Origin of the sequence: Micromonospora sp. CP22 (genome assembly GCF_009712475.1) — a bacterium.
GTDB lineage: Bacteria > Actinomycetota > Actinomycetes > Mycobacteriales > Micromonosporaceae > Micromonospora.
In genome coordinates, this window is record NZ_VCJO01000010.1 from 115,344 (window position 1) to 172,432 (window position 57,089).

Annotated in this window: 57 protein-coding genes (2 of these 57 cut by a window edge); 21 read left to right on the plus strand and 36 right to left on the minus strand. The window is 71.3% G+C overall.

Annotated features, from left to right (window positions below; translation table 11 throughout):
- From FF096_RS26365 to smpB, 5 genes are all read left to right on the plus strand, one after another.
- Positions 1–119, plus strand: the 3' portion of a protein-coding gene (locus tag FF096_RS26365; RefSeq protein ID WP_196222566.1) for an SCP2 sterol-binding domain-containing protein. It extends 271 nt beyond the left edge of the window; only the last 119 of its 390 coding nucleotides appear in the window; the start codon falls outside the window, past its left edge; the stop codon is at positions 117–119.
- On the plus strand, positions 116–2,176 hold the full coding sequence (locus FF096_RS17810) for a glycogen debranching N-terminal domain-containing protein (RefSeq protein WP_155219771.1): 2,061 nt from the start codon (positions 116–118) through the stop codon (positions 2,174–2,176). The genes FF096_RS26365 and FF096_RS17810 overlap by 4 nt, the downstream gene beginning before the upstream one ends.
- A gap of 33 nt (positions 2,177–2,209) precedes the next feature.
- Positions 2,210–2,722 (plus strand): NUDIX domain-containing protein, encoded by a 513-nt coding sequence (locus FF096_RS17815; RefSeq protein ID WP_155219774.1) that lies wholly within the window; start codon positions 2,210–2,212, stop codon positions 2,720–2,722.
- Between the two features lie 122 nt (positions 2,723–2,844).
- Positions 2,845–5,187 (plus strand): hypothetical protein, encoded by a 2,343-nt coding sequence (locus tag FF096_RS17820; protein WP_155219777.1) that lies wholly within the window; start codon positions 2,845–2,847, stop codon positions 5,185–5,187.
- A 50-nt stretch (positions 5,188–5,237) separates the two neighbouring features.
- Positions 5,238–5,729 carry an SsrA-binding protein SmpB gene (gene smpB / locus FF096_RS17825; protein WP_155219780.1) on the plus strand — a complete coding sequence of 164 codons (492 nt, stop codon included), beginning with the start codon at positions 5,238–5,240 and terminating at the stop codon, positions 5,727–5,729.
- Positions 5,730–5,844: 115 nt separating this feature from the next.
- On the opposite strand, the gene FF096_RS17830 is transcribed toward smpB, so the two are convergent.
- The 3 genes from FF096_RS17830 to FF096_RS17840 all read right to left on the minus strand — a co-directional run bounded on the left by FF096_RS17830 (position 5,845) and on the right by FF096_RS17840 (position 10,131).
- Positions 5,845–6,258 (minus strand): type II toxin-antitoxin system Phd/YefM family antitoxin, encoded by a 414-nt coding sequence (locus tag FF096_RS17830; RefSeq protein ID WP_155219783.1) that lies wholly within the window; start codon positions 6,256–6,258, stop codon positions 5,845–5,847.
- 35 nt (positions 6,259–6,293) lie between these two features.
- On the minus strand, positions 6,294–7,208 hold the full coding sequence (locus FF096_RS17835; RefSeq protein WP_309223503.1) for an MHYT domain-containing protein: 915 nt from the start codon (positions 7,206–7,208) through the stop codon (positions 6,294–6,296).
- Between the two features lie 154 nt (positions 7,209–7,362).
- Positions 7,363–10,131 (minus strand): RNA helicase, encoded by a 2,769-nt coding sequence (locus FF096_RS17840; RefSeq protein ID WP_155219786.1) that lies wholly within the window; start codon positions 10,129–10,131, stop codon positions 7,363–7,365.
- Positions 10,132–10,216: 85 nt separating this feature from the next.
- Here FF096_RS17840 and FF096_RS17845 point away from each other — a divergent pair, with 85 nt between their 5' ends.
- Positions 10,217–10,972: an HAD-IA family hydrolase gene (locus FF096_RS17845; RefSeq protein ID WP_309223504.1), complete on the plus strand. Its 756-nt coding sequence runs from the start codon at positions 10,217–10,219 to the stop codon at positions 10,970–10,972.
- Positions 10,973–11,030: 58 nt separating this feature from the next.
- Here the strand turns inward: FF096_RS17845 and FF096_RS17850 are convergent, their stop codons facing one another.
- The 6 genes from FF096_RS17850 to FF096_RS17875 form a co-directional block, all read right to left on the minus strand.
- Positions 11,031–11,963, minus strand: coding sequence for a diacylglycerol kinase (locus FF096_RS17850; RefSeq protein WP_309223505.1), 933 nt, complete (start codon positions 11,961–11,963; stop codon positions 11,031–11,033).
- Between the two features lie 61 nt (positions 11,964–12,024).
- On the minus strand, positions 12,025–12,975 hold the full coding sequence (tatC, locus tag FF096_RS17855; protein WP_309223506.1) for a twin-arginine translocase subunit TatC: 951 nt from the start codon (positions 12,973–12,975) through the stop codon (positions 12,025–12,027).
- Between the two features lie 18 nt (positions 12,976–12,993).
- Positions 12,994–13,266: a Sec-independent protein translocase subunit TatA gene (gene tatA, locus FF096_RS17860; protein ID WP_155219792.1), complete on the minus strand. Its 273-nt coding sequence runs from the start codon at positions 13,264–13,266 to the stop codon at positions 12,994–12,996.
- Between the two features lie 242 nt (positions 13,267–13,508).
- Positions 13,509–13,757 carry a hypothetical protein gene (locus FF096_RS17865; protein WP_309223507.1) on the minus strand — a complete coding sequence of 83 codons (249 nt, stop codon included), beginning with the start codon at positions 13,755–13,757 and terminating at the stop codon, positions 13,509–13,511.
- Between the two features lie 10 nt (positions 13,758–13,767).
- Positions 13,768–14,790, minus strand: a complete 1,023-nt coding sequence (locus FF096_RS17870) for a YafY family protein (RefSeq protein WP_309223508.1) — start codon at positions 14,788–14,790, stop codon at positions 13,768–13,770.
- The gene (locus tag FF096_RS17875) at positions 14,787–15,776 is read right to left on the minus strand and encodes a WYL domain-containing protein (RefSeq protein ID WP_309223509.1); all 990 of its coding nucleotides are present in this window, start codon (positions 15,774–15,776) and stop codon (positions 14,787–14,789) included. The genes FF096_RS17870 and FF096_RS17875 overlap by 4 nt, the downstream gene beginning before the upstream one ends.
- Positions 15,777–15,976: 200 nt before the next feature.
- On the opposite strand from FF096_RS17875, the gene FF096_RS17880 reads away from it, so the two are divergent.
- A complete protein-coding gene (locus tag FF096_RS17880; protein ID WP_155219795.1) occupies positions 15,977–17,077 on the plus strand; it encodes a DUF3866 family protein in 1,101 nt (366 codons plus the stop codon).
- Between the two features lie 91 nt (positions 17,078–17,168).
- Here the strand turns inward: FF096_RS17880 and FF096_RS17885 are convergent, their stop codons facing one another.
- Genes FF096_RS17885 through rfbA form a run of 4 tightly spaced genes read right to left on the minus strand, consistent with a single transcriptional unit; the run spans position 17,169 to position 20,350 of the window.
- Positions 17,169–17,354, minus strand: coding sequence for a hypothetical protein (locus tag FF096_RS17885; protein ID WP_155219799.1), 186 nt, complete (start codon positions 17,352–17,354; stop codon positions 17,169–17,171).
- 54 nt (positions 17,355–17,408) lie between these two features.
- Complete coding sequence (pafA, locus tag FF096_RS17890) at positions 17,409–18,767, minus strand: Pup--protein ligase (protein WP_155219802.1); 1,359 nt, start codon at positions 18,765–18,767, stop codon at positions 17,409–17,411.
- A 57-nt stretch (positions 18,768–18,824) separates the two neighbouring features.
- Complete coding sequence (locus tag FF096_RS17895; protein WP_309223510.1) at positions 18,825–19,442, minus strand: dTDP-4-dehydrorhamnose 3,5-epimerase; 618 nt, start codon at positions 19,440–19,442, stop codon at positions 18,825–18,827.
- Positions 19,439–20,350, minus strand: a complete 912-nt coding sequence (gene rfbA / locus FF096_RS17900; RefSeq protein WP_309223511.1) for a glucose-1-phosphate thymidylyltransferase RfbA — start codon at positions 20,348–20,350, stop codon at positions 19,439–19,441. Before rfbA ends, FF096_RS17895 begins: the two co-directional genes overlap by 4 nt.
- Positions 20,351–20,434: 84 nt before the next feature.
- Here rfbA and rfbB point away from each other — a divergent pair, with 84 nt between their 5' ends.
- Genes rfbB through FF096_RS17930 form a run of 6 tightly spaced genes read left to right on the plus strand, consistent with a single transcriptional unit; the run spans position 20,435 to position 25,726 of the window.
- Positions 20,435–21,433, plus strand: a complete 999-nt coding sequence (gene rfbB / locus FF096_RS17905; RefSeq protein ID WP_309223512.1) for a dTDP-glucose 4,6-dehydratase — start codon at positions 20,435–20,437, stop codon at positions 21,431–21,433.
- Positions 21,430–22,314: a dTDP-4-dehydrorhamnose reductase gene (rfbD, locus tag FF096_RS17910; RefSeq protein ID WP_155219805.1), complete on the plus strand. Its 885-nt coding sequence runs from the start codon at positions 21,430–21,432 to the stop codon at positions 22,312–22,314. The genes rfbB and rfbD overlap by 4 nt, the downstream gene beginning before the upstream one ends.
- A complete protein-coding gene (locus tag FF096_RS17915) occupies positions 22,311–22,709 on the plus strand; it encodes a DUF2304 domain-containing protein (RefSeq protein WP_155219808.1) in 399 nt (132 codons plus the stop codon). Before rfbD ends, FF096_RS17915 begins: the two co-directional genes overlap by 4 nt.
- Complete coding sequence (locus FF096_RS17920; protein WP_155219811.1) at positions 22,702–23,403, plus strand: glycosyltransferase family 2 protein; 702 nt, start codon at positions 22,702–22,704, stop codon at positions 23,401–23,403. The genes FF096_RS17915 and FF096_RS17920 overlap by 8 nt, the downstream gene beginning before the upstream one ends.
- Positions 23,400–24,704 (plus strand): polysaccharide biosynthesis protein, encoded by a 1,305-nt coding sequence (locus tag FF096_RS17925; RefSeq protein ID WP_309223513.1) that lies wholly within the window; start codon positions 23,400–23,402, stop codon positions 24,702–24,704. The genes FF096_RS17920 and FF096_RS17925 overlap by 4 nt, the downstream gene beginning before the upstream one ends.
- A complete protein-coding gene (locus FF096_RS17930) occupies positions 24,701–25,726 on the plus strand; it encodes a glycosyltransferase family 2 protein (RefSeq protein WP_155219814.1) in 1,026 nt (341 codons plus the stop codon). Before FF096_RS17925 ends, FF096_RS17930 begins: the two co-directional genes overlap by 4 nt.
- A 129-nt stretch (positions 25,727–25,855) precedes the next feature.
- Here the strand turns inward: FF096_RS17930 and prcA are convergent, their stop codons facing one another.
- The 6 genes from prcA to arc form a co-directional block, all read right to left on the minus strand.
- Positions 25,856–26,686 (minus strand): proteasome subunit alpha, encoded by an 831-nt coding sequence (gene prcA, locus FF096_RS17935; protein ID WP_309223514.1) that lies wholly within the window; start codon positions 26,684–26,686, stop codon positions 25,856–25,858.
- Positions 26,687–26,747: 61 nt separating this feature from the next.
- Positions 26,748–27,587, minus strand: coding sequence for a proteasome subunit beta (gene prcB / locus FF096_RS17940; RefSeq protein ID WP_309223515.1), 840 nt, complete (start codon positions 27,585–27,587; stop codon positions 26,748–26,750).
- Positions 27,506–27,715 (minus strand): endonuclease VII domain-containing protein, encoded by a 210-nt coding sequence (locus FF096_RS17945; protein WP_309223536.1) that lies wholly within the window; start codon positions 27,713–27,715, stop codon positions 27,506–27,508. The genes prcB and FF096_RS17945 overlap by 82 nt, the downstream gene beginning before the upstream one ends.
- A 168-nt stretch (positions 27,716–27,883) precedes the next feature.
- Positions 27,884–28,099 (minus strand): ubiquitin-like protein Pup, encoded by a 216-nt coding sequence (locus FF096_RS17950; protein WP_092380345.1) that lies wholly within the window; start codon positions 28,097–28,099, stop codon positions 27,884–27,886.
- Positions 28,100–28,203: 104 nt separating this feature from the next.
- Positions 28,204–29,721 (minus strand): depupylase/deamidase Dop, encoded by a 1,518-nt coding sequence (dop, locus tag FF096_RS17955; RefSeq protein ID WP_155219817.1) that lies wholly within the window; start codon positions 29,719–29,721, stop codon positions 28,204–28,206.
- 213 nt (positions 29,722–29,934) lie between these two features.
- Positions 29,935–31,716: a proteasome ATPase gene (gene arc, locus FF096_RS17960; RefSeq protein WP_309223516.1), complete on the minus strand. Its 1,782-nt coding sequence runs from the start codon at positions 31,714–31,716 to the stop codon at positions 29,935–29,937.
- 178 nt (positions 31,717–31,894) lie between these two features.
- On the opposite strand from arc, the gene FF096_RS17965 reads away from it, so the two are divergent.
- Positions 31,895–32,188 carry a ferredoxin gene (locus FF096_RS17965; protein WP_309223537.1) on the plus strand — a complete coding sequence of 98 codons (294 nt, stop codon included), beginning with the start codon at positions 31,895–31,897 and terminating at the stop codon, positions 32,186–32,188.
- Between the two features lie 56 nt (positions 32,189–32,244).
- On the opposite strand, the gene FF096_RS17970 is transcribed toward FF096_RS17965, so the two are convergent.
- From FF096_RS17970 to FF096_RS17980, 3 genes are all read right to left on the minus strand, one after another.
- Complete coding sequence (locus FF096_RS17970; protein ID WP_155219820.1) at positions 32,245–32,814, minus strand: hypothetical protein; 570 nt, start codon at positions 32,812–32,814, stop codon at positions 32,245–32,247.
- Between the two features lie 150 nt (positions 32,815–32,964).
- Entirely contained in the window at positions 32,965–33,936 is a 972-nt protein-coding gene (locus tag FF096_RS17975; protein WP_375335354.1) for a tRNA (adenine-N1)-methyltransferase, read from the minus strand.
- A 47-nt stretch (positions 33,937–33,983) separates the two neighbouring features.
- Complete coding sequence (locus FF096_RS17980; RefSeq protein ID WP_375335355.1) at positions 33,984–35,105, minus strand: M50 family metallopeptidase; 1,122 nt, start codon at positions 35,103–35,105, stop codon at positions 33,984–33,986.
- A 125-nt stretch (positions 35,106–35,230) separates the two neighbouring features.
- Here FF096_RS17980 and FF096_RS17985 point away from each other — a divergent pair, with 125 nt between their 5' ends.
- The 5 genes from FF096_RS17985 (at position 35,231) to FF096_RS18005 (ending at position 41,726) form a co-directional block, all read left to right on the plus strand.
- Entirely contained in the window at positions 35,231–36,145 is a 915-nt protein-coding gene (locus FF096_RS17985) for a PD-(D/E)XK nuclease family protein (protein ID WP_155219825.1), read from the plus strand.
- A gap of 79 nt (positions 36,146–36,224) precedes the next feature.
- Positions 36,225–37,421, plus strand: coding sequence for a sensor histidine kinase (locus FF096_RS17990; RefSeq protein ID WP_155219828.1), 1,197 nt, complete (start codon positions 36,225–36,227; stop codon positions 37,419–37,421).
- A gap of 39 nt (positions 37,422–37,460) precedes the next feature.
- The gene (locus tag FF096_RS17995) at positions 37,461–38,144 is read left to right on the plus strand and encodes a response regulator transcription factor (RefSeq protein ID WP_155219831.1); all 684 of its coding nucleotides are present in this window, start codon (positions 37,461–37,463) and stop codon (positions 38,142–38,144) included.
- Between the two features lie 265 nt (positions 38,145–38,409).
- Positions 38,410–39,177, plus strand: a complete 768-nt coding sequence (locus FF096_RS18000; protein ID WP_309223518.1) for an ABC transporter ATP-binding protein — start codon at positions 38,410–38,412, stop codon at positions 39,175–39,177.
- A complete protein-coding gene (locus FF096_RS18005) occupies positions 39,177–41,726 on the plus strand; it encodes an ABC transporter permease (protein ID WP_155219838.1) in 2,550 nt (849 codons plus the stop codon). The genes FF096_RS18000 and FF096_RS18005 overlap by 1 nt, the downstream gene beginning before the upstream one ends.
- Positions 41,727–41,791: 65 nt before the next feature.
- Here the strand turns inward: FF096_RS18005 and FF096_RS18010 are convergent, their stop codons facing one another.
- The 12 genes from FF096_RS18010 to FF096_RS18065 all read right to left on the minus strand — a co-directional run bounded on the left by FF096_RS18010 (position 41,792) and on the right by FF096_RS18065 (position 53,521).
- Entirely contained in the window at positions 41,792–42,439 is a 648-nt protein-coding gene (locus FF096_RS18010) for an HAD family phosphatase (RefSeq protein ID WP_309223538.1), read from the minus strand.
- Between the two features lie 100 nt (positions 42,440–42,539).
- Complete coding sequence (locus tag FF096_RS18015) at positions 42,540–43,310, minus strand: neutral zinc metallopeptidase (RefSeq protein WP_155219841.1); 771 nt, start codon at positions 43,308–43,310, stop codon at positions 42,540–42,542.
- A gap of 140 nt (positions 43,311–43,450) precedes the next feature.
- Positions 43,451–44,458: a 1-aminocyclopropane-1-carboxylate deaminase gene (locus tag FF096_RS18020; protein WP_155219844.1), complete on the minus strand. Its 1,008-nt coding sequence runs from the start codon at positions 44,456–44,458 to the stop codon at positions 43,451–43,453.
- A 128-nt stretch (positions 44,459–44,586) separates the two neighbouring features.
- Positions 44,587–45,219 carry an HNH endonuclease family protein gene (locus FF096_RS18025; protein WP_309223519.1) on the minus strand — a complete coding sequence of 211 codons (633 nt, stop codon included), beginning with the start codon at positions 45,217–45,219 and terminating at the stop codon, positions 44,587–44,589.
- A gap of 296 nt (positions 45,220–45,515) precedes the next feature.
- The gene (locus FF096_RS18030) at positions 45,516–47,894 is read right to left on the minus strand and encodes an excinuclease ABC subunit UvrA (RefSeq protein WP_155219850.1); all 2,379 of its coding nucleotides are present in this window, start codon (positions 47,892–47,894) and stop codon (positions 45,516–45,518) included.
- Complete coding sequence (locus tag FF096_RS18035; RefSeq protein WP_155219853.1) at positions 47,891–48,301, minus strand: VOC family protein; 411 nt, start codon at positions 48,299–48,301, stop codon at positions 47,891–47,893. Before FF096_RS18035 ends, FF096_RS18030 begins: the two co-directional genes overlap by 4 nt.
- The gene (locus FF096_RS18040) at positions 48,298–48,753 is read right to left on the minus strand and encodes a helix-turn-helix transcriptional regulator (protein ID WP_309223520.1); all 456 of its coding nucleotides are present in this window, start codon (positions 48,751–48,753) and stop codon (positions 48,298–48,300) included. Before FF096_RS18040 ends, FF096_RS18035 begins: the two co-directional genes overlap by 4 nt.
- A gap of 69 nt (positions 48,754–48,822) precedes the next feature.
- Entirely contained in the window at positions 48,823–49,437 is a 615-nt protein-coding gene (locus FF096_RS18045; RefSeq protein WP_155219859.1) for an LUD domain-containing protein, read from the minus strand.
- On the minus strand, positions 49,419–50,825 hold the full coding sequence (locus FF096_RS18050) for a lactate utilization protein B (RefSeq protein ID WP_155220052.1): 1,407 nt from the start codon (positions 50,823–50,825) through the stop codon (positions 49,419–49,421). The genes FF096_RS18045 and FF096_RS18050 overlap by 19 nt, the downstream gene beginning before the upstream one ends.
- A gap of 17 nt (positions 50,826–50,842) precedes the next feature.
- On the minus strand, positions 50,843–51,616 hold the full coding sequence (locus FF096_RS18055; protein WP_309223522.1) for a (Fe-S)-binding protein: 774 nt from the start codon (positions 51,614–51,616) through the stop codon (positions 50,843–50,845).
- A 109-nt stretch (positions 51,617–51,725) separates the two neighbouring features.
- On the minus strand, positions 51,726–52,388 hold the full coding sequence (locus FF096_RS18060) for a response regulator transcription factor (protein ID WP_155219862.1): 663 nt from the start codon (positions 52,386–52,388) through the stop codon (positions 51,726–51,728).
- The gene (locus FF096_RS18065) at positions 52,385–53,521 is read right to left on the minus strand and encodes a sensor histidine kinase (RefSeq protein ID WP_155219865.1); all 1,137 of its coding nucleotides are present in this window, start codon (positions 53,519–53,521) and stop codon (positions 52,385–52,387) included. The genes FF096_RS18060 and FF096_RS18065 overlap by 4 nt, the downstream gene beginning before the upstream one ends.
- Before the next feature lie 222 nt (positions 53,522–53,743).
- Between FF096_RS18065 and FF096_RS18070 the strand changes: the two genes are divergently transcribed.
- The gene (locus FF096_RS18070) at positions 53,744–54,148 is read left to right on the plus strand and encodes a DUF6223 family protein (protein ID WP_155219868.1); all 405 of its coding nucleotides are present in this window, start codon (positions 53,744–53,746) and stop codon (positions 54,146–54,148) included.
- 123 nt (positions 54,149–54,271) lie between these two features.
- Here FF096_RS18070 and FF096_RS18075 read toward each other — a convergent pair whose 3' ends face one another.
- Both FF096_RS18075 and FF096_RS18080 read right to left on the minus strand, forming a co-directional pair.
- Entirely contained in the window at positions 54,272–55,252 is a 981-nt protein-coding gene (locus FF096_RS18075; RefSeq protein WP_230462708.1) for a glycoside hydrolase family 11 protein, read from the minus strand.
- A 473-nt stretch (positions 55,253–55,725) separates the two neighbouring features.
- Positions 55,726–56,907 (minus strand): helix-turn-helix domain-containing protein, encoded by a 1,182-nt coding sequence (locus FF096_RS18080; RefSeq protein WP_309223523.1) that lies wholly within the window; start codon positions 56,905–56,907, stop codon positions 55,726–55,728.
- A gap of 144 nt (positions 56,908–57,051) precedes the next feature.
- On the opposite strand from FF096_RS18080, the gene FF096_RS18085 reads away from it, so the two are divergent.
- A protein-coding gene (locus FF096_RS18085) for an aminotransferase class III-fold pyridoxal phosphate-dependent enzyme (RefSeq protein ID WP_309223524.1) crosses the window boundary here: on the plus strand, positions 57,052–57,089 show its start. The gene runs 2,260 nt beyond the window's last position; only the first 38 of its 2,298 coding nucleotides appear in the window; the start codon lies at positions 57,052–57,054; its stop codon lies beyond the right edge, outside the window.

The window sequence follows — 57,089 nt, forward strand, 5'->3', positions numbered from 1 at the left end:
CGAACGCCCGCCACCCCCGCGAGGTGGCCGTCAGCCAGAAATCCCCGACCTCGCCCGAGCGCCGAGCGCCCGCGCCGGGCGCGGTGAACTCCACCGCCGACGACCGGGGGCCGCGATGAGGAAACTGGTCCGCATCCTCGACGGCAACATCTTCGCGCTGAGCGAGGTCAACGGCGACATGGTCTTCAGCCCCACCAACCCGAGTGGGTTCTTCGCCTTCGACACCCGCTTCCTGTCCACCTGGCGGCTGAGCATCGACGGGCAGCAGCTCTCGCCGCTGGCCGTGCACGACGCCAGCTACTACAAGATCCGCTTCTTCCTGGTGCCCGGTCATCCGACCCACTACGTCGACGCGAAGGTCTCGGTGATCCGCGACCGCTGGATCTCCGACAGCGCCTTCACCGAGCACCTGACCGTGCTCAACCACAGCAACGACGCCGTCGACTTCGTGGTGCGCATCGACGTGGACAGCGACTTCGCCCCGGTCTACGACGTGGTCTGGCCGCACCGCTCCGCGCTGCGCGGCTACCGCGAGGTGTCCGACGGCCGCCTGCGGCTCGGCTACCGGCGGGAGAAGTTCCACCGGGTGACCGACATATCAAGCAGCGAACCGGCCGACCTGGACGAACGTGGGCTGACCTTCCGCATCCGGGTCGAGGCGCAACGCCGCTGGAGCACCCTCCTGCGGGTGGCGGGGCGGGTGCTGCGCCCGGACGGGGCAGACGTACGGGAACGACTACGGCATCCCCGGGGCAAGGTCGGCGCCCCGCTGCACCACGACCTGAGCCAGTGGCTCGCCGACGCGCCACGGCTGCACTGCGACTGGCGGCAGTTGACCGAGACGTACCAGCGGGGCCTGATCGACCTGGCCGGTCTGCGCTTCTCCCCCCTGGCCATGCCGAACAAGACCATGCTCGCCGCCGGACTGCCCTGGTCGGCCACCATCATCGGCCGCGACAACATCCTCACCTGCTTCCAGACGCTGCCGTTCGTCCCCCGGATGGCGGAGACCACCCTGCGGCTGCTCGCCCTGGACCAGGGCACGGTGCTCGACGACTTCCGCGACGAGGAACCCGGCAAGATCCTCAACGAGTTCCGATACGGGGAGATGGCCGCCTTCGAACATCGCCCCCAGTCGCCGTACTTCGGCGGAGCGGACGTGACCCCGCTGTTCGTCGTGCTGCTCGACGAGTACGAACGCTGGACCGGCGACGCCACGCTGGTGCGCGACCTCCAGGACGCCGCCCGCGCGGCGCTGCGCTGGATCGACGAGTACGGCGACCTGCGCGGCGACGGCTACCTCTGGTACCAGCCGCGCAACAACGAGAGCGGGGCGCAGAACCACTGCTGGAAGGACAGCCCGGAGGCGATCTGTTACCGGGACGGCCGGATACCCGGGCAGCCACGGGCCACCTGCGAGTTGCAGGGTTACGTGTACGACGCTAAGCGACGCGGGGCACGGCTCGCCCGCGAGTTCTGGGACGACCCGGCGTACGCCGATCGGCTGGAGCGCGAGGCCGAGGAGCTCAAGCAACGGTTCAACCGCGACTTCTGGATCGACGGCGGCGAGTACTTCGCGTTGGCGCTCGGCCCCGACGGTGACCAGGTCGACGCACTGGCCTCGAACATGGGACATCTGCTGTGGAGCGGCATCGTGGACCCGTCCCGGGCCGCCCTGGTCGCCGGCCACCTGCTCGGGCCACGACTCTTCTCCGGCTGGGGGGTACGCACCCTGGCCACCGGACAGACCAGCTACAACCCGCTCGGCTACCACCTGGGCACGGTGTGGCCGTTCGACAACTCGCTGATCGCCTACGGGCTACGCCGCTACGGTTTCCTGGAGGAGGCGGGGATCATCGCCGAGTCCGTCGTCAGGGCGTCCCGGTACTTCGCCGGGCGGATGCCGGAGGCCTTCGCCGGCTACGACCGCAGTCTGACCCGCTATCCGGTGCCGTACCCGGCCGCGAACAGTCCGCAGGCGTCCGCGACCGGCGCCACCTTCCTGCTGGTACGCACCCTGCTGGGTCTGGAGCCGTACGGCGAGCACCTGGTGGTGCAGCCGGCCATCCCGGAGCGCTTCGGCCGGATCGAGCTGCTGGACATCCCGGGCCGCTGGGGTCGCAAGGACGCGATCGGCAACGCGCGCCCCGCCCGCCACGATCAGGTCCGACGGTGACCGTTCACCGGGCACGGCGTAACGTGCTGCGGCATGACCGGCGTGGCGCACTCGCATTGTTCGTACTGTGGCGCGGCTTATCCGCCGCAGGCCGGCTGGCCCCGGCTCTGCACCGCCTGCGGTCAGCAGGTATGGCGTAACCCGTTGCCGGTGGCGGTTGCCGTGCAGCCGGTGCGGACCGCCACCGGCGTCGGTGTGGTCGTGGTCCGACGCGACATCGAACCCGCCCGTGGGCTGCTCGCACTGCCCGGCGGTTTCATCGAGTACGGCGAGCGGTGGCAGGACGCACTGGTCCGCGAGCTACGTGAGGAGACCGGGCTGCACGCCGAGGCGGAGGGCGCGACCCTGGTCACCGTGCTCAGCGCGCCCGCCGGCGGCACCATGCTGATCTTCGGTGAGCTGCCGGTACGCCCCGTCGAGGAGCTTCCGCCGTCGGCGCCGACCGAGGAGGCCACCGAGTGGCTGGTGGTGACCGAGCCGACCGAGCTGGCCTTCTCCACGCACACCCAGGTGCTGGCGGACTTCCTCGCGCGTCACCCGGCCTGACCGTCCACCCCACGGGCAGGCGTGCCGGACGGCTGCGCGGGTAGACGAGCGAAGCCGCACCGGGACTCCGGAGTGGCGGGCCTGCGCCGGATCGGGCCCGTTGACACGTTCCGGGGGTGTCGATGACCAACGAGCCGGAGGCGCCGGACGACGTCGTGGAGCTGCGGGTGCACGGGGTGTCCGGTGCCAGCGCCGAACAGATTCTCGACCGCCCGCACAGCTACCAGGTGGCCGGGGACCGCAGCGGCGGGTTCTTCCGGCCGCGTCCCGGCTACCCGGACAGTAGGGGCACGGCCGGCGTGACGGTGGAGGCGTACCGCTGGAGCGACCTTCCCTCCGGCACCACCGTCCGGACGCTGTCGCTGATGTTCCTGCTGCCCTTCATGCTCTGCAACGTCGCGATCTGGATGCGACCTACCCGCAGTGAGAGCAGCTCCAGTGCGGTGCTGAAGGCGGTCTGCCGGCTGCTCGCCCTCACCCTCACGATGCTGTACGTGCTCGCGGCGATGGGCGTGGCACTGGACCTGATCGCCTGGCGGTGCATGCCGAACCCGTCCTGTCTGGCCGGGCGGCCATGGCTGTCCTGGATCGGCGACCGCCCCACCGGGTTGACGCTGGCCGCCTTCGCGCTCCTGCCGGTCGGCGCGCTCGGGCTGGTCTGGCGGCTCGCCGCGCACCCCGGCCACAACTTCGACGCCTTCCGCACCCCCACCACCATGGCAGGGGTGCACCAGCTCAGCGCGGTCGGCCAGTCCGACGGCGCACCGACCGTGGGCCGACTGCGCTCGCTGCACGTCGCCACCGGCCTGATGACCCTCAGCCTCGGTCTGGTCGCCGCCCGGATCGACTCCGGCCCGTCGCCCCTCGGCATGGCCCTGGCCGTCGTCACCGGGTCGGTGCTGCTGACCTGCGTCGTGCTGGTCTGCGTCCACCCGTTGATCGACCTGCGTCCGGTGGGTTCGTTCGCGGACCGGATCGTCCGCGGGCTCTGCGCCCTGGCCATCGTCCTGACCGCGATGGTGCTGGGCTCGATCGCGGTGGACCCGACCCCGTGGCGGGTCAGCGGAGGGCTGCCGGGCTACACGACGACGGTGGGACTGACCATCCTCTCGCAGGCAATCCTGCTGTTCCTGCTCGGCACCGGCGTGCTGATCAACCGGAGCCGGGTGGGCGCCACCCGTGGCATCGGAGCGGGCGATCCTCGTCGTGCCGGTCCCGAACCGGCGCCCGCCGTCGGCATCAAGCCCGGCGAGATGCGACGCGGCTTCGGCCGCGACGGACTCAGCTCGGGGCCGCTACGAGGGTTGGGGGCACCCGTGATCGCGGCCGCCGCCACCGGTTTGGCGGTGGCGATCTCGGCGGACCTCGTCTACCGGGTCGCCGACCTGCTCAACCGTGGTGCCACCGCCGACGAGAACCAGGCGATCAGCCCACCGCTCGGCTACAAGTGGGCCATCTTCGTGTTCCTCCTGGCGGCGGCGAGCACCCTGGTGTCGGCCGTCGTCATCAGCCTGGTCAGCTGGCGTGCCCGGATGCGTACCGCCCGGGCCACCGTCGGGTACGACTTCCCGGACGCGCCACCGGCCGCCGCATATCGACTACACCAGGTCGAACGGACGATCGCCCGGGCACGGTTCACCGAGCGGCTCGAGACGATCGCCGTGGTCTACGCCTGTGTCGTCGGGGTGGGCATGCCCAGCAGCCTGCTCGGCATGCTGGAGTTGGCCCCGGACACCACGGTGCAGCGGTTGACCGGCATCCCGGCCGCGGCGACCAGCTTCGCCATCCAGGTGGGCAGTTTCGTCATCGCGTCGGTCGTGCTCGCGCTGCTGATCGGCGGCATCTTCGCCTACCGTACGTCCGAGTTCCGCAGGTACGTCGGCGTGCTGTGGGACCTGGGGACGTTCTGGCCTCGGGTGGCGCACCCCTTCGCGCCGCCCTGCTACGCCGAACGCGCCGTCCCGGAGCTGGCCCGGCGGATCGTGTACCTCACCGAACACGGTCACCGGGTACTGCTGACCGGGCACAGTCACGGCTCCGTGCTGCTCGCCGCCACGATCCTCCAACTGCCGACCGAGGTGTGCGGCCGGTTGGCGCTGCTGACGTACGGCTCCCCGCTGCGTCGGCTCTACATGCGGCTGTTCCCGGCCTACGTCAGCGAGGCGGCGCTCTGCGAGGTGGGCAAGCGGGTCGGCTGGCGGTGGATCAACCTGTGGCGCGACACCGACCCGATCGGCGGCTGGGTCTTCTCGCCGCACCGGCCTGGCCGAGCGCCGACCGTGCGCGGTGCCGCCGGCACGGTGGACCGTCGGCTGCGCGACCCGGTGGACGTCGTACCGCCGCCGGGCGACAGCGTCCCGCCGCCGATCACCGGGCACTGGCCGGGTGAGTCCGACCCGCGTTTCGCGACCGCGATGGCGGAGTTGACCGACCGGCTGCGGCGGCAGTCTCCCCGGCCGCACTGACCAGTCGAAGCCGGTACGACTCGGCGCGCGGTGCGGCTATCCTTCCCCGAATGGGCACCTCCCCCAGCGCCGAGCGGACCCTGATCGCGTCGAACCGCCGAGCCCGCCACGACTACACGGTGCTCAAGACCTACGAGGCCGGCATCGTGCTCGCCGGGACCGAGGTCAAGTCGCTGCGGGCGGGACGGGTCTCGCTGGTGGACGCCTTCGCGCAGGAACGCGACGGGGAGATCATGCTGTACGGCCTGCACATCGCCGAGTACGGCTACGGCAGTTGGACCAATCACGCGCCCCGGCGTACCCGCAAACTGCTGCTGCGCCGGGTGGAGATCGCCCGGATCCTCGACCGGACCCGCGAGGGCGGCATCACCCTGGTGCCGCTGTCGATGTACTTCTCCGGCGGCTGGGCCAAGGTCGAGCTGGCACTGGCCAAGGGACGCCGGACGTACGACAAGCGGCAGGTGTTGGCCGAACGCGACGCGAACCGGGAGATCGCCCGCGAGCTGGGCCGCCGGCTCAAGGGACGCCCGGCACGCGGCTGAGCCGAGTCACCGGGTCGACCGCGACCCAAGGCCGACCGGACGCCGGGCCAGCCGCGCCCCCGGGGAGGGTGGCGGGGCTCAGCCGGGATGTGGGTCGGCACCGGCGAGGGGTGCCTCAGCCGGCGAGCAGGTGGGCGTGGGCGGCCCGCAGCCGGGCCAACGCGGGATCGGTGCCGGGCGGGAAGCGCCGATCCAGCTCGGCCCAGACCTCGGCGAGCGCCGCCGCCACCGTCCGCAACTCGGCGGCGTGGCGGCGGCGACTCTGCTGTCGCTGGGCGTCGAGCCGCCGGGACCACCCGGCGGTGACCTCGGCCAGCCGATCGGCGTCGGCACGCGCCTCGGCGACGGTGCGGGCAGCCGCCGCCGGCACGATGGCGGCGACCGGCCGGGAGTCACCGTCACGGGTGACCACGGTGACCGTGTCGGTCAGCTCCGCCATGGCGACGAGTTGGCTGAGTCGGGTGCGCGCCTCGCGAAGGGGCAGCGAGCGCGCCGGGGTGTTTCGCGGAGTGAGGGCGGGGACAGCCATGAATACATGGTCGGTACCGGGTACGACACTTTCCGCTACGGTCGACGCGGCGGACGGTCCCGACGGGACGGGAACTGGGTGCCGGGCCGGGCCAGCGTCGACCGGGCGCGCAGCCCCACCGGATCGGGTGCGGTGACATCCGGCTCGCCGCCCGCCGCAGCCGAGGCCGTGGCCGTGGCCGGTTGCGTCCGCCGGGCAGCCAGATACGCCATCGCGGCCCGGTCGTCGTCGCTGGGCGCGGCGAGCAGCGCGTACACCAGACCGACCACGCCGAAGATCACCAGCAGCACGATCGGGATCAGCAGCGTACCGACACCGGCCCCGGTGACCTCGGCCGGCTCGTCGTGCAGGTGCACCGACAGGGCGCTCATCCCGGTGAAGTGCATTCCGTTGACCGCCACCCCCATCACCAGCGCCGAGGCGAAGATCGCCACCGGCCTGCGGACGGTCACCGCGAGCCAGAGCGCGACAGAGGCCGCGACCACGGCGATCACCACCGACAACCCCGCCCGGAGGTTGTCGTAGAGCAGCCGACCGTCAAGCCGCATCGCCGCCATGCCGGTGTAGTGCATCGCCGCCACCCCCGCACCGGTGAACAGGCCGCCACCGAGGATCCGCGCCACCGAGAGGCGACCGGTGCCCACGATCGCCAATCCGATGCCGACCGCCACCACCGCGAGCAACGCGCTGGCGACCGTGATCGGCACGTCGTACCGGATCCGCGTCCCGGTCACGGCGAACCCGAGCATCGCCATGAAGTGCATCGTCCAGATCGCCGTGCCGCCGAGCGCCCACGCGGCCAGGCTCCCCCACCAGAGCTTCTGACCGGTGCTGGTCGCGGTCCGGATCCGGCCGGCGCAGACCAGGCCGAGGATCGAGCCGAGCACCGACAACGCGTAGCTCAACGCCGGTGTGATCCAGCCGTACTCGAAATGATTGATCTCTGCCACGTGGGCTCCCCCCAGAGCTGCTACCGGCGCGTAGCGCACGCGCCGATGACATGATCCGGGACGCTTCTACCAGGCACAACAGGGCCCCCGGGCACTCCGGGGCGTGCCGCCACGGTGACGCAGCGACGGTAGGGCTGACCGCCGTCGGGGGCGGTCAGGCCGGCGAGTGGTAGGCCAACACACCCCGGTTGACCGCGTTGATCGCCTGCCGGGCGGTGGCCCGCAACTCGGTGGAGGCACCGCCGGAGTCGGCCAGTTGGCCGAGCAGGTCCACCACCTGGCGGGCCCACCGGACGAAGTCGCCGGCCGGCATCTCGCCGTCGAGTTGCCCGCTGGTCAGCACCTTCGCCAACGCCTCGCCCCGGGCCCAGCGGTAGATCGGCCAGGCGAAACCCAGATCGGGTTCCCGGGTGACCGCCAGGCCACGCGCCGCCTCGTCGGCCTCGATCTCGCCCCACAGCTTCAGGGTCTCGTCGACCGCCTCGGCGACCGCGCCGCGCGGCAGCGAGGGCCGCTCGTCGACGTCGCGGCGGGCCTCGAAGACCACCACCGAGACCGCAGCGGCCAACTCGGCCGGTGACAGGCCGTCCCAGATCCCACGCCGCAGGCACTCCGCCACGAGCAGATCCGCCTCGGTCCAGATCCGCGCGAGCATCCGACCGGCGTCGGTGACAGCGCCGTCGGCAGCGAGATAGCCGCGCGCGGTGAGCAACGCGACGATCCGGTCGAAAGTACGCGCCAACGACCCCGTCCGACCGGCGACCCGCTCCCGTAGCTCCTCGGTGTCCCGCTCCAACCGGCGGCGGCGCTCGGCCCAGCGGGCGTGCTCCTCCCGCTCCGGGCAGGCGTGGCAGGGGTGTCGGCGCAGCTCGGCACGGAGCTGGGTGAGCTGCTGGTCCTCCGTGGAGCGTCGCCCCCGGGAGCCCCGGCGGGAGTGCCGGTCCAGGCCGGTGCCGGTGACCTGAGCCGCCAGGTCACGTCGGGCGGCCGGGTTACGGTGGTTGAAGTGCTTGGGCACCCGGATGCGGGCCAGCACCTCGGCCGGGGTGGTGAAGTCACCGGGGCTGATCCGACCGGCCCAGCGATCCTGGGTGAGCACCAGCGGACGCGGCTCGCTGAACCCTCCGGCCGCCGGGTCGAGCACCACGGCCAGGCCCGCCCGACGTCCGGACGGCACCCGGATCACGTCGCCCACCCGCAGCCGCTCCAGGGCCGTCACCGCCGCCGCCCGACGCTGGCTCTGCCCCTGCCGGGCGATGGCCCGCTCCCGGTCGGCGATGGCCACCCGCAGGGCGAAGTACTCGTCGAAGTCGCCGTGGTGGCATTCCGCCTCGACGCCGTACGCCTCGATGGTCTCGGTGTTGCGCTGCACCTGGCGGGCCAGGCCGACCACCGAGCGGTCCGCCTGGAACTGGGCGAACGAGGACTCCAGCAGCGCTCGCGCCGGCTCCGCGCCGACGCTGCCGACCAGGTTCACCGCCATGTTGTACGACGGCCGGAAGCTGGACCGCAGCGGATACGTCCGGGTGGAGGCCAGGCCCGCCACGTGCCGGGGGTCGGTCTCCGGGGACCACACCACCACGGCGTGCCCCTCCACGTCGATGCCCCGACGACCGGCCCGCCCGGTGAGCTGGGTGTACTCCCCCGGAGTCAGGTCGACGTGCGCCTCGCCGTTGTACTTGACCAGGCGTTCCAGCACCACGCACCGGGCGGGCATGTTGATGCCCAGGGCGAGGGTCTCGGTGGCGAAGACCGCCTTGACCAGCCCTCTGACGAACAGCTCCTCCACGACCTCCTTGAACGCCGGCAGCATCCCGGCGTGGTGGGCGGCCAGCCCCCGCTCCAGGCCGTCGAGCCACTCCCAGTAGCCGAGCACCGACAGGTCCTCGCCGGGAATCGCCGTCACCCGGGACTCCACCACCCGGCGGATCTCGGAGCGTTCCTCGGGCGAGGTGAGCCGCAGCCCGGCGGCGAGGCACTGCTGCACGGCGGCGTCGCAGCCGGCCCGGCTGAAGATGAACAGGATCGCCGGCAGCAGCCCCTCGCGGTCCAGCCGGTCGACGATGTCCGGGCGCATCGGGCCACGCCAGCGTGGCCCGCGCCGCCCGCCGCCGAACCGGCCCTCGCCGAGGTCGAGGCGGCGCATCGTGTCCCGGGTGTAGCGCAGCAACTCCGGGTGCACGTCGTGTTTGCGGGCCGCGGCGGCGTCGTGGAACAGGTCGAACATCCGCTTGCCGACCAGCATGTGCTGCCACAGCGGCACCGGCCGGTGCTCGCTGACCACCACCGTGGTCTCGCCCCGCACCGTGATCAGCCAGTCGGCGAACTCCTCGGCGTTGGAGACCGTCGCCGACAGCGACACCAGGGTCACCGAGGCGGGCAGGTGGATGATGACCTCCTCCCAGACCCCGCCACGGAACCGGTCGGCCAGGTAGTGGACCTCGTCCATCACCACGTACGCCAGGCCCTCCAGGGTGGCCGAGCCGGCGTAGAGCATGTTGCGCAGCACCTCGGTGGTCATCACCACCACCGGGGCGTCGCCGTTGATGGCGTTGTCGCCGGTGAGCAGCCCCACCTGCTCGACGCCGTACCGGTCGACCAGGTCGTGGTACTTCTGGTTCGACAGAGCCTTGATCGGCGTGGTGTAGAAGCACTTGCGGCGGGGACCGTCGACCGGCTCCGGCCGCCCCGGCGCACCCCGCAGCGCCAGGTGTACGGCGAACTCGCCGACCACCGTCTTGCCCGCGCCGGTGGGCGCGCAGACCAGCACGCCACTGCCCCGCTCCAGGGCCTGACACGCCTCCCGTTGGAAGTCGTCGAGGTCGAACCCCAGGTCAGCGGTGAACTCTTCCAGTGCCGGAAACTGTGAGGCCTGGGCGGCCCGGCGGCGTGCCGCGGCATACCGCTCGGCGGGGCTCGACATGCTTCAAGATTAGTGCGTGCCTCCGACGAGCACCCGGCAAGGCCGACCGTCGGGGTGGTCGGGGCGGGTCGGTAGGGTGCACCACGTGCCGGATCATGCCGAACCGACCGTTCCCGTACCCGACGTCAATCGGGGCCCGTCCCGTCGGCGGGTGCGGGCGGTGCTGTTCGACTTCCACGGCACGCTGGCGCAGGTGGAGGAGCCCAGCCAGTGGGTGCTGGCCGCCGCGTCGGCGTGCGGCGTGGAACTGGACCGGGCCCGCGCGACCGCCCTGGCCGACCGGCTGCTCACCGCCGGGCGCGCCGGTGGGCCGCTGCCGGCGCGGGTACCGCCCCACCTGGCCGAGCTGTGGGCCGACCGGGACCTGTACGAGCACGCCCACCGGGGCGCCTACACCGGGTTGGCCGAGACGGTCGACGCCGGTATCGACGGGTTCGCCGAGGCGCTGTACGAGCGGGTGCTGACGCCGCAGGGGTGGGTGCCCTACCCCGACACCGCGCCGACCCTCGCCGCGCTGCGGGCCGCCGGTGTCCGGGTGGCGGTGGTCAGCAACATCGGCTTCGACATCCGACCGCTCTTCGCCGCCTGGGGACTGGCCGACCTGGTCGACGCCTACGTGCTGTCGTACGAGGTGGGCCGGTGCAAGCCCGACCCGGCGATCTTCTGGCGGGCCTGCGGCATGCTCGGCGTCGACCCCGAGGAGTCGCTGATGGTCGGCGACACGCCCGCCGACGCGGGTGCCGTCGCCGCCGGGTGCGCCGCCCTGATCCTCCCCGCCGCCGATCCCGGCCGCCCCAACGCGCTGGGCTCCGTCCTCGACCTCATCCAGCCCGCCGCCTGATCCGGGCGTCACCGGCACCTGCGGCCCGCGTCCGGTCCCACGCAGACCGGTGGGACGGTCAGCGGAGCAGGTGCAGGGCGCGCGGGACGGCGGTGACCGTCAAGGGCAGGGCGAGGGAGCGTTCACCGTCGGCGTACGTGGTGATGCCCGGCGCGTCGAGGGTGACGGTGCGGGCCCGGTAGGTGCGTACCAGCGGATGGGCGACGTGGGTGCCGGCGTAGATGCGCGGCTTGACCCGGATCAGCGTCCGTCGGTCGAACCGACCGCCGACCACCACGTCGAGCAGACCGTCGGTCGGGTCCGCGTCGGGGCAGATCCGCATCCCGCCGCCGTAACTGGCCCCGTTGCCGACCGCCACCAGCACCGAGTCGACCTCGATCCGCTCGCCGTCGAGGGTGAGGGTGTACCGGCGTGGCCGCAGCCGGGCCAACTCCACCAGGATCGCCAGGTCGTACCGGCGGGGACCACGCGGCCAGCGCATCCGGTTGGCCCGCTCGTTGACGATCGCGTCGAAACCGGCCGCGAGCACCGCGCCGTACCAGCGGAGGGTGCCGTCCGCCCCGGTCATCCGGGCCAGGTCGACGGGTCGGCTGCGTCCCTCACGCAGGGCCGCCGTGATGACCTCGACCGCCGCCCGGGGGTCGGCGGGGAAACCGGTCTCCACCGCGAAGTCGTTACCGGTGCCCGCCGGGACCGGCCCGAACGGCACCGAGGTGCCGGCGACGGCCTGCATCGCCTGGTGCACCGTGCCGTCGCCACCCACCGCGACCAGCGCGGCGGCCCCCTCGGCCACCGCGGCCCGGCAGGCCGCCTCGGCCTGCACCGCGCTGGCGGCGCGCAGCAGCCGCACCGGCCGGTCGGCTGCGGCGAGACCATCCAGCAGGTCCGGCAGCAGTCCCCGGTGCCGACCCCGCCCGGCGGTCGGGTTGGCCAGCACGGCGACGGGCCCGTCGGGCACCGAGGGGTGATCGTCTGAGGTCACGGCGAGCACCGTACTGCCTGGGCCGGCGCGGACGCGACCACGCCGGCCAGGCAGTCGGTCCTACGACGCGTCAGGTGACGTCGTCGTAGCGTCGTTCGATCGGCAGCGGCTTGGCCACCGGCTCCGGTGCGTCGATCGGGCCGACCGTGCCGACCGACGGTCCCGCCGCCACCGACTCCCGGTCGAACTCCAGCGGGGACGCCTCGTCGTCGGCGATCCCGGCGTAGACCTCCTTGCCGCGTCCCCTCCGCCGGTCGTTGAGGAACGCCACCCCGACCGCGATGAAGTAGAGCAGCGACAGACACAGCGCCAGCAACGTCATGCCGAACGGACCCGGGTCGGGCGTGGCCACCGCCGCGAACGCGAAGCAGACGAACACCACCACCCGCCACCAGCTGAGCAGCCGCCGGGCGCTCACCACGCCGGTGAAGTTGAGCATCAGCAGGGTGAGCGGGAACTCGAACGCCACCCCGAACAGCAGGATCATGGTGGTGACGAAGCTGATGTAGCGGGTCACCTCCAGCTGCGAGTCGGTGCCGGTGACACCGGCCTCCAGCAGGAAGGCCAGACCCTTGTCGACGACCAGGAAGGCGAGGACCGCACCGGCGGCGAACAGCGGAGCCGCGATCGCCACGAAGACGTACGCCCACTTGCGCTCGTGGCGGTGCAGCCCGGGTGCGATGAACGCCCACAACTGGTAGAGCCAGACCGGGGCCGCGAGGATCAGACCGATCCAGAGCGCCAACTTGAGCTTGAGGACGAAGCCGTCCGCCGGGGCGAGCATCAGGAACTTCTGGCACTCGCCGTCGACCATCATCCCGGGCAGTCGACAGTACGGCTGGCTCAGCAGGTCGAACGCCGGCTGGGCGAGCAGGTACCCCCCGATCAGCCCGACGATGATCGCCACGGAGGCGCGGAACAGCCGGTCACGCAGCTCGCGGATGTGCTCGATGAGGGTCATCGAGCCGTCGGCGGCCCGCTCGAAGTTGCTCGGTCCGCGTTTGCGGAGTCCGAAGGCCACGGCTACCGGACCCGGGGATCAGTTATCGCGGACGCGCTGCACCGGGTCGACCGGCGGCTGCACGGTGCCCTGGTAGGGCTGCTGCTGGGGCGGGTACGGCTGGTAGCCGGCCTGCGCGTCGGCCTTACCGGCGAGGTCGCGGTCGTCGTCGGCCAGGCTCTTCGTCTCGGCCTTGATGATCCGCAGTGAGCGACCGAGGGACCGGGCGGCGTCGGGGAGCCGCTTCGCACCGAAGAGCAGGATCAGCACGACCACGAGTACGGCGATGTGCCACGGCTTGAGGGCACCCATGTGAAGCTCCAGTCGCTTGTGCCAACGGGGGTGGTATCGCAGCCCATCGTACGTGCGACGAGGGCCGTTGCCACCCGCCGGGGCGGAGGGGGTTCGTCCCGGTGGCTGCAGTCTCGGCCACCGGGAACTGCCACGTCAACCGTGCGGCTGGATCTTTCTGCGCGAAGTGACCCCTCCGCGCGCACGAGAATGCACCGTACGGGCAGGAACGCGCACCGCGCGGTGCGTCGGTCGACCGCGCGTCAGTCGCCGCGACGCGCCCTGATCAGGGTGAGTCGCTGCTGGGTGGTGTCCAGTCGGCTCTGTAGCCCCTCCGCCTGCTGCTGGAGATGCTCGGCGGACTCGCGCAGCGCCGTCGCCTCGTCGACCCGCCGCTGCAACGCCAGCACCGCCCGGCGCAGCTGGGGCAGCCGCGCCAACACCGGTCGTACCGCCAGCGCGAGCAGAACCAGCGGCACCAGCACCAGGGCGAGCACGATCCACTTCAGCACGCGGGCCAGCCTACTGCCTGTCGCCGGTCGCTGCCGGGTCCGCACCGGCCGGCACCGGCCGGGCGTACGCCTCCAGGGCCGCCACCGCCGACTCGTGGACCTGCCCGGCCAGCTCGGCCGGGGCGACGACCTCGACGTCCGGGCCGAGGCCGAGCACGAACCGGCGGGCCCAGCCGAGATCGGTGACGCGCAGCGACACCACCCACCGTTCACCGTCGGACTCGACCCGCTCACAGGGGTAGTACTCGGTGATCCACCGCTGCCCCCGCCCGATCCGCAGGGTGATCAGCGGCAGGTCGGGCGAGGGACGGAACGCCCCGTCACGCAGGTCGTGCGGTCGGGCCTGCGGCGGCACCACGGCGGGTTCGGCCAGCTCGGTCACCGCGTCGATCCGGTCGGCCCGGAACAACCGCACCGCCTCGGCACGGCGGCACCACGCCTCGACGTACGTGACGCCACCGGTCATCAACACCCGTAGTGGGTCGACAACCCGCTCGGTGGTCTCGTCACGGGTGGCCGTGTAGTAGGTGATGCGCAGCGCCCGGCCGCTCTGCACCGCGGCACGCAGCTGCTCCACCCGCCCGGTGTCGCCGGGCAGTCGTACCTCCACCGGCGCGGCGACCAGGTCACCGGCCGCGTCCTCGATCTTCGCGAGGGCCCGCTCGACGGCCTCCCGGTTGGCCACCCCGGGGGTCTCGGCGAGCATCCGCAGCGCCACCACCAGCGCCAACGCCTCGTCCGGGGTGAGTCGCAGCGGCCGGTCGATGCCCGCGTCGTAGGTGATGGTCACCCGGTCACCGTCGAACGCCATGTCGATCAGGTCACCCGGGCCGTACCCGGGCAGCCCGCAGACCCACAGCAGTTCCAGATCCTCCCGCAGCTGCCGCTCGGTGACGCCCAGGTCACCGGCCGCCTCGGCGATCTCGATGCCGGGCCGGGCGAGCAGGTACGGCACCAGGTTCAGCAGCCGGGCCAGCCGATCGGCCGAGGCCCGGGAACCGGCACGCGCCGCCGGACGGGTCGGGCCGCTCACGGGAGCACCGCCAGGGCGTCGTGGCCGGCGGCGATCTCCTTGAGCCGCTGGATGACCGCCTCCCGCACCTCGGGCGGGTCGATGACCCGCACGTCCGGCCCGTAGCCGACGAGGTGACCCGCCAGCCAGCAGGCGTCGCCGTACGGCAGGACCACGCGGTCCGCCTCCGGCCCGGCGGTGACCTCCACCGCCCAGCGGCGCAACCCGGCGGCGCGCCCCGGGGTGACCAGCACGGTCGCCCGCCCGGGTCGCTCGATCGGGCCGGACCAGCGGGCCACGTGACTGATCAGGTCGACGTCGGTCGGCGGCTGGTAGGCGTTCGGCTCACCGGCGGCCCGCACCACGCCCACCACCCGCGACAACCGGAAGCAGCGGGTGGCGTCGCGGTCGAGGTCGTGGCCGACCACGTACCACCGGCCGCGCCAGCAGACCACGCCCCACGGTTGCAGCCGACGGCGGGCGGGCGCGTCCCGGTCCGGGACGCGGTAGTCGAAGCGGACCTCCCGCCGGTCGCGGGCGGCCGCCGTCAGCGGGGCGAACGCCGGGTCGACGGTGACCATCGGCTCCAGTCCGAGGGTGGCCTGCGGATCCACGTCCACACCGGCCGCGCGCAGCTTCGCCAGCCCCGAGGAGGCGGCGGCGGCCAGACCCGCGTGCTGCCACAGTCGCGCGGCGATGCCGACCGCGGCGGCCTCGTCCGGCTGGAGCGGGATGTCGGGTAGCGCGTACTCCCGGCGGGCGATCCGGTACCCGGGCTCCGTGTCGAAGGCGCTCGCCGTCCCGGTCTCCAGCGGTACGCCCAATTCCCGCAGCTCGGCCTTGTCCCGCTCGAACTTACGCTGGAAAGCCTCGTGCTCCCGGGCGTCGTCCAGATCGTGTTCATAACCGGGCACGGTCGCGGCGATCTGCGCGGCGGTCAGGAACCGCCGCGTGGACAGCAGGCAGATCACCAGGTTGACCAGGCGTTCGGTGCGGCTGCGCGACACCCCGTAGACGCTAGCAGCCCACACCCGTCACGCATCCACCCCACGCCACGCCCACATACTCCCATTCACCCCGACTCGCCGATCAGGCGACGGTGGTCGCCGGAACGCGCCTTTCATCAGGGTTTGCCCCCATGGTAAGCGTGCTCGGCGGATGGCACCCGGTGGGCGGCGGACAGCGGGGTGGGGGTTAGCGTGCGGGCATGGTGCGGTGGCGAGCGGGGACGGTGGCGGGGCTGCGCAGGCGGTGGGCCGGGGCGGTGGAGCTGGACGTCGAAGTGGACGACGGCGGCACCATGCGGGCACTGGCCTACCCGGCGCTGGTGGGTGAGCCGGAGCCGGGCGACCGGGTGCTGCTCAACGCCGGTGCGCTGCTGATGGGCCTGGGCACCGGCGGGTACGCGCTGGTCGTGGCGCTGCCGGAGCGGCTGCCGCCGGATCCGCCGCAGGCGGGCGACACCCGCGACGCGGGGCATCTGGTCAAGGCCCGCTACACCCCGTTGCAGCCGATCCTGCTCGGTGTCGACGAGGAGGCGTCACCGCACCGGGAGATCCTGGCCGCCGCCGACGACCTCGCCGGGCTGCCGGTGGTCACCGCCGACCTGCACTCCGCCCTGCCGGCGATCCTGGCCGGGATCCACCTCGACGCCCCCGAGGCGCGGGTGGCGTACCTGCTCACCGACGGTGGGGCGCTGCCCGCCTGGTTCTCCCGCACCCTCGCCGGGCTGCACGACGACCTGGTCGGCACGATCAGCGTCGGGCAGGCGTTCGGCGGCGACCTGGAGGCATCGACGCTGCACAGCGGGCTGCTCGCCGCCCGGCACGTGCTCGACGCCGACGTGGCGGTGGTGGCGCAGGGGCCGGGCAATCTCGGCACCGGCACCCGCTGGGGATTCTCCGGGGTGGCCGTCGGCGAGGCGGTGAACGCCGTCGCCGCCCTCGGCGGTCACCCGATCGGTTCGCTGCGGATCTCCGACGCCGACCCCCGGACCCGGCACCGGGGCGTGTCGCACCACAGTCTCACCGCGTACGGCCGGGTGGCGCTGGCCCGTGCGGAGCTGGTGGTGCCGACGGGCCTGGACCCGACGCTGGCCGCCGAGGTCGACGCCGCGTTGGCCCCGCTGGGCGAGCGACACACGCTGGTCCGGGTGGACACGGACGGGCTGGACGCGGCCCTGCGGCGCAGCCCGGTGCCGCTGTCGACGATGGGGCGCGGGCTGGACGCCGACCACGCCTACTTCCTCGCCGCCGCCGCGGCCGGTCGGCACGCCGCCCGCCTGACGGCGCAGCCCAGCCTTAGTTAACGCGGCCCAGCGTTAGTCCACGCGGCCAGCGTTAGTTAACAAGGGGCCCCTGCTCTACCGCAGGCGTTAATAAGGTGCCCTTCCTTTCACCTCACGCGAGGATGACCAGGGCGGCCCAGGCGCCCACGATCAGCGCGAGGGCCAGGGCGAGCACCCAGGTGGGCACGGTGTACTCGCCGCGACGGTTACGTTCGACCTCGGCGCGGATCTTCTCGCGGCGGCGTTCGAGCCACGTCTGCCGCTGGGCACCCGGGGTGGACGGTTCAGAAGGAATCATGGCCGGTCCAGCCTACCCGGGGCCGGCCGGTTCGACACGGCCCCGGTCGGCCGGTCACATGCTGGCGATCAGCCGTTCCACCCGCTCGTCGTACGCCCGGAACGGGTCCTTGCACAGCACGGTCCGCTGCGCCTGGTCGTTGAGCTTCAGGTGCACCCAGTCGACGGTGAAGTCCCGCCGCTTCTCCTGGGCGTGCCGGATGAACTCGCCCCGCAGCCGGGCCCGGGTGGTCTGCGGCGGCGTCTCCTTCGCCTCGAAGATCTCCGGATCGGTGGCGACCCGGTCCACCGCGCCGCGCCGCTCCAACAACGCGTAGAGGCCCCGACCCCGGCGCAGGTCGTGGTACGCCAGATCCATCTGCGCCACCCGGGGGTGCGACAGCGGCAGGTCGTGCTTGCGCTGGTACCGCTCGATCAGGCGCAGCTTGCTCACCCAGTCGATCTCCCGGGACACCGGTTCCAGATCGCCGGTCTCCACCGCCCGCAGCACCCGGCCCCACAGCTCGACCACCCGCTTGGCGGTCTGGTCGCCGCCGCGCCGCTCCACGAACTCGGTCGCCTTGGCGAGGTACTCCTGCTGGATCTCCAGGGCGCTGATCTCCTTGCCCGAGGCCAGCCGCACCTTGCGCCGACCGGTGATGTCGTGCGACACCTCCCGGATCGCCCGGATCGGGTTCTCCAGGGTGAGGTCACGCATCACCACGCCACCCTCGATCATCCGCAGCACGATGTCGGCGGTGCCGACCTTCAGCAGCGTGGTGACCTCGTTCATGTTGGAGTCGCCGACGATGACGTGCAGCCGGCGGTAGCGTTCCGCGTCGGCGTGCGGCTCGTCGCGGGTGTTGATGATCGGCCGGCTGCGGGTGGTCGCCGAGGAGACCCCCTCCCAGATGTGTTCGGCCCGCTGGGACAGGCAGTACACCGCACCACGCGGGGTCTGGAGCACCTTGCCGGCACCGCAGATCAGTTGCCGGGTGACCAGGAACGGGATCAGGACGTCGGCGAGCCGGCCGAACTCGCCGTGCCGGGACACCAGGTAGTTCTCGTGGCAGCCGTACGAGTTGCCGGCCGAGTCGGTGTTGTTCTTGAACAGGTAGATCTCACCGGCGATGCCCTCGTCGTGCAGCCGCTTCTCCGCGTCGATGAGCAGCCCTTCCAGGATCCGCTCACCGGCCCGGTCGTGGGCGACCAGGTCGACCACCGAGTCGCACTCGGGGGTGGCGTACTCGGGGTGTGAGCCGACATCCAGGTAGAGCCGCGCCCCGTTACGCAGGAAGACGTTGCTCGACCGGCCCCAGGACACGACCCGGCGGAAGAGATACCGGGCCACCTCGTCGGGGGACAGCCGCCGCTGTCCGCGGTAGGTACAGGTGACGCCGTACTCGGTCTCCAGACCGAAGATTCGCCGTTCCATGATGAGACATTAGCCGTACCGAGGCCCTGTTCGTCACTGTCGGAGCAGGTGTCGATCTCAACCGTCGGTGGAAGCCGCCGTTGCGGCGAGTGTCGCGGCGTACCGCCGGCAGGTCTCGTACACCGGCAACAGCCCGGCCGCCCGGGTCTCGGCCAGGGTCGGCGCGGCGGCGTCGCGGTCGGACAGCCGTGGCGCGGTGGTCGGCCACTCGATGCCCAACTCCTCGTCCAGCGGGTGCACCGCGTGCTCGGCCGACGGATTGTACGTGGTGGAGCAGAGGTAGGTCAACATGGCGTCGTCGGTCAACGCGCAGAACCCGTGACCGAGCCCTTCGGCCAGGTAGACCGCGCGCCGGTCCACGTCGTCCAGGCGGACGCCCTCCCACCGGCCGAAGGTGGGCGAGCCGACCCGCAGGTCGACGACCACGTCGAGCACCGCTCCCCGTACGCAGGTGACGTACTTCGCCTGCCCCGGCGGCACGTCGGCGAAGTGGATCCCCCGCACCACGTCCCGGGACGAGACGGACAGGTTGCCCTGCGCCAGCCGCAGGGGATGCCCGACCGCCTCGGTCAGCCGGTCGAAGCGGTACCACTCCAGGAACAGCCCACGCGGGTCGCCGTGCTGCTGCGGGGTGACCTCCCAGGCGCCCTCGACACTCAACGGTCGGAGTTTCACCGTGCCACCCCCGCCGCCCCGAACTCACCGGTCGGTTCCTGCCGCCCACTGGCGAGCAGGTCGAGCAGATAGTCGCCGTAGCCACTCTTGGTCAACGGTTCGGCCAGCGCCCGCAGCTGCGCGTCGTCGATCAGTCCGGCCCGCCAGACGGCCTCCTCCACGCAGCCGATCTTCAAGCCCTGTCGTTCCTCGATCACCCGGACGAACTCGGCCGCCTGCATCAGCGAGGTGAAGGTGCCGGTGTCCAGCCAGGCGGTCCCCCGGTCGAGCACGGTGACCGACAGCTCCCCCCACTGCCGGTACGCCTCGTTCACCGCGGTGATCTCCAGCTCGCCCCGCGCACTGGGGGTGAGCCCCCGGGCGATCTCCACCACCCGGTTGTCGTAGAAGTACAGGCCGGGCACCGCGTACCGGGACGTCGGCCGTTTCGGCTTCTCCTCGATCGACAGCACCCGACCGTCGGCGTCGAAGTGCACCACGCCGTACGCCTGCGGATTGGCCACCGGATAGGCGAAGATCCGTCCACCCACCGGATCGCCCGCCTCGGCCAACTGCCGTCCCAGGCCGACGCCGTGGAAGATGTTGTCACCGAGGATCAGCGCCACCGACTCGTCGCCGATGAAGTCCGCCCCGAGCACGAACGCCTGCGCGATGCCCTCCGGCCGGGGCTGGGCGACGTACTCCAGCCGGAGCCCGAACTGTCCGCCGTCGCCGAGCAGCCGCCGGAACTGGTCCTGCTCCTCCGGCGTGGTGATCACCAGGATCTCGTGGATCCCGGCCATCACCAGGGTGGAGAGGGGGTAGTAGATCATCGGCTTGTCGAAGACCGGCATGAGCTGTTTCGACACCGCCCGGGTGATCGGCCAGAGCCGGGATCCGGTGCCACCGGCGAGCAGGATTCCACGCACCCGGGGAGCCTACCGGCAGACCGACCAGCGGCCACGTTTCGCCTGCGCTGCGAAAGTGGCCGTTTCGCGTAGACTTCCGGACCCGTGAGGATTCTGGTCACCGGCGGTGCCGGTTTCATCGGTTCGGAGTACGTGCGGATGCTGCTCGGCGTTCCCGGCGGCAGCGCCGCCGGCGTTCCGGCACTGGAGCCGACCGAGGTCACCGTGCTCGACGCGCTCACCTACTCCGGCAACCTGGCCAACCTCGCGCCGGTGGCCGACGACCCTCGACTGCGCTTCGTGCACGGTGACATACGTCACTCCGACGTTGTCGACCAGGCCGTCGCGGGGCATGACGTGATCGTGCACTTCGCCGCCGAGTCCCACGTCGACCGTTCCATCGCCGGTGCCGCGCCCTTCGTCACGACCAACGTCCTCGGCACCCAGCACCTGCTCGACGCCGCGCTGCGCCACGGCGTCGACCGGTTCGTGCACGTCTCCACCGACGAGGTCTACGGCTCCATCGCCGAAGGCTCCTGGACCGAGGACTGGCCGCTGGCCCCCAACTCGCCCTACTCGGCGTCGAAGGCCGGCTCCGACCTGCTCGCCCTGGCCTACCACCGCACCCACGGCCTCGACGTGGTGGTCACCCGCTGCTCCAACAACTACGGCCCCTACCAGTACCCGGAGAAGGTCATCCCGCTGTTCGTCACCAACCTCCTCGACGGCGGCAACGTCCCGCTCTACGGCGACGGCGGCAACGTGCGCGACTGGCTGCACGTGCACGACCACTGCCGGGGCATCGCCCTGGTCCAGGACAAGGGGCGCGCCGGCGAGGTCTACCACATCGGCGGCGGCACCGAGCTGACCAACAAGGAACTGACCGCCCGGCTCCTCGACGCCTGCGACGCCGGCTGGGACCGGGTGACGCCGGTCGCCGACCGCAAGGGCCACGACCGTCGGTACTCGCTGGACATCACCAAGATCAGCAATGAGCTGGGGTACGCCCCCAGCATCGCCTTCGACACCGGGCTCGCCGACACCGTCCGCTGGTACCGGGACAACCGCGCCTGGTGGGAACCGCTGAAGGCGGCCACCGCATGAGGTTCCTGGTGACCGGAGCCGGCGGGATGCTCGGACGTGACCTGGTCGACGTCCTCACCGCGCGGCCCGACCACCGGGTCACCGCCGCCACCCGCGCCGACCTGGACATCACCGATCCCGCCGCCGTGCACGCCGCCGTCGGCGGCCACGACGTGGTGGTCAACACCGCCGCCTGGACCGACGTCGACGGCGCCGAGGCAGACGAGTCGGCCGCCACCGCCGTCAACGGTGACGCCGTCGGCCACCTCGCAGCCGCCTGCGCCGCACACCGCGTACGCCTGCTGCACCTGTCCACCGACTACGTCTTCGACGGCACCGCCACCACGCCCTACCCCGAGCACGCGCCGACCGCACCGCTCAACGCGTACGGCCGCAGCAAGCTCGTCGGCGAGCGGGCCGTGACCCGACTGCTACCGGACGCCGGGTACGTGGTGCGGACCGCGTGGCTCTACGGCACCCACGGCCGCAACTTCGTCACCACCATGCTCGACCTGGCCGACCGACGCGACACCCTCGACGTCGTCGACGACCAGCGGGGCCAGCCGACCTGGTCCCGAGCCCTGGCCCACCAGCTGGTCATGCTCGCCGAAGCCGCCGACACCGGACGGGCCGCGCCCGGGGTCTACCACGGCACCTGCTCCGGGGAGACCACCTGGTACGGCCTGGCCCGTGCGGTGTTCGCCCGACACGGGCTCGACCCGGACCGGATCCGGCCCACCACCAGCGCCCGGTTCGTGCGACCCGCCCGGAGACCGACGTACAGTGTGCTCGGACACGGCCGGTGGGCCGAGGCCGGGCTGTCGCCCCTGCCGGACTGGCACGCCACCCTGGTCGACGCGTTCGCCCCCGCCGCTCCACTCTCCCCGTGGAAGGTCGTATGAAGCTCACCCTGGTCACCGGCCTGACCGGACTGGTCCTGCTGGGCACGATCGTCGAGCTGCTGCGCCGTCGGCAACTCCGCGAGAAGTACGGCATGCTCTGGCTCGGCCTGCTGTTCGTGGTGATTCCACTGTCGCTGTTCCCCCGGCTGCTCGACGGCGTCGCGGACCTGCTCGGCGTCGCCTCCGGCGTCAGCCTGGTGCTCTTCCTCGGCATCGTCTTCCTGCTGCTGGTCTGCATCCACCTCAGCTGGGAGGTCAGCGCGCTCGAGGAGGAGACCCGTACCCTCGCCGAGGAGTTCGCCCTGCTCCGCGCCGAGGTCGAGGCGGAACGCGCGGAACGCGCGGAGTGGACCCACCGAGCGGACCCCGCGGAACTGGTGTCCCGCGATGGTTAACGGCAAGAAGCTCCTCATCATCATCCCGGCGCTCAACGAGGCCGCCTCCATCGGCGACGTCGTCGGCGAGATCCGCGGCGAACTGCCCGGCGTCGACGTGCTCGTCGTCGACGACGGCTCCACCGACCACACCGCCGCCGTCGCCGTCGCGGCCGGTGCCCGCGTCGCCCGACTGCCGTACAACCTCGGCGTCGGTGGCGCCATGCGGCTCGGCTACCGCTACGCCTACGAGCACGACTACGACGCCGCGGTGCAGGTCGACGCCGACGGGCAGCACGACCCCCGGTACGTGCCGAAGCTCATCGACCTGCTCGACGACTACGACCTGGTCATCGGAGCCCGGTTCGCCGGCGAGGGCGATTACACCGTACGCGGCCCCCGCCGCTGGGCGATGGCCATGCTGTCGCTGGTGCTGTCCGGCCTGGCCGGTGCCACCCTGACCGACACCACCTCGGGTTTCCGGGCCGCCAACCGTCGAATGATCGAGATGTTCGCCCGGTGGTACCCGGCGGAGTATCTCGGCGACACCGTCGAGACACTGGTGCACGCCGCCCGGCGCGGTTACCGGATCCAGCAGGTCCCGGTCGCCATGCGCCGCCGGATGGCCGGCACCCCCAGCCACTCCCCCGCCAAGGCGATGATCTACCTGGGCCGGGCCCTGGCCGTCCTCACGCTCGCCCTCATCCGCCGGTGATCGGCCGCCTGCTCCGCCTCGTCCCCGCCGGCACGCTCCCCGTCGGCATCGGCCTGGCCGTGGTCGGGCTGGCCGCGTACGTCCATCTCGCCCTGGCCGGACACAACCTCACCGCCGCCGACTACTCCTCCCTGTCGGTGCTCTGGTCCGTCGTGTTCACCATCGGCATCGGCGTGTTCTTCCCCGTCGAACAGGAGGTCGCCCGCCTCGTCGCGGCCCGCCACTCCCGGGGGCTGCCACCCGGGCCGGTACTGGCACGCGGCACCGCCGTGGCCGTCGCCGTGCTCGGCCTGCTCCTGCTGCTCACCCTCGGCAGCGCCGACATCCTCACCGACCGACTCTTCGGCGGCGACCCCGCGATGGTGCCCGCCCTCGCCGGATCGCTGGTCGCACTGGCCGTGACCCACACCACCCGTGGCGTGCTCTCCGGCCTGCGCCGCTTCCGCTGGTACGGCACCCAACTCGGCCTCGACGGTGGCCTGCGTATCGGCCTGGTCGCCGCCCTCGCCGCCACCGGCGTCGACTCCCCGGTGGCCTACGCGCTGGTGCTGGTCGTGGCACCACTGGTCGCCGTCGCCCTGACCGCCGCACCGGTCGCCCGGGCGGTCGGCCGAGGACCGGCCGTCCCGTGGCGGCCACTGCTGCGCGGGCTCACCCTGCTCACCATCTCCAGCCTGCTCGCCCAGGTGGTGGTCAACATCGGCGTGATCAACGTACGGCTGCTCGACCCGGCCGACGTCGCCACCGCCGGTGCGTTGCTCTCCGCGCTGGTGCTGGTCCGCATACCGCTGTTCGTCTTCGGCTCGATGCAGGCCGCGCTGCTGCCCGGCCTGTCCACCGCCGCCGCCACCGGCGACGAACCAGCCTTCCGTGCCCTGCTCCGCCGGTCCCTGGCCGTCGTCACCGCCCTCGGGGCGCTCGGCGGCATCTTCACCGCCCTCACCGGCCCGTGGCTCGTACGGGCCCTGTTCGACACCCCCGACGTGCTCGGCCACGGCGACTTCGCCTGGCTGTCGGCGGCCACCCTGGCCTACCTGTGGGCGATGGTGCTCGGTCAGGCGCTCCTCGCCCGTGGCCGGCATCGCGCGCAGGCCGTGGCCTGGACCATCGGCGTCGCCGCGCTCGCCGTCGCGACCCTGCCCCCGCTACCCGTCGCACTGCGCGTCGAACTCGGCTACACCGTCGGTTCCGTGGTCGCCACCGCCATCATGATCACCTTGCTGCGTCGCCGCCGCGCCACCCCACCCGCTCCACCGGTCGCGGCCCCGATGCCCGCCACCACCAGCGGAGGAACCCCATGAGACCACCCCGCGTCACCGCCGTGACGCTGGCCTACGGCGCCGAGCCCTGGCTGGTCGACGCCGCCCAGGCGCTGCTCGCCAGCACCGACGTCGACCTCGACCTGATCGTGGTGGACAACGGCTGCACCGGCGACGGCATCGACGTGGTCAAGGGGCTGCCCGGGGTACGCGTCATCCGACCGGAGGCGAACACCGGCTACTCCGGCGGCTGCAACATCGGTGCCGCCGAGGCCACCGGCGACTGGATCGCCTTTGTCAACTCCGATGCCATCGTGGCCCCCGACGCCCTCGCCAAGGTCGTCGCGGTGGCCGCCGAGCCGGGCGTCGGTGCCGCCATGGCCTCCATCCGGCTCGCCCACGACCCCGATCTGATCAACACCTCGGGCAACCCGCTGCACTTCACCGGCCTGTCCTGGGCCGGTGGCAACGGTGAACCGGCCAGCGCCCACGCCCGGCGCACCGTGGTGCCGTCGCTGAGTGGCTGCTGCTTCGTCATCGACCGCCGCCGCTGGGAGGAACTCGGCGGTTTCCCCGACGAGTACTTCGCCTACCACGAGGACACCGAACTCAGCCTGCGGCTGTGGCAGCGCGGCCTACGGCTGGAGTACGTGCCCGACGCCGTGGTGCTGCACCACTACGAGTTCTCCCGCAACGACCTCAAGCTCTACCTGGTCGAACGCAACCGCCTGCTGACCCTGCTGACCGCGTACCAGGGTCGGACCCTGGCGCTGCTGGCGCCGATGCTGCTGCTCACCGAGGCCGCCATGCTCGCCGCCGCCCTGGCCGGCGGCTGGGCACGTCAGAAGGGCCGGGGCTGGGCCTGGCTGTGGCGTCACCGGGACTGGATCCGGGCCCGTCGACGCCGGCTCCAGGCCGAACGTGTCGTCGGTGACGGTGCCCTCGCCGACCTGATGACCGCCCGGATAGCGCCGTCGAACGTCGCCGCGCCACCCGGGACGGGCGTCTTCAACGCCCTCGCCGCCACCTGGTGGGCACTCGTACGGCCACTGCTCAGTCGCTGACCCGCCCGACGGAGCGCGCACCTTCCAGCCAGCTGACGCAGGCTCGTTGCCGGGGTCGAGGGCCGGGACGACGACGCGGCGTCCAGCCGGTCGAAACCGTACGGACGCCGCGACAGACCGGGCCGAGACTCAGTCCCCGGCGGCCTCGCCCGGCTTGTCCTCCAGGTCCGCCGAGCCCGCCGAGGTGGTCGGCTTGTGCCCCTCCTCCGTCGGCGTACTCGGGGTCTGTGCCCGGTCGCCCTCGGCCGCTCCGTCGGTCGCGTCGCCGTCGAGCAGCGAGATCAACGCGGTCCCGGTGATCCGCCGGAAGGTACGACCCACCCGGTGGCGGTCCAGGACGGCGACCTCCAACTGGTCGGCGGCGATCGTACGGGCGGCACCACCCTCGCCACCGACACTGCTCAACGCCTGCACCGCCACCTTGACCGCCTCGCCGAGGGACATGTCCGGCCGGTGGTGCGACTTGAGCACCCCGGAGATCGCCTCGGCCTGACCGCCCATCGCCATCCGCCCCGGCTCGTCGGTCACCGAACCGTCGTAGGTGTTGCGGTAGAGGGAGTCGTCTTCGGGCGTGGCACCCACCTCGGCCACACAGATCTCCACCTCGAACGGCTTCGACTGCTCGGTGAAGATGGCACCGAGGATCTGCGCGTACGAGTTGGCCAACGCCAGACCGGTCACGTCACGACGGTCATAGCTCAGTCCGTTCAGGTCGGCCATCCGCACACCCGCCCGGCGCAGGTTCTCGAACTCGTTGTACCGGCCCACGGCGGCGAACCCGATCCGGTCGTAGATCTCGCTGACCTTGTGCAGGGCGCTGGAGAGGTTCTCGGCGACGAAAAGCACCCCACCGGCGTAGCTCAGGACCACCGCGCTGCGCCCCCGGGCGATGCCCTTGCGGGCCAACTCGGAACGGTCGCGCATGATCTGTTCGGGCGAGGCGTAGAACTGCATGGCCACGGCGGCGGCTCTCCTTCGGGCGCGTACTCGGGGAAACGGGGATCAGCTGCGGGTGGGCGGCTCAGCCACCCGGATTCTCCATCCGGCCGGCGACCACGCTCTCCGCGATCGTCGAGGTCTCCGCGTCGGTCAGCCGGTGCGTGCCCTCCGCCGTCGCGGTCATCACCACGGGGTAGATCCGTCGGGTCAGGTCGGGTCCGCCGGTCGCGGTGTCGTCGTCGGCGGCGTCGTAGAGTGCCTCCACCGCCAACCGCACCGCGTCCTCGACGGACAGCCCGGCCCGGTACCGCTTCTTCAACGCCGACTTGGCGAACAGCGAACCCGAGCCGATCGCGTCGTAGCCGGTCTCCTCGTACGGGCCGCCGGTGACGTCGAAGCTGAAGATCCGCCCGGCCCGTGCCGGATCGCCGGCCGCCAGGTCGAACCCGGCGAACAGCGGAATCACCGCCAGTCCCTGCATGGCCGCGCCCAGATTGCCACGGATCATCGAGGCGAGCCGGTTCGCCTTGCCGTCGAGCGAGAGCATCGCGCCCTCGATCTTCTCGTAGTGTTCCAGCTCCACCTGGAACAGTCGCATCAACTCGATGCCGACTCCGGCGGTGCCGGCGATGCCCACCAGCGAGTACGCGTCGGCGGGGTGGACCTTCTCGATGTCCCGCTGGGCGATCAGGTTGCCCATGGTGGCCCGCCGGTCGCCGGCCATGACCACACCACCGGCGGCAGCGATGGCCACGATCGTGGTGGCGTGCGGGGCCAGATCGGCGGCCATGCCCGGGGGCAGCGCTCGTCGGCCCGGCAGCATCTCGGGGGCCACTTTGCTCAGGAATGCCGTGAAGGAGGACGTCCCCGCGTTGGTGAACACATCTGGAAGACGCCCGGATGGATCAAAACCCGCTGCCACGTGGTTCCTCTCAGGTACGTGATGGCCCGGGCCAGCCTCGTCGGACTGTCACGGAACTGGCCAAGACCACCGTTGCAGTTGAAGCAGAGTATCCCGCGCACCCACCCGGTGCGATGATCGTGGTCCACATGTTCCGGATCGGGGTCACCGCACAAACACCCCGCCCTGCTCGGTCAGCAGCTCGTCGAACTGCCGCTGACCGATGCCGTACCGCCGCCGCAGGTGGTGACGGGGAGCGAGCGCTTGCATTGGGGGGCAGACTTCGCCCGACCGGTCGGGCAAAACGGGCAGATGCCCTATTCGCCGCCTTTTTGCACGTAACCTCTCACGAACTCTTCGGCGTTCTCTTCAAGGACGGAGTCGATCTCGTCGAGCAGGTCGTCGACGTCCTCGGTGATCTCGGCGTGCCGCTCGGCGACCTCCGGGTTCGCCTCGACGGTGACGTCCTCGACCTCTTCGCCCTGACGGGACTTGCCCGACTGCGACTGACCGCCGCTGTCACGAGTGGCCATCGTTGCCTCCTCCACGATCTCCCTGCGATGAACTTACCTCGCAGGAGTGACGAAACGTCGCCCGCGCGCCGTACCGACGCGCGGGGACGGCCCCGACCGACGGCTCAGCCGCCGGTCAGGGTCTCCAGCAGATCCTTCGCGCTGGCGCAGCGGTCGAACAACGCACCGACGTGCCGCCTGGTGCCCCGTTCCGGTTCCATCATCGGCACCCGCACCAGCGACTCCCGACCGACGTCGAAGATCACCGAGTCCCAGCTGGCGGCGACCACCTCGGAGGCGTACTGAGCCAGGCAGCGACCCCGGAAGTAGGCGCGGGTGTCCTCCGGCGGCTCGGTCATCGCCGTGCGGCTCTCCTCGTCGCTGAGCAGCGTCTTCATCGACCCCCGGGACACCAGCCGGTGATAGAGACCCTTCTCCGGGCGTACGTCGGAGTACTGGAGGTCGACCAGCTGGAGCTTGTGCGACCCCCAGCCGAGCTTCTCCCGCTCCCGGTAGCCCTCCAGCAGCCGCAGCTTCGCCACCCAGTCCAACTCGTCGGCGCAGAGCATCACGTCGCGTCCCAGCCGGTCGAGCACGTCCTCCCACCGGTCCAGCACGTCGGCGGTCTGCTCGTCGACGTCGTCGCCGTACCGGTCGTCGACGAAGGCGCGTACCCGCTCCAGATAGGCCCACTGCACGTCCATGGCGGTCAGTCGACGCCCGTCGCGCAGCCGCATCAGGTGGGACAGCGACGGGTCGTGACTGACCGCGCGCAGCTCGCCGACGGGGTCGGCGATGCCGAGGTCGGGGCCGAGCGCCTTCTCCTCGATCATCGTGAGGATCAACGCGGTGGTGCCCACCTTGAGGTAGGTGGAGATCTCCGAGAGGTTCGCGTCGCCGATGATGACGTGCAGGCGGCGGTACTTGTCGGCGTCGGCGTGCGGCTCGTCGCGGGTGTTGATGATCGGCCGCTTGAGGGTGGTCTCCAGGCCGACCTCGACCTCGAAGAAGTCGGCACGCTGCGAGATCTGGAAACCGGCCTGGCCACCGTCCTGGCCGATGCCGACGCGGCCGGCACCGCAGACGATCTGCCGCGTCACGAAGAACGGCGTCAGGTACGCCACGATGTCGGCGAACGGCGTCTGCCGACGCATGAGGTAGTTCTCGTGGGCACCGTAGCTGGCGCCCTTGTTGTCGGTGTTGTTCTTGTAGAGGTGGATCGGCGAGCTGCCGGGGATCGTGGCGGCCCGTCGGGCCGCCTCCGCCATCACCCGCTCCCCCGCCTTGTCCCAGCGGACCAGGTCGCGGGGGTTGGTCACCTCGGGGGTGGAGTACTCCGGGTGCGCGTGGTCGACGTAGAGCCGCGCCCCGTTGGTCAGGATCACGTTGGCCAGGCCGAGGTCCTCGTCGGCGAGCGCCTCGGCCGGGTCGTAGACCGCACCGGAGTAGGTGAAGCCACGGGCGTCCCGCAGCGGTGACTCCTCCTCGTAGTCCCAGCGGGCCCGACCACCGCGGTTCAGCTCCGGTCGGGCGCCATAGGCGTTCACCACCTGGGAGGAGGTGACCATCGGGTTGGCTCCGGCCTGGCCGGGCACGGAGATTCCGTACTCGACCTCGGTACCCATGATTCGTCTAACGCTCATCGACCTACCCGCTTCGTATTGCCCGACCGGTCCCCCGTCACGTCGAGCGTAGTCGTCACTGACCCGACCGGGGGCGCAGCGGGCCCCCGGGGTCGCACCTGCGGCTTGCGCTGTTCGTCGATCCGCGGCTGGGCGGACCGGTGGCGACGCCCGCCGCCGGCACGGGCAGGGCCCGTGACGCCGTGCGTCACGGGCCCTGGTGGCGCGTGCCGGTCAGAGGTATTGGCCGGTGTTGCTGGCGGTCTCGATGGAGCGTCCGGCCTCGGCGCCCTTGCCGCCGGAGACGAGCGTACGGATGTAGACGATCCGTTCGCCCTTCTTGCCGGAGATGCGGGCCCAGTCGTCGGGGTTGGTGGTGTTGGGCAGGTCCTCGTTCTCGCGGAACTCGTCGACGCAGGCGTCGAGGAGGTGCTGCAGGCGCAACCCTTTCCTACCGGAGGTGAGGAACTCCTTGATGGCCATCTTCTTGCCCCGGTCGACGATGTTCTGGATCATCGCGCCGGAGTTGAAGTCCTTGAAGTACAGGACCTCCTTGTCACCGTTGGCGTAGGTGACCTCCAGGAAGCGGTTCTCCTCCGTCTCCGAGTACATCCGCAGCACCACCGCGTCGATCATGGCGGCGACGGTGGCCTGGGCGTCGCCGCCGTGTTCGGCGAGGTCGTCGGCGTGCAGCGGCAGGCCCGGGAGGATGTACTTGGAGAAGATGTCCTTGGCCGCCTCGGCGTCCGGACGCTCGATCTTGATCTTCACGTCGAGGCGTCCCGGGCGCAGGATCGCCGGGTCGATCATGTCTTCCCGGTTGGAGGCGCCGATGACGATGACGTTCTCCAGCCCCTCGACGCCGTCGATCTCGCTGAGCAGCTGCGGCACGATGGTGTTCTCCACGTCGGAGGAGACACCGGAGCCACGGGTGCGGAAGACCGAGTCCATCTCGTCGAAGAACACGATGACCGGAGTGCCTTCGCCGGCCTTCTCCCGAGCCCGCTGGAAGATCAACCGAATGTGCCGCTCGGTCTCACCGACGTACTTGTTGAGCAGCTCGGGGCCCTTGATGTTGAGGAAGAAGCTGGTGTGCTTCTCCTCGCCCCGCCGCTCGGCGATCTTCTTGGCGAGCGAGTTGGCGACCGCCTTGGCGATCAGGGTCTTGCCACAGCCCGGCGGACCGTAGAGCAGGATGCCCTTCGGCGGGCGCAGCTGGTGCTCCCGGAACAGGTCGGCGTGCAGGAACGGCAACTCGACCGCGTCACGGATCTGCTCGATCTGGGAGTGCAGGCCGCCGATGTCGGTGTAGTCGACGTCCGGCACCTCCTCCAGGACGAGTTCCTCGACCTCGCTCTTGGGAATCCGCTCGTACGCGTACGCCGAGCGAGGTTCGATCATGAGCGAGTCGCCGGCCCGGATCGCACTGCCGATCAGGGTGTCGGCCAGGTGCACGATGCGTTCCTCGTCGGAGTGCGACACCACCAGCGCCCGGTCACCCGGCGCGCCCTCGGGACCGGCGAGGATCTCCTTGAGCATGACCACCTCGCCGACCCGCTCGTAGCCGAACGCGTCAACGATGTTGAGCGCGTCGTTGAGCAGGACCTCCTGGCCGCGGCGCAGTTCGCCGACGTCGAGCGAGGGCGATACCGCCACGCGCAGTTTCCGTCCGCCGGTGAAGACGTCGACCGTGCCGTCTTCGTGCCGGGCCAGGAAAACGCCGTAGCCACTTGGGGGTTGAGCGAGCCGGTCGATCTCCTCCTTGAGCGTCACGATCTGCGCGCGAGCCTCTTTCAGGGTGCTCACGAGCCGTTCGTTGTTCTCGGTCAGCCGCGCCAACTGCGCCTGGGTGGCGGCCAGCCGCTCTTCGAGCTGCCGGACGTGTCGGGGGCTCTCGGTCAACTTGCGCCGCACCAGAGCGAGTTCCTCTTGAAGGAACGCGACCTGCGTGGAGAGATCGTGGGCCTCCTTCTCCCACCGTGCGGCGCGCGAGTCCGCGTCGTCGCTGCGTGCCACGTCCCACCTCCCCGGGGGGCTTGAACGTTCTGCCCTAACACTAGCCGCTATGAGCCCGATTCGGTCCTCCGCAACGCGCCCGTCACAGAAGCTTGATCGCCAAGGGTGGGTCGACGGGCGGGTACCGGCATTCGGGTACCGTCGAGGGGTGGGACGGGAGAACATGGGGGGTGCACCGGTGGCCGAGGTCGCGACCGACCAGTTGCAGGTCTGGGTTGACCAGGATCTGTGCACGGGCGACGGGCTGTGTGTGCAGTACGCGCCGGAGGTCTTCGAGTTCGACGTCGACGGGTTGGCGTACGTCAAGGGCCCGGACGGTGAGCTGGTGCAGACGCCGGGCGGCCGGGTGGACGTGCCGGAGCACCTGCGCCTCGAGGTGATCGACTCGGCCAAGGAGTGCCCCGGCGAGTGCATCCACGTCGTACGCGGCAGCGACGGCGTCGAAGTCGCCGGCCCGGAGGCCGACGACTGACCTGGACGCCCACCGGGCCCGCGGAATCACCCGAGCGGGCGATGCACGGGGGACCGCTACAGCAGCGGACGGCCGACCACCGAGGCGACCAACCGGGCGAACTCCTCCAACCGGGCGATCTGCCCGGCGCCGCCGTCGTCGAGGGTTTTGCCGAAGCGCAACGCGTCGTGCCGGGGCCCGCCGGTGGTCTCCTCGCCCGGCGGCGACTCGTCCAGCGAGGTCAGCAGCAGGTAGACGTCGATGCTGTCGACCCGGATCTCACCGTTGTCGTGCCGGAACAACCGCCGTCGGCAGCCCACCTCGGTGACCGAGGAGACCGGCACCACGCGCAGGGACGAGGTCATCGAACCCGGCGGCCCCTCCCCCGGCGGCACGTCCTCGCCGTGCCAGAGCACCAGGCGGCTGCCGTCGCAGACGACGACCTCCTGCCACACGCCGTTCACCTCGTTGACGAAGCGCTCCAGGGTGAAGCCGAGCACCGACGCCCCCCGCAGGACACCGCCGAGTGCCTCCAGGGCGACGTCGGGGTCACGCAGGTAGGCCCGCGCCGCCGATTCGAGATCGGCGTACGGCGACCAGTCGGGAAAGACCGCCGGTAGATCGCCACCGAAGCCGGGACGATTCATCGGATCACCTCGCCCCCGCCCGGCACCGGCCTAGGCGTGCGCCGCACCGCGCCGACCGTCCGTTCGCCACGTCCGCTCACGTGGTCACCTCGGCCACCGCCGAGCCTGCCCAGGATGAGCCCACTCACTCCCAGCCGCCCCATTCCGCCGTCACGGCTTGTCCGTCTCCTGCGCCACGTCGGGTGGTGTCTGCCCGGCCCGCGCCTCGGGTGCCACCACGCTCGCCTGCCGGGCCGCCTCCGCCTCGCGCAGTGCCTGGCGTCGCTGCGCGTACGCCTCGGTGCCCTTGCTGGGCTTGCGACGCCGGGGCGGGGCGGTGACTCCGGGGGCGAGCTTACGCGCGGAGACGAGGAAGGCGGTGTGCGCGATCATCCGGTGGTCGGGGCGGACCGCCAGCCCTTCGGCGTGCCAGTCCCGCACCAGCGACTCCCAGGCTCGGGGCTCGGTCCAGCCGCCGCGCTCGCGTAGCGCCTCCACCAGCTCGGACAGCTGGGGGGTGGTGGCCACGTAGCCGATGAACACGCCGCCGGGCAGCAGCGCGCGTTCGACCATGTCGAGGTTCTCCCAGGGGGTCAGCATGTCCAGGATGATCCGGTCGAAACCGGTCTCCCGGCATTCGGCAACGTCGCCGACGTGCAGGTGCCAGGCGGGATGCGGGCCCCGGAAGAACGCCTCGACGTTGCGGCGGGCGATCTGGGCGAAGTCGTCGCGCAGCTCGTAGGAGTGCAACTCCCCGGTGGTGCCCACCGCGCGCAGCAGCGAACAGCTCAGCGCTCCGGAGCCGGCACCGGCCTCGAGGACCTTCGCGCCGGGGAAGATGTCACCCATGGTGACGATCTGGGCGGCGTCCTTGGGGTAGATGACCTGGGCGCCACGGGGCATGGAGAGCACGTAGTCCGACAGCAGCGGGCGCAGCGCCAGGAACGCGGTGCCGCCGCCGGAGGTGGTCACCACGCTGCCGTCGGGCAGGCCGATCAGCGTGTCGTGCGCCAGGATGCCCCGGTGGGTGTGGAACTCCTTGCCCGGCTCCAGGGTCACCGTGTGCATCCGCCCCTTGGGGTCGGTCAGCTGCACCCGGTCACCCGGCTGGAACGGCCCACGCCGCACGGCGGGCGGATCCACCTTCTCCTCGGGTTCGTCGCTGGCCGGGTGGGCGGAGTGGGTGACGGTCACGTGTTCATCTTCCGGTGAGGTTCGAGCAGTTGAGCCAGATCCGCGATGTGCAGAACGCCGACGACATCTTCGCCTGCCGTCACGACGTACTGTGCGCCCGGGTGGGTCTGCACGGTCTCCAGCACCCGTTCGCCGTCGGTGGTCACCGGGATGGTCGGCAGGTCGGCGAGGGTACGGGCGACGGCGTCCACGGCCAACCAGGGCCGACGGGCCTCGGGCACCGCCGCGGCGGCGGCCGGGTCGACCAGGGCCACCGGCCGTCCGGCGGAGTCGGTCACCAGCAGCGCCACCGGCGGTCGCGGCTCGGTGGCCGGGTGCGCCTGCTCCGCGCGCCGCTGCGCCTCGGCCAGCGGGGTGCCGGTGGGCACGGTGTACACCGGCCGGGCCAGGCTGGCCAGGTCGACCAGCGGGAGCCGCCGACCGATGCGGGACATCCGGATCGACTGCCCGGCGCCGTGCCAGAGGGTGAGGGCGACCAGAGCGGTCAGTGGCAGGGCCAGCAGGCTCAGCACGTCGGTCGCGTAGAGCACGGCCACCAGCAGCGCGGTGCCGACGGCCAGCACCCGTCCGGCCCATCCGGCCACCTCGGTGGCCCGGTGCCGGTCCCGGGTCAGGGCCCAGACCGCCGCACGCAACGCCCGCCCGCCGTCGAGCGGCAGGCCGGGCAGGATGTTGAACACCGCGACGATGACGTTGCTCGCCGCGAGTTGGAAGGCGAGTTGGTCGGCCACGGTGCGGTCGGGCAGGGCCACGGTCGCGGCCACGGCGGCGGCCCCGAGTACCGCGGAGACGGCCGGCCCGGCCAGTGACACCAGCAGGTCGATCCGGGGAGTCGGCGCGTCGCGGTCCATCTCGGTGTATCCGCCGAGCAGTTCCAGGGTGATCCCCCGCACCCCGATGCCGAAGCGGCGGGCGGTGAGGGCGTGGCCGAGTTCGTGGGCCAGCACCGAACCGAGCAGGGCGAGGACGAATCCGGCCCCGACGAGGTACCCGCCGAGCGGGGACAGGTTCAGCCGCTGGCCGGCGAGTTCGCCGTACAGGACCGTGATCAGGAGGGCGAGCAGCAGAATCGAGGCGTTCAGGTACAGCGGCACCCCGAGGATCCGGCCCACCCGCATGCCGGGGCGCGGGCTGGCCCGTGGTCGCCTGCGCTGTTCCATCGGGCTGATGCTACGCGGCGGGAGATCACGTACCGGAGCGGCGGCGGTCGGCCTGTCACACCGGTGCCCTAACCTTCGGGGGCATGACGGCGGAACCGGTGATCACTGCGCAGGCGACGACCCCGACCGAGTTGCCGACGACGGTGCGGGCCTCGCTGTCACCGTCGCGGGCGGCGGATTTCAAGACCTGCCCGTTGCTCTACCGGTTCCGCAGCATCGACCGGCTGCCCGAGCGGCCCACGGTGGAGCAGGCCCGGGGCACGCTGGTGCACGCGGTGCTGGAGCGGTTGTTCGACCTGCCGGCACCGGCCCGCACCCCGCAGGCCGCCGGTGACCTCGTGGCCGGTCAGTGGGACCGTCTGGTCACCGAGCAGCCGGAGCTGGCCGGGCTCTTCTCGGACGCCGATCCGGCCGCCCTCGCGGAGTTCCTCCGCTCGGCTTCGGCGCTGCTGGTGGGCTACTTCACGGTGGAGGATCCGCGTCGGTTGGAGCCGGCCGAGCGGGAGAGCCTGATCTCCGCCGTGGTCGACGACGAGCTGCTGATCCGCGGTTACCTCGACCGGCTCGACGTGGCCCCCGACGGCGCGTTGCGGGTGGTGGACTACAAGACCGGCGGGGCTCCACGGGAGGCGTTCGAGGCGCGGGCCCTGTTCCAGCTGAAGTTCTACGCGCTGGTGTTGTGGCGTACCCGTGGCGTGGTGCCCCGGGTGCTGCGCCTGCTCTACCTCAAGGACGCCGAGGTGTGTGACTACACCCCGGACGCGGAGGAATTGGCGCGATTCGAGCGGACGGTGGTGGCGTTGTGGCGGGCGATCGAGCAGGCCACCGCCACCCGGGATTTCCGGCCCCGGCCGAGCCGACTGTGCGACTGGTGCAGTCACCAGGCGCTGTGCCCCAGTTACGGCGGCACGCCGCCGCCCTTTCCGGAGTCGGCGGCGACGCCCGATCCGCTGCGCGACGCCCGGTCCGTTCCGGTGCAGCCCGGAGCCGACGAGTAGCCGCCCTCCTCCGCTGGGATGAGGCGGGAGTCAGCACACAAGACGATCTTTCGCCGGTGTCGGCGGCTAGCGTCGTGGAATGGGTAACGGTCTGAGGCGGTGGCTGCGGCGCAATCCGCTGGTCGGTGACGCGCTGCTGGCCGTCGGCCTGGTCCTGGGGGAGATCGTGTTCACCCTGCTCACCCCTCGGGAGTTCTGGCCCGGGCCGCTGCCGGCGGCGCTGGGGTGGAGCGTGTTGTGCGCCGCGCCGGTGGTGGTACGCCGGGTGGCGCCGTGGCCGGCGCTGCTGGCGGCGGTGGCGACGTTGCTGCTGCCGATCGTGGTCGAGGTGTCACCGACCACGCAGAGCTTCACCCTGGTGGTGCTCACCTACACGATGGCGGCCCACCAGCCGACCCGAAGGGCGCTGGTCGCGGCGGTGGTGCTGTGGCTTCCGGTGGCCGTCGTGAACGCCCTGCTGCCGCCGGAGGGCATCCCGCAGGTCGGTTCGGCGTTCCTGGTCGCGAACAACATCCTGGTGGGGATCGTGTCGTTCTCGGTGGGTCGGACGGTGCACGCGCGGCGCACCTCCACCGAGGCGCTGCGGGAGCGGGCCCGGGTGGCCGAGGCGAACCAGCGGGCTCTGGCCGAGCAGGCGGTCGCGGACGAGCGGCGACGGATCGCCCGCGAGTTGCACGACGTCGTCGCCCACCATGTCAGCGTGATGGGGGTGCTGGCGACCGGCGTGCGGCGGGTGCTGCGCCGCGATCCGGACAGCGCCGACGAGGCGATCGCCACGATCGAGGAGACCAGCCGGGCGACGCTGCGGGAACTGCGTCGGCTGCTCGACGTGTTGCGGACCGAGGCCGAGCCGGCGGCGGAGTTGGCGCCGCAGCCGGGCATCGCCGGTATCGAGGCGCTGGCCGATCAGGTCCGTGAGGCCGGGCTGCCGGTGACGCTGAGCGTGACGGGTGTGCCGGGGCACCTGGAGGAGGGGGTGGCGTTGACCGTGTACCGGATCGTGCAGGAGGCGCTGACGAACGCCCTCAAGCACGCCGGGACGGCCACCGCGCGGGTGCGGGTCGGTTTCACCGCCGACGCGGTGGAGGTCGAGGTCACCGACACCGGCCGCGGGCCGTCGCCGGGCACCGATCAGGTCGGGCATGGCCTGGTCGGGATGCGGGAGCGGGTCGGCCTCTACGGTGGGATCCTGCACATCGGCGCGCGGACCGGCGGTGGCTACCGGGTGTACGCCCGGATTCCGGTCGAACCGCTGCCCGACCCGGGCCGCAGGTGAGTCGCCGGGTGAGAGACGCAGTCCGACAGGGAGGACCAGATGGTCGATTCGACGGACCGCAGGCCGGTACGGATCCTGCTCGCCGACGACCAGCCGCTGCTGCGTACGGGCTTCCGGATGGTCCTCGGCGCGGAGACCGACCTGGACATCGTCGCGGAGGCGGGCGACGGCGTGGAGGCGGTGGAGTTGTCCCGTCGCCTGCTGCCGGACGTGGTGCTGATGGACATCCGGATGCCCCGGATGGACGGAGTGAGCGCCACCCGGGCGATCGTGGACGCCCGGTTGCCGGTGCGGGTGCTCATCCTGACCACCTTCGATCTGGACGAGTACGTGGTGGGGGCGCTGCGGGCCGGGGCGAGTGGCTTCCTGGCCAAGGACGTGCCGGCGGAGGATCTGGTCACCGCGATCCACACGGTGGCCGCCGGAGACGCCGTGGTGGCGCCCCGGATCCTGCGTCGGCTGTTGGACCGTTTCGCCGACGTGCTGCCGGACCCGACCGCGACGCCGTCGAAGGCACTGAGCGCGCTCACCGACCGGGAGCGGGAGGTGCTCGTGCAGGTCGCCCGCGGCTTGTCGAACGCCGAGATCGCCCGCGCGCTGTCGGTGAGCGAGACCACCATCAAGACGCACGTGGGACACGTGTTGACCAAGCTCGGGCTACGCGACCGGGTGCAGGCCGTGGTGTTGGCGTACGAATCAGGTCTGGTCCGTCCCGGGACGTAGCTCCGGCGGTTGCGTCCGTCACCTACCGTGACTGTCTCCGGTGGAATTCGGTTGACCCTCACACGACGGCAACGTTCAGGATGACCGGGACCATCGGGCTGCCGATTCGGGGACATCCCTGACGTCGGTTTCGGGGATACCCGCAGCCGGAAATCCGCTGCGGCTCCGCCCGGAGTCGGACGGATTCGTAACAGGCAGCACAGATGATGGATCCGCGCCGGACCAGCGGGGGTCGGTGCGACCAGACGACGGAGAGGTACACGACGTGACCGCTACGACAGGCCAGTCGGCAACGGCCGCAGCCCGGGCGAGCGATGTGTGGAAGGTGTATGGCAGCGGCGAGGCCCAGGTCATCGCCTTGCGGGGGGTCAGCGCGGAGTTCGAACGCGGACGGTTCACCGCGATCATGGGCCCGTCGGGTTCCGGTAAGTCGACCTTGATGCACTGCCTGGCCGGGTTGGACTCGGTGACCCGGGGGACGGTGATGATCGGCGACACCACCGTCACCGGGCTCGGTGACGCGGGTCTGACGAAGCTGCGTCGGGACAAGGTCGGCTTCATCTTCCAGCAGTTCAACCTGCTGCCGACGTTGACCGCCAAGGAGAACATCCTGCTCCCGTTGTCGATCGCCGGGCGTAAGCCGGACCCGGCCTGGTACGACGTGGTGATCGACACGGTGGGCCTGCGGGACCGGTTGGGTCACCGGCCGGCGCAGTTGTCCGGTGGTCAGCAGCAGCGGGTGGCGTGTGCCCGTGCCCTGGTCGCCCGCCCCGAAGTGATCTTCGCCGACGAGCCGACCGGCAACCTCGACTCGCGGGCCGGTGCCGAGGTGCTGAACTTCCTACGCAACTCGGTACGCCAGCACGGGCAGACCATCGTCATGGTGACCCACGATCCGGTGGCGGCGGCGTACGCCGACCGGGTGGTCTTCCTCGCCGACGGTCAGATCGTCTCGGAGTTGATCGAGCCGACCGCCGACACGGTGCTGGACACGATGAAGAAGCTCGACACGCCCGCCGAGGTGACCGGCTGATGTTCCGGGCAACCCTGAAGAGTCTGCTGGCTCGCAAGGTCCGGCTGATCCTGTCCGGCCTGGCCGTGGTGCTCGGCGTCATGTTCGTCTCCGGCGCCTTCGTCCTCACCGACACCCTGGGCCGCTCCTTCGATTCGCTGTTCGCCGACGCGTACGCCGAAGTGGACGTCAACGTGGCCGCCAAGCCACGGTTGGAGATCAGCGAGTTCGAGGGCGAGCAGTTGCCCACCCCGTTCCCGGCGGCGGTGCTGGAGAAGGTCCGGACGGTGGACGGGGTGTCCGAGGCCACCGGTGTGGTCGCCGTCGACGGTGCCCGGCTGATCGGCAGCAACGGCAAGGCGGTTACCTCGTTCGGGCCGCCCCAGTTGGGCGGCAACTGGGTCGGTGAGAGCGACCTGGTCCGGCTGCGCGAGGGCCGGGCGCCGCAGGCCGACGACGAAATCGTGATCAACAAGGGGTTGGCGGACGCCGGCCGGGTGAAGCTCGGCGACCGGGTGGGCGTGCTCACCCTCGCGCCGCGCAAGGACTTCACCATCGTCGGCATCTTCGGCTACAGCGGTGACCGGGACTCCCTCGGTGGGGCCAACGAGGTCATGTTCACCACGCCCGTGGCGCAGCAGCTGATGCTCGGCGAGCCGGACACGTTCAGCAACATCGTGGTCACCGCCGCCGACGGCGTCTCCACCGACCAGCTCCGCGACGCGGTGGCCGCGGCCGTCGGCGACGGTTACGTGGTCAAGACCGGCGAGGAACTCTCCGCCGATGCCGCCGCCGGTCTGAAGGAGGGGCTGTCCTTCTTCAACCGGATCCTGCTCGGCTTCGCGGCGGTGGCGCTGCTGGTCGGCACGTTCCTGATCCTCAACACGTTCTCGATCATCGTGGCGCAGCGCACCCGGGAGCTGGCGTTGCTGCGGGCGGTCGGCGCCAGCGGCAAGCAGATCATCGGCTCGGTGGTGTTGGAGGCGATCGCCGTCGGGTTGATCGCCTCGCTGCTCGGCCTGGCCGCCGGCATCGGCATCGGGGCGCTGTTGGCGTACCTGTTCGGCAACCTCGCCGGTGGGCTGGAGCTGGCCGGGGTCGCGGTGCCCGCGTCGGCGGTGATCGGTGCGTTCGGTGTCGGTCTGGTGATCACCGTGCTGGCGGCGTTGCTGCCGGCGCTGCGGGCCGCCCGGATCCCACCGATCGCGGCGATGCAGGACGTCGCCACGCCGGATCGACCGTTGACCAAGGTGACCGTCGGTGGCGCGCTGGTCACCGCGGTCGGCGCCACGTTGCTCTTCCTCGGCCTGGGCGGGCACGCCGGTGGCAACACGCTGGCCACCATCCTCGGTGGCGTGCTGTTCGCGTTCATCGGGGTGGCCCTGTTGACGCCGCTGATCAGCCGTCCGGTGGTGGCGGCGCTGGGCACGGTCTTCTCCGGTTGGGTGCCGGGCAAGCTGGGCCGGCTCAACTCCGGTCGCAACCCGCGCCGCACCGCGATCACCGCCGCCGCGCTGATGGTGGGCATCGCCCTGGTCACCGGCATCACGGTGATCCTGGATTCGGCCAAGAGCAGCATCAGCGGCCTGGCGCAGGACACCATCAAGGCCGAGCTGGTGATCGCCGGGGCGCAGTCCGGTCCGCGCCCGCCGACGTTCGACCCGGCGGTGCTGGACGAGGCGAAGGCGATCCCCGGGGTCCGGCTCGTCGACGGCGAGTACGGCGACATGGCGATGGTCGGTGGCGAGCGTACCTGGGTCGCCGCCTCCAGCGAGCCGAGCGCGTTGGTGCGGATGTTCGGCGCCACCGCCACCGCCGGGGACATCGAGCGGCTGGGGCCCGGCCAGATGTTGATCAGTTCGGACCGGGCGGAGTCGCGTGGCCTGTCGGTCGGCTCGACGGTGCCGGTGCAGCTGGCCCGGGGCGAGGAGAGCACCTACACGGTCACCGGCATCTACGAGAGCACCCCGCTGTTCGGTGGTGTGACGCTGCCGGCCGAGGCGGCGCGTGACTTCGCCATCCCGCAGCCCATCCAGGGCTACATCCAGTTGGAGCCGGGGGTCCGGGCGGCCGACGTGCTGCCCCGGGTGGAGGCGTTGCTGGCGGACAGTCCGGAGGTGTCTGTCGCCGACCGGGACGCGTTCATCGAGGAGCAGGCCGGTCAACTCGACGCGCTGCTCCAGATGATCCAGATCCTGTTGGCGCTGGCGATCGTGATCGCGGTGCTCGGCATCATCAACACCCTCGCCCTGTCGGTGTTGGAGCGGACCCGGGAGTTGGGTCTGCTGCGCGCGATCGGTCTGCGCCGGTCGCAGACCATGGGCATGATCACTGTCGAGGCGGTGGTGATCTCGGTGTTCGGCGCGCTGCTCGGTGTCGTGGTCGGTGCCGCTCTCGGCGCCGCGGTGGTGGAGGCCCTACGCGACGAGGGGATCACCAAGCTGGTCCTGCCGTGGAGCCAGATGGGTGTCTTCCTCGGCCTGGCCGCGTTCGTCGGGGTGATCGCGGCGGTGCTGCCGGCGTTCCGGGCCGCCCGGATCAACGTGCTGGGCGCCATCGCCCACGACTGAGGCAACCGGACGAGCGGCCCCTGTCACCGGACGGTGGCAGGGGCCGCTCGGCGCGTCGGACGGTGTCAGCCGAGGTCGCGCCGCAGCAGTCCGCCGAGCAGTTCCAGGTCCGCCAGGAGCAGGCTCTCCAGTTGGTGTACGCCGTCGGTCGGTGCCAGCGGCACCTCGGCGGGTACGGCCAGCACTGCGGCTCCGGCGGCGACCGCGCTGGCCACCCCGGTCGCCGAGTCCTCGATCGCCACGCACCTGTCGATCGGCACCCCGAGCAGCCGGGCGGCGGTCAGGTACGGCTCCGGGTGCGGCTTGGTCGCGTCGACCTCGTCGCCGCAGACCACCACGTCGAAGCTGTCCCGGCCGAGGGTGTCCAGGGCGATCTCGACCAGCGGCCGACCGCTGGAGGTGACCAGGGCGGTGGGGATCCGCGCCTGCCGGACCGCGCCGAGCAGGGCCAGTGCTCCGGGACGCCACTGCAGTCCGGTGCGGAACAGCTCCAGGATCCGCGTGTTGATCCACTCCGCGCTGGCCTGCGGATCCCGGTGTGGCTGTCCCAGGTCGTCGTGCAGGATACGCATCGAGTCGGCCATGCCGGTGCCGACGATGGCCCGCCGGGCGGCGGTGGACAGCGTGCCGCCGTAGCGTTGCGCGAGTTCGGCCAGCGCGATGTCCCACAGTCGCTCGCTGTCGACCAGGGTGCCGTCCATGTCGAAGAGCACGGCGGCCGGGCGGGTGCTGCTCACCGGATCCTCCTCAGGCTCGGGTAACCGGTGAATCCTGCCAGCCGGCGTGACCCCGTGCCCGGCACAGTGACCTTTCTCAACCAAGATCGCAGGCGGCCAGGGACCGCTCGTAGCCACGGAAGAACGACTCGGCCCGCTGTTCGGGGGTGCCGTGCGAGCCCTCCGCGAACCACGGTTGCCCCGGATCGTCGCCGACGGCCAGCAGCCCCTCGTGGAACTCGTCGAGGTCGCCCTCGTCGAGGGTGAGCCGACCGGCGCGGACCGAGTCGCCGAGGAACGCCCCGGCCATGCAGTCGGCCTGCAACTCCTGCTGGATGGTGAAGGAGTAGCGGATGCCCAGCCGGGTCTGGATGCCGTGTGCGTACTCGTGGCCGAGCAGGTAGAACACGAACGCGTCACCGATCTGCCGGAAGGCACCGAAGGACCAGTTGATGTCGTACGCGATGAAGTCGCTGACGGTGCAGTAGACCGCGTTGTTGCGGGGCACCTCCTGGCCACCGCAGGAGACCTCACCATCACGCTGGTACGGGATGACCCGCCGGATCGGCCGGAAGGACCGCCCCGCCGCCTTGAACTGCTCCGCCCAGTACACCTCGGAGAGTCGCTGCGCGTCGGCCATGTCCTGCCGGAACTCCTCCACCGTGTCGGTGCCGTCGGCCCGGGTCACCTCGCCGGTGGGGGTGGCCGGTTCCCGCTGCCCGGTCGGGTCGGCCGACCCGCCCACCGGCTCCACCATGCAGGCGGCCGCCGCCACCAGTGCCACCGCCAGGCCGGCGAGCCTCCCCCGGCGTCGCCCTCGCCCACCTGCCGTCACCCTGTTCCTCCCAGCTCGGCGTCGTCCGACCAGTACCCCGACGGTACGACCGTCACGCCCGTTGCCGTCAGGTACGCCTTACCGCCCCGTCCGGTTCAGTCGACCGGCTCCACGAGCCGACGCCGATCGCCCACCGGACCGCTGACGGCGGACCGCCGGTAGTCGGGGCGGGCTCAGGCGAAGAGGGTGTGGTACGCGTTCAGGGCCGGTTGGCCGCCCAGGTGGGCGTAGAGGACGTTGGCGTCGGCGGGGATGTCCCGGGTACGGACGAGGTCGATCAGTCCGGCCATCGACTTGCCCTCGTACACCGGGTCGATGATCATGCCTTCCAGCTCGCCGGTGAGCCGGATGGCGTCCAGGGTGGACTGCACCGGGATTCCGTACCGGTCCCCCGCCCAGCCCGCCAGGACGGTGATCTCGTCGTCGCGCAGGTCCCGCCGCAGGCCGATGAGCTCGGCGGTGTTGCGGGCGATCTTCTCCACCTGGGCCCGGGTCTCGTCGAGCTTCGCCGAGGCGTCGATGCCGATCACCCGGCGGGGCCGGTCCTGGCCGGCGAAACCGGCGATCATCCCCGCCTGGGTGCTGCCGGTGACGCTGCACACCACGATCGTGTCGAAGAAGACGCCCAGCTCCCGCTCCTGCTGCCGGACCTCCTCGGCCCAGTTGGCGAAACCGAGCCCGCCCAGCGGGTGGTCGGACGCCCCGGCGGGGATCGCGTACGGCACGCCGCCGCGGGCCCGGACCTCCTCCACCGCCCGTTGCCAGCTCTCCTTGATGCCGATGCCGAACCCGTCCCGCCCGAGGCGCACCTCGGCACCCATGACCCGCGACAGCAGGATGTTGCCGACCTTGTCGTTGACCGGGTCGGGCCAGTCCACCCAGCTCTCCTGCACCAGGACGGCCTTCAGGCCGGCGCGGGCCGCCACGGCGGCCACCTGCCGGGTGTGGTTGGACTGCACGCCGCCGATGCTGACCAGGGTGTCCGCGCCGCGCGCGAGGGCGTCGGGCAGCAGGTACTCCAGCTTGCGGGTCTTGTTCCCGCCGAAGGCGAGTCCACTGTTGCAATCCTCCCGTTTGGCCCAGATCCGGGCACCGCCCAGGTGGCGGCTCAGCCGGTCCAACGGGTGGATCGGGCTGGGACCGAAGAGCAACGGGTAACGGTCGAACTCGGCGAGAGACATGCAATATATTGCACGTAGCATTCATCTGGGTGTCAAGGTTCCCGCGCGACCCGTCGCCGCCCGGCACTACGGGACGGGGGCGTGACGTCGTCGACGTCACGCCCCCGATCATCGGATATAACCGCAGGTCAGCAGGTGTTCAACATGCTGTTCAACGCGGACTTCTCGGCGCTGTCGACGGTCAGGCCGTAGTACCACTTCACCTGGATCCAGGCCCGCGCGTAGGTGCAGTGGAAGGCGGTGCGCGGCGGCTTCCAGGCAGCCGGGTCCTTGTCCCCCTTGGACGAGTTGATGCTGCCGGTCACCGCCCACAGTTCCGGGCCACCCAGGTCGTTGGCGTACGTCTGACGCCGCGCCGTGGTCCAGGCCCACGCTCCGGACCGCCACGCCTCGGCGAGCGGCACCACGTGGTCGATGGAGATGTCGGACGCGTTCGTCCGGGTCACCCCGTCGTACGGGCTGTACCAGGACCCGGACGTCGGAGAACAGTTGGAGCCGACGACGACGTTGCTGCCGTCGCGCTTGAGCACCTGCTCCCGGGTGTTGCAGGTGCCGGTGATGGTGATCCAGTGCGGGAACAGGTCCCGACGATAGCTGGACTGGTGGGACTCGGCCGCGACGGTGAGCGAGTTCAGCCGACTCACCGCAGTGCTGTACGAGGGGATGTTGGGCGGCGTGGCGTGTGCCGCCGGCGGGACGAGTACGACGGACAGGACGACGGCGATCACCGAGACGATGGCGACCTTGCGTAGGTGAGCCACGGGGCGACTCCTGACTGTCTCCTGCCACGGCGGGTGGGGGAACCCGACTTGGGGGCGCGGCAGGGACACGGGCATTCTCGCAAACATCGCGATCAATAGATGTCGTCGCGCCGAAAGCCCGGTGAAAGTCACGTGACGGCCCCTCCGACGCACGGCCGTGGCGCGGGTGGCGCCGGGTTCACCGCCCGCCCGCTGGTGTCACGACGGCGGCGGGCGGGGTCGAGGAGGTGTACCCACCGCCGCCGGAGTCGTCGAGCCGCCGCCGACGGTCCGCACCGTCGGCGGCGGCGACCTACTCAGGCGCCCACGTACGCGGCGAGGTGCTCGCCGGTGAGGGTGGACCGGGCGGCGACGAGATCGGCCGGAGTGCCCTCGAAGACGATCCGGCCGCCGTCGTGGCCGGCGCCCGACCCCAGGTCGATGATCCAGTCGGCGTGTGCCATGACCGCCTGGTGGTGCTCGATCACGATGACCGACTTGCCCGCGTCGACCAGCCGGTCGAGCAGGCCGAGCAGGTGCTCGACGTCGGCGAGGTGCAACCCGGTGGTCGGCTCGTCGAGCACGTAGATCCCGCCCTGCTCGCCCATGTGGGTGGCCAGCTTGAGCCGCTGCCGCTCGCCACCGGAGAGGGTGGTGAGCGGCTGGCCGAGGCTGAGGTAGCCGAGCCCGACCTCGGAGAGCCGGTGGAGGATGCGGTGCGCGGCGGGGGTACGGGCCTCGCCGGAGGCGAAGAACTCCGCCGCCTCGCCGACCGGCATCGCGAGCACCTCGGCGATGTTCCGGCCGCCGAAGTGGTACTCCAGCACGGATGCCTGGAACCGCTTGCCCTCGCACTCCTCGCACACCGTGGCCACCCCGGCCATCATCGCCAGGTCGGTGTAGATGACGCCGGCGCCGTTGCAGGTGGGGCACGCCCCCTCGGAGTTGGCGCTGAACAGCGCGGGCTTCACACCGTTGGCCTTCGCGAACGCCTTACGGATCGGGTCGAGCAGCCCGGTGTACGTCGCCGGGTTGCTCCGCCGCGAGCCACGGATCGCGCCCTGGTCGATCGCCACCACCCCGGCGTCCGACGGGATCGACCCGTGCACCAGGGAACTCTTGCCCGAACCGGCGACGCCGGTGACCACGACGAGCACCCCGAGTGGAATGTCGACGTCGACGTCGCGCAGGTTGTGCGTCGACGCCTTCCTGATCGGCAGGTGTCCGGTGGGCGTACGCACCGACTTCTTGAGGGTGGCCCGGTCGTCGAGGTGCCGGCCGGTGAGGGTGCCGCTGGCCCGCAGCCCTTCGACGGTGCCCTCGAAACAGACGGTGCCACCCGCCGTGCCGGCCCCGGGACCGAGGTCGACGACGTGGTCGGCGATGGCGATCGTCTCCGGCTTGTGCTCCACGACGAGCACGGTGTTGCCCTTGTCCCGCAGCCGCAGCAGCAGGCGGTTCATCTGCTGGATGTCGTGCGGGTGCAGCCCGATGGTGGGCTCGTCGAAGACGTAGGTGACGTCGGTCAGCGACGAGCCGAGGTGGCGGATCATCTTGGTGCGTTGCGCCTCGCCGCCGGAGAGCGTCCCGGACGGCCGGTCCAGGCTGAGGTAGCCGAGCCCGATCTCGACGAAGGAGTCGAGGGTGTGCTGCAACGAGGCCAACAGTGGCGCCACCGAGGGCTCACGCAGCCCGCGCACCCACTCGGCCAGATCGCTGATCTGCATCGCGCAGGCGTCGGCGATGCTGATGCCGTTGATCTTCGACGAGCGGGCCGCCGCACTCAGCCGGGTGCCGTCGCACTCGGGGCAGACGGTGAAGGTCACCGCCCGCTCCACGAAGGCGCGGATGTGCGGCTGCATCGCCTCGACGTCCTTGGACAGGAACGACTTCTGGATCTGCGGGATCAGCCCGGTGTAGGTCAGGTTCGTCCCGTCGATCTTGATCTTGGTCGGCTCCTTGTGGAGCAGGTCGTGCAGCTCCCGCTTGGTGTACTCGCGGATCGGCTTGTCCGGGTCGAAGAAGCCGCAGCCACGGTAGATCCGGCCGTACCAACCTTCCATGCTGTAACCGGGCACCGTGAGCGCGCTCTCGTTGAGCGACTTGCTGTCGTCGTACAACGCGGTCAGGTCGATGTCGGTCACCCGGCCGGTACCCTCGCAACGCGGGCACATGCCACCGGTGATGCTGAAGCTGCGCCGTTCCTTCGTCGTGGTGCCGCCCCGTTCGATGGTCACCGCACCGGCGCCGCTGATCGAGGCGACGTTGAAGGAGAACGCCTGGGGGGAGCCGATGTGCGGCTGGCCGAGCCGGCTGAACAGGATCCGCAGCATGGCGTTGGCGTCGGTGGCGGTGCCGACGGTGGACCGCGGGTTCGCCGCCATCCGCTCCTGGTCGACGATGATCGCGGTGGTCAGCCCGTCGAGGAGGTCGACCTCCGGCCGCCCCAGCGTGGGCATGAAACCCTGGATGAACGCGCTGTACGTCTCGTTGATCAGCCGCTGTGACTCGGCCGCGATGGTGCTGAACACCAGCGAGCTCTTACCGGAGCCGGAGACCCCGGTGAACACGGTCAGCCGACGCTTCGGCAGCTCGACGGTGACGTCCTTGAGGTTGTTCTCGCGGGCGCCCTGCACCCGGATCAGATCGTGACTGTCCGCGGCGTGCCGCGCCGACGACTGGTTGTCCAAGCTCATCGCACTCCCTGAATACGAATCATGTTGCCGGCGGCATCGCGGACGGCGCAGTCACGAACCCCGTACGGCTGGTCGGTCGGCTCCTGCACGATGTCGATGTCGGCGGCCTGGAGCCGCTCGAAGACACCGTCGACGTCGGGCGTGGCCAGCACGATCGAGGCGTAGGTGCCCTTCGCCATCATCTCGGTGATGGTGCGGCGCTCCTCGTCGGTCACGCCGGGGTCGGCCGCCGGTGGATGCAGCACGACGGAGGTGTCGGGCTGACCGGGCGGTCCGACGGTGATCCAGCGCATGCCCTGGAAGCCGACGTCGTTGCGGACCTCGAAACCGAGGAGATCCCGGTAGAAGGCCAGGGAGACGTCCGGGTCGGTGTGCGGCAGGAAGCTGGCGTGAATGGTGAGGTTCATGACGGCCACGCTAACCAGGGACGCATCGGCACTGCTTCTCGATTCCTGATCGGTCTGGTCACCTGTTTCACCACGCAGGACGGGAGCCCTCTCGTGGCGCGCGCCGCGTCCCGGCGGTAGACGCTGGGCGGCACCCCGACCAGCTCGGTGAAGCGGGTGCTGAACGTGCCCAGCGACGAGCAGCCGACCGCGAAACAGACATCGGTGACGCTGAGGTCACCCCGGCGCAGCAACGCCATGGCGCGTTCGATGCGCCGGGTCATCAGGTAGCCGTACGGGGACTCACCGTAGGCCAGCCGGAACTGGCGGCTGAGGTGCCCGGCCGACATGTTGACCCCACGGGCGAGCGCCTCCACGTCCAGCGGCTGCGCGTACTCCCGGTCGATGCGGTCCCGCACGCGGCGCAGCCGCGCGAGATCGTCCAGTCGCTGTTCGGTGGATCTGCTGGTCACCCGCACGATCCTGCCACGCCGGTCCGACATGTCGTGACCTCGCCGGTCCGCCGCGCGCCCGCCGACCGGTCAGGGCAGCAGGATGACGTGCAGGGTGCGGGGGCCGTGTACGCCCTCGACCCGGTCGAGTTCGATGTCGCTGGTGGCCGACGGGCCGCTGATCCAGGTCAATGGCCGGTGCGGGGTGAGGCGGGCCAGGGCCTGGGGCACGTCGGCGACCACCTGGGCGGTGCGGACCACGCAGACGTGCCGGTCCGGCAGGAGACTGAGCACGCGACGGCCCTGGTCGGGCGAGCCGTCGAGCACGACCGTGCCGGTGTCGGCGATGGCGACGGCGGCGGCGGTGACCACGGCGGCGGCGGCGGCGATCCGAGCGTTGTCCAGATCGTCGTCGGGTAGGACGGTCACGGTCGACGGCAGCCAGGCAGACGGTAGCCCCGGCGGAACGACGACGATCGCCGCAGCGGGCAGGATGCCGGCGATGGTGTCGGCGACGGCCGTGGCGGCGACCCGGTGCACCTGGGCGCGGTAGTCGGTCAGCCGGTCGACCAGCCGCTCGATGTCGACCACGCCGTCGCGCCGGTAGTCGCGTGGCACCTCGGTCAGCGCCGGTGCGGCGGGGCCGAGCGCGGCGCGGAGCCGGGCGAGGACCGTCTCCCGGGCGGTCACCGGTTCGCCCACCAATCGCGGAAGGTCTGCGGCGGCGGATCGGACAGGTCACGGCCGTCGGTCCAGCCGGACAGCGGCGGCGGCAGACCACGGCCGCGCCGTCCGGCGAGCCGGCTCAGCCGCGTCGCGCGCTGCGCCGCCGCGAACAGTGCCGGGCGGTCCATGGCGTACGCGGCGGCGGCCATCACGGCCGACTCCGCGTGCGGATGCGGCGCCCGGTCGCGCAGGTGCACCAGCAGCTCCGGAATGTTGATCTTCACCGGGCAGGCGTCGTAGCAGGCCCCGCAGAGCGACGAGGCGTACGGCAACGAGGCGTTGTCGGCCACCCCGGTCAGCTGCGGGGACAGCACCGCGCCGATCGGTCCCGGATACACCGACCCGTACGCGTGCCCGCCGGTGCGCTCGTAGACCGGGCACACGTTCAGGCACGCCGAGCAGCGGATGCAGTGCAACGCCTGCCGGCCCACCTCGTCGGCGAGCACCGCGCTGCGTCCGTTGTCCAGCAGCACCAGGTGAAACGCCTGCGGCCCGTCGCCCGGGGTGACCCCGGTCCACATCGAGGTGTACGGGTTCATCCGCTCCCCGGTCGAGGCCCGGGGCAGCAGTTGCAGGAACACCTCCAGGTCCCGCCAGGTCGGCACCACCTTCTCCACACCCATCACGGTGATCAACGTACGCGGCAGCGTCAGGCACATCCGACCGTTGCCCTCGGACTCCACCACCGCCAGCGTGCCGGTCTCCGCGACGGCGAAGTTCGCCCCGGAGACCGCCACCGGCGTGGACAGGAACGTCTGCCGCAGAAAGCGACGCGCCGCCGCCGCGAGGTCTGCCGGTTCGTCGGTCAACGCCGGGTCCACGCCCGGCATCGCGCGCAGGAAGATCTGGCGGATCTCGGCCCGGTTGCGGTGGATCGCCGGCACCAGGATGTGACTCGGCCGGTCGTCGCCCAGCTGCACGATGAGCTCGGCGAGGTCGGTCTCCACCGGCGCGATGCCGGCCGCTTCGAGGGCCTCGTTGAGGCCGATCTCCTGCGTCGCCATCGACTTGACCTTGATCACCCGGTCGCTGCCGGTGTCGCGCACCAGGTCGACGACGATCGCGTTCGCCTCGTGGGCGTCGGCGGCCCAGTGCACCACTCCACCGGCCTGCGTCACCCGCTGCTCAAGCTGTTCCAGCAGCTCCGGTAGCCGGGCCATGACGTCGGTCTTGATCGCCGACCCGGCCGCCCGCAACCGCTCCCAGTCCGGCACCTCGTCGATCACCGCGGCCGACTTCGCCCGGATCGTCGCGGTGGCGTGCCCGAGGTTGCGGCGCAACTGCGCATCGGCCAGCGCCCGTCGGGCGGCGACCGGGAAGGGCTCCGCGCCCCGCAGGTGCCCGACGCCGGTCGGCGCGGTCGGCATGCCGAGGAAGGTCCGCGTCACGACCGCACCACCAGCTCTGCCCGCTCACCCATGGTGTCGTCCCGCTCGGTCGAGGCCAGGATCTCCGCCAGATGCACCGTCCGGACTCCGCTGTGCAGCCGGGACAACCCACCACCGATGTGCATCAGGCACGACGAGTCACCCGCCGTGCAGACCTCCGCGCCGGTGGAGAGCACGTGACGCATCTTGTCCGCCAGCATCGCCGTCGACGTGTCCGCGTTCTTCACCGCGAACGTCCCCCCGAACCCGCAGCACTGCTCCGCCGCCGGCAACTCCACCAGATCCAGCCCACGCACCTCGCGCAGCAACCGCAGCGGCCGGTCGGCCACCCGCAGCATGCGCAGCGAGTGACAGGTCGGATGGTAGGTCACCCGATGCGGGAAGTACGCGCCGACGTCGGTTACCCCGAGCACGTCCACCAGCAACTCGGACAGCTCGTACGTCCGCCCCGCCACCGACTCCGCCCGCGCGGCCAACCGGACGTCACCGGCGCGCCGCGCCACCGTCGCGTGCTGGTGGCGGACCGACCCGACGCACGATCCCGAGGGGGCCACGATCACGTCGTACGGGTCGAAGACCCGGGTGTGTCGGCGTACCAGCGGCAGCGCCTGCGCCTGGTAACCGGTGTTGACATGCATCTGCCCACAGCACGTCTGCCCCGGCGGGAACGCCACCTCGTGCCCCAACCGCTCCAGCAACCGCACCGTCGCCTTCGCCGCCTCGGGAAACAGGGTGTCCGCCAGGCACGTCACGAACAACGCGATCCGCACGTCAACCCTCCGTCGACACCGTCACGGAACCACCGTCGGGCCGGTGGCGCAGGATCCGCTGAGTCTGCCGTACCGCAGGCCGCGACACCACCGGACCGGGCCGCCGAGGTCACCGACCGCGCGCCGTCACCAGGCCGGACTCGTACGCGATGACCACGAGCTGTGCTCGGTCACGGACCTGGAGTTTCGTCATCGCCCGGTTGATGTGGGTCTTCGCGGTCAGCGGGCTGATCACCAGGCGTTCGGCGATCTGGTCGTTGGACAGGCCCTGCGCGAGAAGGGCGACCGTCTCCCGCTCCCGGTTGGTCAACTCCTTCAGCCGCGCGCCGGCCGGCGTCCGCGGTGGCTCGGTGACGTACCGGTCGATCAGCTTGCGGGTGATCGACGGTGCGAGCAGGGCGTCGCCGCGCGCGGCCACCCGCACGGCGTGCACGAGATCCGCCGGTTCGATGTCCTTGACGAGGAAGCCGGCGGCACCGGCACGCAACGCGTGGAACACGTGCTCGTCGAGGCCGTAGTTGGTCAGGATGACCACGTGTACGCCGGACAGCGCGGGATCCGCAGCGATGCGCCGGGTCGTCTCGATGCCGTCCATGACCGGCATCTGGATGTCGACCAACGCGATGTCGGGCAGGTGTTCCCGGGCCAGGGCCAGCGCCTGCTGGCCGTCGGCGGCCTCGGCCACCACCTCGATGTCGTCCTCGATGTCGAGCAACGCGCGGAATCCGCTGCGCAGCAGCGGTTGGTCGTCGACCAGCAGCACGCGGATCATGGCGTCGCCCCCACCGGAAGCTCGGCGTGCACGGTGAACCCGCCCCCGTCGCGGGCCTCGGCGCGCAACAGGCCCCCGAGGGCGGCGACCCGTTCCCGCATGCCGAGCAGCCCGACGCCGGGTGCGGTCGAGCCGCCCGGCACGGCCTCGCCGTCGTCGTCGACCCGGATCGCGACGGCATCCGGCCGGTAGTCGATCCGCACCGACGCCGAGGCGGTGGAGGCGTGTCGGGTGATGTTGGTCAGCGCCTCCTGCACGATGCGGTAGGCGGCGAGGTGCACGGCGTCCGGCACGTCGGGGCGTTGTCCGTCGATGGTCAACGTCGCGTCCACACCGGCCAGCCGGGCCCGCCGCACCAGGTCCGGAAGCTGGTCGAGCCCGGGCGAGGTGGTGGTCCCGTCGGCGCGCAGCGCCTCCAGGGTCGCGCGCAGTTCCCGGGTCGCCGCACGGCTGGCCTCCCGGATGGCCACCAGCGCCTCCGGCACCGGCTCACCGCGTCTGCCGGCCAGGTGCACCGCGACCTCGGCCTGCACCTTGATGATCGAGATCTGGTGGGTGAGGGAGTCGTGCAGTTCCCGGGCGATGCGCAGCCGCTCCTCGTCGGCGCGGCGCAGCGCCGTCTCCTCGCGGGTGCGCTCGGCCTCCTCCGCGCGTCGCTCAGCCTGCCGTAACGCCTCACCGGCGGCACCGGCGGCGACCAGCCAGGCCACTTCGAGCGCGTCGCGGGCCTGGGCGAGCGCCTCGCCGACCGGCGGCGTCGGCGGTAGGGCCAGGGCGGCGAGCGGAAGGGAGACCAGCATCGCGACAGCCGCCACGACGGTGACCGCGCGGTGCCCCGCGCGGACGGCCGCGTACACCGCGAACAGGAACGCCACAGCGGGCACCTCGATGCCGGCTGCCTGGTAACCCACCGCGCACACGCCGGTGACGACCAGCACCGCCACCGGAGCCCGTCGGCGGGCGACTAACGCCAGGCCGCCGGTGACCACACAGGCGTAACCGAACAGGCCGACCGCCGTGGTGGGCGGCGCCGCGGACAGCCCGGCGACGAGCAGCACCGCCGTCACGCCGACGGCGATCACCCAGTCCCGGACCGCCGCAAGCCGCAGAATCCGCCCGCACCGCTCACCCATGCGCGCACCCTAACCGGCAAACCCCGACCGGTGACTCATGCGCACGGACGACTGGGCACCTACCACGTACGCGGTAGCGCGGCGGCGGCCACCACGCACGCGGTAGCCGGGCGCGCCGGGCGCGGCAGCAGAAAGTGCCTACGTGGGCCGGATGACCATCGGTGCGCCCGCGAGCAGGATCGGAGACCTCTCACCAGCCGACGTGACCACAGAGGAGACACCATGACGCTCGTCCGGCTCGTGCTCGACGCCGCCCTGGCCGCACCGTCCGGTGCGGTCGGACTCGCCGTACCGGTGGCCGACCGGATCACCACCTACCCAATCGCCGCCGAGGCCATGAGCGCCGGTCGGGTCGGATCATCGGTGGCCGCCCTGATCGCGCTCGCGGGTGTGGTCATCGGCGGGTCGGCACTCGCCCGTGCCCGCACCGGCGCGGCGCGACGCGGCATGGTCGCCCTCGCCGCGGGGGCGGTCGGCCTGGCGCTCGGCGGTCTGGTCGTGGTCACCTCGGACAGCGGCATAGGCACCGGCAACGGCCGGGGTGGCGGTTACGTGGCGCTGGTGCTGGGGTTGATCGCCGTGGTCGTCGGTGGCCTCGTGCTGGGGCGCGCACGACGCGGCGGCTGAGCGAGCCCGGCTCGACTCGCCGCACGGTGACGGGCCGGCCCGCGAGGGAACCGGCCCGTCACCGTGTCGCGATGGTGGTGGGGCACCGGCCCGAGCCGGCACCCCACCGCTGTGTTCACCAGATCAGCCGGCGGAACAGGTTGCCGTCGGTGTGGTGTTGTTGCCGTTCTTGTAGAGCGTGATGCCGAAGTTGTTGCCGTTTCCGTTCGGCCGGGCGGTGAGCGTGCCGCTGTTGCCGCTGATCGTGGCGTTCCAGCTGTTCTGCAGGCTCTGGCCACCGTTGGTGCGGATGGTGACGGTCCAGTTGTTGCTGCCGCTGACCGAGAAGGTCGTGTTGAACCGGTCGTTCCAGTCCTCGGCGCGGTTCACGCTGACCGAGCAGCCACCGTTGCCGGGCGGCGGGGTGGTGGGGTTGCCCGGGTCGGTCGGGCCGGGGTCGGAGCTGCCGCCCTCGCGCAGGGTGATGTCCGAGCTGCCCTGGCTCTGGTAACCCTCGGTCGCCATGATCTGGTAGTAGTGGTTACCCAGGTTCAACCCGACCCGGGCCCACGCGTCGAAGTGGTTCGCCGTGGTGATCGTGCCACTGCTGCGCTTCTGCTGCCGCACGCTCCAGTACTGGTAGAACGTCGCGGTACCGTCGATCGACGGCTGGTTCACCCGCTGGCTACGCAGAATGTCGTAGGTGCCACCATCAGTGGTCACGCTGCCCAGCCGGGTCGCGCCACTGCTCGGGTTGTAGCTACCGAAGTTCTCGACGATGTAGTACTCGACCAGCGGGTTACGGGTCCAGCCGTACAGCGCGAGGTAGCTGTTGTTGTTACCCGGGTTGTAGGTACCCGAGTAGCTGATCGTACGGCGCGTGCCAGGGTTCCAGCCCTTGCCGCCGACCCAGTTGTTCGTGCTCCTGCTCCACGAGCTGCTGTAACGACCGTTCTCGCGCAACACCATGCAGGCGTCGCCGCTGTCCTTCCAGAACGAGAAGAAGAACCCGTTGTGGTTCCCCTCCGTGTTCGAACAGACCTGACGGTCAGCCTCAGCCTGAGCCGGGCTGGCCACGATAGCGGTGGTGGCCAGCACGGCGGCGAAGGCAGCGGCAGCCAGCATCCTGACTCGGCCGCGGCGGCGACTTCGTGGTGGGCCGGGGACGTTGTTCATGCTTCCTCCTCATGACGGCTGGCCGACGGCCAGCAGTGCGCTACGCATCGGCCGCCCCGGTGGCTGGGCAGCCACCGTCGACTGTCGACGTCGTACCGGGTGGTGGTGTTGCGTCGGTCGTCTCGCGGATGACCGGCGGAGCAGGTAGCGGTCATCGACGTTCATCTCTGGATGCGTCGATGGCCAACAGTATTGGCACGGGTCCACCGAACCGTCAACAACTTCCGGAAATACTCCCGAAACCTGGCCTTGACCACCGTCGAGGCGAAGGAATACGTTGACGTTGGCCGGTAAGACCACGGTGGCGGGTCGCCCCAGGTCACCGTCACGACGCCCTGCGCCAGGTCAGGGCAGCTGTCCAGCGAAAGTTCCAGATACCTTCCGGATACTCGCCGACCTCGATCGCCTACTGCCCGTGAAACCTAGCCGCGTCCAGCGTCGACGGTGAGCTGGTTGGTCAGCACCACCAGGAGCTCGAAGCGGGCCGCCGGGTCGTCCAGGTCGGCACCGTACAACTCGCGCAGCCGCTTGAGGCGGTAGCTGACCGTCTGCGGATGGACGAACAACTCGGTGGCGACCTCGGCACGCGACCCCCAGTGCCGCAGCCAGGCGTGGAGCGTCGCCAGCAGGTTCTCCCGCTGGGCCGGGCGCAGCCGCGCCAGCGGTGCGAGGCGGCGGGCGGTGAGCACCGCCAACGCCCGTTGCTCACCGCGTAGGGTCAACGTGACCAGGTGGTCGTCGACGAAGACCGGGGCGGCGCGGGGGCCGACCAGTCCGGCGGTCAACTCGGCGAGCCGGACGGCCGCCGGCACCTGGGGCCAGCCCAGTTCCGGGCCGACCACCGCCCGCCGCCCGGCCAGCGCCTCGGTCAGGGCGACCCGCGCCGCCCGGGGGCCGGAGCGCAGCAGCAGCACGGCGTCGCGTCCACGTTCGACGACCAGCCCGTCCGGGCCGTACCGGAACCGCACGTCGCGGGCCTGGTCCAGGGGCAGCAGCACGGGCACCACCGCGTCCAGGTCGGGCCAACCGATCCGGGCCGCCGCGGACTCGACGGCGCTGGGCATGCCGTCGCCACGCAGCAGCAGTTCGGCCAGTTGGCGCCGCCGGTCGACCTCCCCGGCCTGCTCACGCAGTTGCAGCGCGTACCCGTCGGTGCTCGCCGCCGCCAGTTCGGCGACGTACGCGCTGACCGCGTCGGAGAGGTCGATCAACTCCTCCGGATCGAGCGGGCGCAGCCGGGCCAGTGACTGCGACGCCGTACGCAGCAACAGCCGGGCCGCCGTCCGCAGCGCGGTCAGCAGTGCCTCCGGCCCCCGGTCCTCGCGTGCCTCGGCGGCGCCCAATCCGACGAAGACCTCCCGGACCCGGGGCGGCAGCGCCGGTTCCCCGGTGCCGACCAGGTCGAGGAAGCGGTCGAGCGCCACCTGCACCGCAGTGCGTACGTCCCGGGCGAACTTGTCGTCGGCGATGTCGGCGAAGGCGGGGGTGGCCTCGGTGACGGCGGCCGCCACGGCGGCGACGGTGGCCGGCAGGTGCGGGCGCATCGCGGCGGCCAGATCGGCGGGCAGGTGTCGCCACGGCGTCGTGGAGACGGGCGCGCTCACCCGACGATTTTGTCACGCCGGGATAAGAGGGGTGGACATTCTCGCTGCCGGTGGGACGGTGTCCCGATCGGGACGCCCACGCGACGATGAACCCGACCGGCCGCGCACCGCCTGGCGGCCGGCGACCCGACGGAGGAGACCGCCGTGCAGCACCGCCTGTCCCGCCAGCACGTCGTCGACAT

Coding starts and splice junctions, on each gene's coding strand:
- FF096_RS18030 (WP_155219850.1), bottom strand. CDS start 47,894: ATGAGCTTGGACAACCAGTCGTCGGCGCGGCACGCCGCGGACAGTCAC.
- FF096_RS18005 (WP_155219838.1), top strand. CDS start 39,177: ATGTTCCGGGCAACCCTGAAGAGTCTGCTGGCTCGCAAGGTCCGGCTG.
- FF096_RS18065 (WP_155219865.1), bottom strand. CDS start 53,521: ATGGGTGAGCGGTGCGGGCGGATTCTGCGGCTTGCGGCGGTCCGGGAC.
- FF096_RS18020 (WP_155219844.1), bottom strand. CDS start 44,458: ATGTCTCTCGCCGAGTTCGACCGTTACCCGTTGCTCTTCGGTCCCAGC.
- FF096_RS17815 (WP_155219774.1), top strand. CDS start 2,210: ATGACCGGCGTGGCGCACTCGCATTGTTCGTACTGTGGCGCGGCTTAT.
- FF096_RS17885 (WP_155219799.1), bottom strand. CDS start 17,354: ATGATTCCTTCTGAACCGTCCACCCCGGGTGCCCAGCGGCAGACGTGG.
- FF096_RS17840 (WP_155219786.1), bottom strand. CDS start 10,131: ATGTCGAGCCCCGCCGAGCGGTATGCCGCGGCACGCCGCCGGGCCGCC.
- FF096_RS18035 (WP_155219853.1), bottom strand. CDS start 48,301: ATGAACCTCACCATTCACGCCAGCTTCCTGCCGCACACCGACCCGGAC.
- FF096_RS17820 (WP_155219777.1), top strand. CDS start 2,845: ATGACCAACGAGCCGGAGGCGCCGGACGACGTCGTGGAGCTGCGGGTG.
- FF096_RS18050 (WP_155220052.1), bottom strand. CDS start 50,825: ATGCCGACCGCGCCGACCGGCGTCGGGCACCTGCGGGGCGCGGAGCCC.
- FF096_RS17915 (WP_155219808.1), top strand. CDS start 22,311: ATGAAGCTCACCCTGGTCACCGGCCTGACCGGACTGGTCCTGCTGGGC.
- FF096_RS17930 (WP_155219814.1), top strand. CDS start 24,701: ATGAGACCACCCCGCGTCACCGCCGTGACGCTGGCCTACGGCGCCGAG.
- FF096_RS17810 (WP_155219771.1), top strand. CDS start 116: ATGAGGAAACTGGTCCGCATCCTCGACGGCAACATCTTCGCGCTGAGC.
- smpB (WP_155219780.1), top strand. CDS start 5,238: ATGGGCACCTCCCCCAGCGCCGAGCGGACCCTGATCGCGTCGAACCGC.
- dop (WP_155219817.1), bottom strand. CDS start 29,721: ATGAGCGTTAGACGAATCATGGGTACCGAGGTCGAGTACGGAATCTCC.
- FF096_RS17880 (WP_155219795.1), top strand. CDS start 15,977: ATGGTGCGGTGGCGAGCGGGGACGGTGGCGGGGCTGCGCAGGCGGTGG.
- FF096_RS17970 (WP_155219820.1), bottom strand. CDS start 32,814: ATGAATCGTCCCGGCTTCGGTGGCGATCTACCGGCGGTCTTTCCCGAC.
- pafA (WP_155219802.1), bottom strand. CDS start 18,767: ATGGAACGGCGAATCTTCGGTCTGGAGACCGAGTACGGCGTCACCTGT.
- rfbD (WP_155219805.1), top strand. CDS start 21,430: ATGAGGTTCCTGGTGACCGGAGCCGGCGGGATGCTCGGACGTGACCTG.
- FF096_RS17980 (WP_375335355.1), bottom strand. CDS start 35,105: ATGCGGGTGGGCCGGATCCTCGGGGTGCCGCTGTACCTGAACGCCTCG.
- FF096_RS17920 (WP_155219811.1), top strand. CDS start 22,702: ATGGTTAACGGCAAGAAGCTCCTCATCATCATCCCGGCGCTCAACGAG.
- FF096_RS17990 (WP_155219828.1), top strand. CDS start 36,225: ATGGGTAACGGTCTGAGGCGGTGGCTGCGGCGCAATCCGCTGGTCGGT.
- tatA (WP_155219792.1), bottom strand. CDS start 13,266: ATGGGTGCCCTCAAGCCGTGGCACATCGCCGTACTCGTGGTCGTGCTG.
- FF096_RS18075 (WP_230462708.1), bottom strand. CDS start 55,252: ATGCTGGCTGCCGCTGCCTTCGCCGCCGTGCTGGCCACCACCGCTATC.
- FF096_RS17950 (WP_092380345.1), bottom strand. CDS start 28,099: ATGGCCACTCGTGACAGCGGCGGTCAGTCGCAGTCGGGCAAGTCCCGT.
- FF096_RS17830 (WP_155219783.1), bottom strand. CDS start 6,258: ATGGCTGTCCCCGCCCTCACTCCGCGAAACACCCCGGCGCGCTCGCTG.
- FF096_RS18060 (WP_155219862.1), bottom strand. CDS start 52,388: ATGATCCGCGTGCTGCTGGTCGACGACCAACCGCTGCTGCGCAGCGGA.
- FF096_RS17995 (WP_155219831.1), top strand. CDS start 37,461: ATGGTCGATTCGACGGACCGCAGGCCGGTACGGATCCTGCTCGCCGAC.
- FF096_RS17985 (WP_155219825.1), top strand. CDS start 35,231: ATGACGGCGGAACCGGTGATCACTGCGCAGGCGACGACCCCGACCGAG.
- FF096_RS18070 (WP_155219868.1), top strand. CDS start 53,744: ATGACGCTCGTCCGGCTCGTGCTCGACGCCGCCCTGGCCGCACCGTCC.